Origin of the sequence: Streptomyces sp. NPDC057900, from assembly GCF_042887885.1 — a bacterium.
Lineage (GTDB): Bacteria > Actinomycetota > Actinomycetes > Streptomycetales > Streptomycetaceae > Streptomyces.
In genome coordinates this window covers 1,488,984-1,546,654 of the sequence record NZ_JBHVOI010000002.1, presented here as the reverse complement: position 1 = coordinate 1,546,654, position 57,671 = coordinate 1,488,984, and the positions used below count along the sequence as shown (strand labels likewise).

45 protein-coding genes (2 of these 45 cut by a window edge) are annotated in these 57,671 nt (G+C 71.0%); 9 read left to right on the top strand and 36 right to left on the bottom strand.

Annotated features, from left to right (window positions below; translation table 11 throughout):
- The 14 genes from ACFVQ0_RS14225 to ureA all read right to left on the bottom strand — a co-directional run.
- Positions 1-1,853: the 5' portion of a discoidin domain-containing protein gene (locus ACFVQ0_RS14225; RefSeq protein ID WP_390087667.1), read on the bottom strand. It extends 19 nt beyond the left edge of the window; only the first 1,853 of its 1,872 coding nucleotides appear in the window; its start codon is at positions 1,851-1,853; its stop codon lies off the left edge, out of view.
- Positions 1,854-1,904: 51 nt separating this feature from the next.
- The gene (locus tag ACFVQ0_RS14220) at positions 1,905-3,323 is read right to left on the bottom strand and encodes a GH1 family beta-glucosidase (RefSeq protein ID WP_390087665.1); all 1,419 of its coding nucleotides are present in this window, start codon (positions 3,321-3,323) and stop codon (positions 1,905-1,907) included.
- A 31-nt stretch (positions 3,324-3,354) separates the two neighbouring features.
- Positions 3,355-4,368 (bottom strand): ABC transporter ATP-binding protein, encoded by a 1,014-nt coding sequence (locus ACFVQ0_RS14215; RefSeq protein WP_390087663.1) that lies wholly within the window; start codon positions 4,366-4,368, stop codon positions 3,355-3,357.
- Positions 4,365-5,342, bottom strand: coding sequence for an ABC transporter permease (locus tag ACFVQ0_RS14210; protein WP_390087661.1), 978 nt, complete (start codon positions 5,340-5,342; stop codon positions 4,365-4,367). The genes ACFVQ0_RS14215 and ACFVQ0_RS14210 overlap by 4 nt, the downstream gene beginning before the upstream one ends.
- 3 nt (positions 5,343-5,345) lie before the next feature.
- On the bottom strand, positions 5,346-6,326 hold the full coding sequence (locus ACFVQ0_RS14205) for an ABC transporter permease (RefSeq protein ID WP_390087659.1): 981 nt from the start codon (positions 6,324-6,326) through the stop codon (positions 5,346-5,348).
- Complete coding sequence (locus ACFVQ0_RS14200; RefSeq protein ID WP_390087657.1) at positions 6,323-7,381, bottom strand: ABC transporter ATP-binding protein; 1,059 nt, start codon at positions 7,379-7,381, stop codon at positions 6,323-6,325. The genes ACFVQ0_RS14205 and ACFVQ0_RS14200 overlap by 4 nt, the downstream gene beginning before the upstream one ends.
- Positions 7,382-7,405: 24 nt before the next feature.
- Positions 7,406-9,082: an ABC transporter substrate-binding protein gene (locus ACFVQ0_RS14195; protein ID WP_390087655.1), complete on the bottom strand. Its 1,677-nt coding sequence runs from the start codon at positions 9,080-9,082 to the stop codon at positions 7,406-7,408.
- Positions 9,083-9,241: 159 nt separating this feature from the next.
- On the bottom strand, positions 9,242-10,216 hold the full coding sequence (locus ACFVQ0_RS14190) for a LacI family DNA-binding transcriptional regulator (RefSeq protein WP_390087653.1): 975 nt from the start codon (positions 10,214-10,216) through the stop codon (positions 9,242-9,244).
- Positions 10,217-10,598: 382 nt separating this feature from the next.
- On the bottom strand, positions 10,599-12,206 hold the full coding sequence (gene cimA / locus ACFVQ0_RS14185) for a citramalate synthase (protein ID WP_390087651.1): 1,608 nt from the start codon (positions 12,204-12,206) through the stop codon (positions 10,599-10,601).
- Between the two features lie 277 nt (positions 12,207-12,483).
- Positions 12,484-13,806: an MFS transporter gene (locus tag ACFVQ0_RS14180; RefSeq protein ID WP_390087649.1), complete on the bottom strand. Its 1,323-nt coding sequence runs from the start codon at positions 13,804-13,806 to the stop codon at positions 12,484-12,486.
- Between the two features lie 81 nt (positions 13,807-13,887).
- Entirely contained in the window at positions 13,888-14,493 is a 606-nt protein-coding gene (locus tag ACFVQ0_RS14175) for a TetR family transcriptional regulator C-terminal domain-containing protein (RefSeq protein WP_390087647.1), read from the bottom strand.
- A 57-nt stretch (positions 14,494-14,550) separates the two neighbouring features.
- Positions 14,551-15,576 carry an agmatine/peptidylarginine deiminase gene (locus ACFVQ0_RS14170; RefSeq protein WP_390087645.1) on the bottom strand — a complete coding sequence of 342 codons (1,026 nt, stop codon included), beginning with the start codon at positions 15,574-15,576 and terminating at the stop codon, positions 14,551-14,553.
- Between the two features lie 61 nt (positions 15,577-15,637).
- Positions 15,638-17,320, bottom strand: a complete 1,683-nt coding sequence (locus tag ACFVQ0_RS14165; RefSeq protein WP_390087644.1) for an urease subunit alpha — start codon at positions 17,318-17,320, stop codon at positions 15,638-15,640.
- Positions 17,320-18,018: an urease subunit gamma gene (ureA, locus tag ACFVQ0_RS14160; protein WP_390087642.1), complete on the bottom strand. Its 699-nt coding sequence runs from the start codon at positions 18,016-18,018 to the stop codon at positions 17,320-17,322. Before ureA ends, ACFVQ0_RS14165 begins: the two co-directional genes overlap by 1 nt.
- A 157-nt stretch (positions 18,019-18,175) precedes the next feature.
- Between ureA and ACFVQ0_RS14155 the strand changes: the two genes are divergently transcribed.
- Positions 18,176-19,612: a cytosine permease gene (locus ACFVQ0_RS14155; RefSeq protein WP_390087640.1), complete on the top strand. Its 1,437-nt coding sequence runs from the start codon at positions 18,176-18,178 to the stop codon at positions 19,610-19,612.
- A gap of 15 nt (positions 19,613-19,627) precedes the next feature.
- On the opposite strand, the gene ACFVQ0_RS14150 is transcribed toward ACFVQ0_RS14155, so the two are convergent.
- Positions 19,628-20,716, bottom strand: coding sequence for a branched-chain amino acid aminotransferase (locus tag ACFVQ0_RS14150; protein ID WP_390087638.1), 1,089 nt, complete (start codon positions 20,714-20,716; stop codon positions 19,628-19,630).
- Between the two features lie 239 nt (positions 20,717-20,955).
- Positions 20,956-21,996, bottom strand: a complete 1,041-nt coding sequence (locus ACFVQ0_RS14145; protein ID WP_390087636.1) for a 3-isopropylmalate dehydrogenase — start codon at positions 21,994-21,996, stop codon at positions 20,956-20,958.
- Between the two features lie 130 nt (positions 21,997-22,126).
- Between ACFVQ0_RS14145 and ACFVQ0_RS14140 the strand changes: the two genes are divergently transcribed.
- Positions 22,127-23,698 carry a purple acid phosphatase family protein gene (locus tag ACFVQ0_RS14140; protein ID WP_390087634.1) on the top strand — a complete coding sequence of 524 codons (1,572 nt, stop codon included), beginning with the start codon at positions 22,127-22,129 and terminating at the stop codon, positions 23,696-23,698.
- A gap of 34 nt (positions 23,699-23,732) precedes the next feature.
- Here ACFVQ0_RS14140 and ACFVQ0_RS14135 read toward each other — a convergent pair whose 3' ends face one another.
- A complete protein-coding gene (locus ACFVQ0_RS14135) occupies positions 23,733-23,861 on the bottom strand; it encodes a hypothetical protein (protein ID WP_274535172.1) in 129 nt (42 codons plus the stop codon).
- Positions 23,862-24,200: 339 nt separating this feature from the next.
- Here ACFVQ0_RS14135 and ACFVQ0_RS14130 point away from each other — a divergent pair, with 339 nt between their 5' ends.
- The 3 genes from ACFVQ0_RS14130 to ACFVQ0_RS14120 are packed head-to-tail and all read left to right on the top strand — an operon-like array spanning position 24,201 to position 26,832.
- Positions 24,201-24,773, top strand: a complete 573-nt coding sequence (locus ACFVQ0_RS14130) for a CDP-alcohol phosphatidyltransferase family protein (RefSeq protein ID WP_390087632.1) — start codon at positions 24,201-24,203, stop codon at positions 24,771-24,773.
- Positions 24,770-25,630 (top strand): phosphatidate cytidylyltransferase, encoded by an 861-nt coding sequence (locus tag ACFVQ0_RS14125; protein ID WP_390087630.1) that lies wholly within the window; start codon positions 24,770-24,772, stop codon positions 25,628-25,630. The genes ACFVQ0_RS14130 and ACFVQ0_RS14125 overlap by 4 nt, the downstream gene beginning before the upstream one ends.
- Positions 25,630-26,832, top strand: coding sequence for a lysophospholipid acyltransferase family protein (locus tag ACFVQ0_RS14120; RefSeq protein ID WP_390087628.1), 1,203 nt, complete (start codon positions 25,630-25,632; stop codon positions 26,830-26,832). The genes ACFVQ0_RS14125 and ACFVQ0_RS14120 overlap by 1 nt, the downstream gene beginning before the upstream one ends.
- A 104-nt stretch (positions 26,833-26,936) precedes the next feature.
- On the opposite strand, the gene pruA is transcribed toward ACFVQ0_RS14120, so the two are convergent.
- Positions 26,937-28,568, bottom strand: coding sequence for an L-glutamate gamma-semialdehyde dehydrogenase (gene pruA / locus ACFVQ0_RS14115; RefSeq protein ID WP_390087626.1), 1,632 nt, complete (start codon positions 28,566-28,568; stop codon positions 26,937-26,939).
- Between the two features lie 38 nt (positions 28,569-28,606).
- Positions 28,607-29,533 (bottom strand): proline dehydrogenase family protein, encoded by a 927-nt coding sequence (locus ACFVQ0_RS14110; protein WP_390087624.1) that lies wholly within the window; start codon positions 29,531-29,533, stop codon positions 28,607-28,609.
- Between the two features lie 183 nt (positions 29,534-29,716).
- Here ACFVQ0_RS14110 and ACFVQ0_RS14105 point away from each other — a divergent pair, with 183 nt between their 5' ends.
- Positions 29,717-30,859 (top strand): PucR family transcriptional regulator, encoded by a 1,143-nt coding sequence (locus ACFVQ0_RS14105; RefSeq protein WP_390087622.1) that lies wholly within the window; start codon positions 29,717-29,719, stop codon positions 30,857-30,859.
- A 57-nt stretch (positions 30,860-30,916) separates the two neighbouring features.
- Here ACFVQ0_RS14105 and ACFVQ0_RS14100 read toward each other — a convergent pair whose 3' ends face one another.
- The 7 genes from ACFVQ0_RS14100 to ACFVQ0_RS14070 all read right to left on the bottom strand — a co-directional run bounded on the left by ACFVQ0_RS14100 (position 30,917) and on the right by ACFVQ0_RS14070 (position 41,265).
- A complete protein-coding gene (locus tag ACFVQ0_RS14100) occupies positions 30,917-31,510 on the bottom strand; it encodes a TetR/AcrR family transcriptional regulator (RefSeq protein ID WP_390087620.1) in 594 nt (197 codons plus the stop codon).
- A 76-nt stretch (positions 31,511-31,586) separates the two neighbouring features.
- Positions 31,587-33,179 (bottom strand): phosphoglycerate dehydrogenase, encoded by a 1,593-nt coding sequence (gene serA, locus ACFVQ0_RS14095; protein WP_390087618.1) that lies wholly within the window; start codon positions 33,177-33,179, stop codon positions 31,587-31,589.
- A gap of 274 nt (positions 33,180-33,453) precedes the next feature.
- Positions 33,454-34,455: a ketol-acid reductoisomerase gene (gene ilvC / locus ACFVQ0_RS14090; RefSeq protein ID WP_390087616.1), complete on the bottom strand. Its 1,002-nt coding sequence runs from the start codon at positions 34,453-34,455 to the stop codon at positions 33,454-33,456.
- A 100-nt stretch (positions 34,456-34,555) separates the two neighbouring features.
- The gene (gene ilvN / locus ACFVQ0_RS14085) at positions 34,556-35,083 is read right to left on the bottom strand and encodes an acetolactate synthase small subunit (protein ID WP_073738667.1); all 528 of its coding nucleotides are present in this window, start codon (positions 35,081-35,083) and stop codon (positions 34,556-34,558) included.
- A gap of 23 nt (positions 35,084-35,106) precedes the next feature.
- Positions 35,107-36,963, bottom strand: coding sequence for an acetolactate synthase large subunit (locus ACFVQ0_RS14080; protein WP_390087614.1), 1,857 nt, complete (start codon positions 36,961-36,963; stop codon positions 35,107-35,109).
- Between the two features lie 217 nt (positions 36,964-37,180).
- Positions 37,181-40,018: an EAL domain-containing protein gene (locus ACFVQ0_RS14075; protein WP_390087612.1), complete on the bottom strand. Its 2,838-nt coding sequence runs from the start codon at positions 40,016-40,018 to the stop codon at positions 37,181-37,183.
- A 284-nt stretch (positions 40,019-40,302) separates the two neighbouring features.
- Complete coding sequence (locus ACFVQ0_RS14070) at positions 40,303-41,265, bottom strand: 2-hydroxyacid dehydrogenase (RefSeq protein ID WP_390087610.1); 963 nt, start codon at positions 41,263-41,265, stop codon at positions 40,303-40,305.
- A gap of 97 nt (positions 41,266-41,362) precedes the next feature.
- Here ACFVQ0_RS14070 and ACFVQ0_RS14065 point away from each other — a divergent pair, with 97 nt between their 5' ends.
- The 3 genes from ACFVQ0_RS14065 to ACFVQ0_RS14055 all read left to right on the top strand — a co-directional run bounded on the left by ACFVQ0_RS14065 (position 41,363) and on the right by ACFVQ0_RS14055 (position 44,118).
- Positions 41,363-42,355 (top strand): aldo/keto reductase, encoded by a 993-nt coding sequence (locus ACFVQ0_RS14065; RefSeq protein WP_390087608.1) that lies wholly within the window; start codon positions 41,363-41,365, stop codon positions 42,353-42,355.
- A 256-nt stretch (positions 42,356-42,611) separates the two neighbouring features.
- Entirely contained in the window at positions 42,612-43,796 is a 1,185-nt protein-coding gene (locus ACFVQ0_RS14060; RefSeq protein WP_390087606.1) for a PQQ-dependent sugar dehydrogenase, read from the top strand.
- Positions 43,797-43,827: 31 nt separating this feature from the next.
- A complete protein-coding gene (locus ACFVQ0_RS14055) occupies positions 43,828-44,118 on the top strand; it encodes a DUF6191 domain-containing protein (RefSeq protein WP_390087605.1) in 291 nt (96 codons plus the stop codon).
- A 71-nt stretch (positions 44,119-44,189) separates the two neighbouring features.
- Here ACFVQ0_RS14055 and ACFVQ0_RS14050 read toward each other — a convergent pair whose 3' ends face one another.
- The 10 genes from ACFVQ0_RS14050 to ACFVQ0_RS14005 all read right to left on the bottom strand — a co-directional run.
- Entirely contained in the window at positions 44,190-47,381 is a 3,192-nt protein-coding gene (locus tag ACFVQ0_RS14050; protein WP_390087828.1) for an AAA family ATPase, read from the bottom strand.
- 58 nt (positions 47,382-47,439) lie between these two features.
- Positions 47,440-47,619 (bottom strand): hypothetical protein, encoded by a 180-nt coding sequence (locus ACFVQ0_RS14045; RefSeq protein ID WP_390087603.1) that lies wholly within the window; start codon positions 47,617-47,619, stop codon positions 47,440-47,442.
- 242 nt (positions 47,620-47,861) lie between these two features.
- Positions 47,862-48,566: a hypothetical protein gene (locus tag ACFVQ0_RS14040; protein ID WP_390087601.1), complete on the bottom strand. Its 705-nt coding sequence runs from the start codon at positions 48,564-48,566 to the stop codon at positions 47,862-47,864.
- A 118-nt stretch (positions 48,567-48,684) separates the two neighbouring features.
- A complete protein-coding gene (locus ACFVQ0_RS14035) occupies positions 48,685-50,910 on the bottom strand; it encodes an MMPL family transporter (protein ID WP_390087599.1) in 2,226 nt (741 codons plus the stop codon).
- A gap of 196 nt (positions 50,911-51,106) precedes the next feature.
- Positions 51,107-52,366 (bottom strand): SLC13 family permease, encoded by a 1,260-nt coding sequence (locus ACFVQ0_RS14030; protein WP_390087826.1) that lies wholly within the window; start codon positions 52,364-52,366, stop codon positions 51,107-51,109.
- 84 nt (positions 52,367-52,450) lie between these two features.
- Positions 52,451-53,962: an Asp-tRNA(Asn)/Glu-tRNA(Gln) amidotransferase subunit GatB gene (gene gatB / locus ACFVQ0_RS14025; protein ID WP_390087598.1), complete on the bottom strand. Its 1,512-nt coding sequence runs from the start codon at positions 53,960-53,962 to the stop codon at positions 52,451-52,453.
- 17 nt (positions 53,963-53,979) lie between these two features.
- A complete protein-coding gene (locus ACFVQ0_RS14020; protein ID WP_073738655.1) occupies positions 53,980-54,213 on the bottom strand; it encodes a hypothetical protein in 234 nt (77 codons plus the stop codon).
- A gap of 5 nt (positions 54,214-54,218) precedes the next feature.
- The gene (gene gatA, locus ACFVQ0_RS14015) at positions 54,219-55,727 is read right to left on the bottom strand and encodes an Asp-tRNA(Asn)/Glu-tRNA(Gln) amidotransferase subunit GatA (RefSeq protein WP_390087596.1); all 1,509 of its coding nucleotides are present in this window, start codon (positions 55,725-55,727) and stop codon (positions 54,219-54,221) included.
- Between the two features lie 6 nt (positions 55,728-55,733).
- Positions 55,734-56,030: an Asp-tRNA(Asn)/Glu-tRNA(Gln) amidotransferase subunit GatC gene (gatC, locus tag ACFVQ0_RS14010; protein ID WP_003966094.1), complete on the bottom strand. Its 297-nt coding sequence runs from the start codon at positions 56,028-56,030 to the stop codon at positions 55,734-55,736.
- Positions 56,031-56,221: 191 nt separating this feature from the next.
- A protein-coding gene (locus tag ACFVQ0_RS14005; protein ID WP_390087594.1) for a putative bifunctional diguanylate cyclase/phosphodiesterase crosses the window boundary here: on the bottom strand, positions 56,222-57,671 show its 3' portion. 722 nt of this gene lie beyond the right edge of the window; only the last 1,450 of its 2,172 coding nucleotides appear in the window; its start codon lies beyond the right edge, outside the window; its stop codon occupies positions 56,222-56,224.

The window sequence follows — 57,671 nt, the reverse complement described above, 5'->3', positions numbered from 1 at the left end:
CTGACCCAGTCGATCTCGGCCTTGATGCCACCCTGCGCGACCCGGTCGACGCTGGACTGCGGCAGGCCCCAGTACGGCTGCGTGACCTTGTTCCAGCCGGCCGGGTAGGCGCCTCCGAGGGCCAGGTTGAGGATCACGTACTGGTTGTGGTCGAAGACCCACTGGCCCCGGGTGGACTCCAGCTTCTGCCGGGAGGTCTTCTGCACGACCCGGTCGTCGACGGTGAACGTCATGCCCTCGGGCGTCCACTCGACGCCGTAGGTGTGCCATTCGTCGGCGCGCCCGCCGTCGGCGTAGGTCTGCTGCGCGCCGATGTTGCCGTCGGCCGAGTAGCCGGGTCCGTGCAGCGCGGAGCTGGTCCAGTCCCCGTAGCCGATGTTCTCCATGATGTCCGTCTCACCGGAGCCGGGCCAGGAGACCGTCGGGTCGTCGACGTTGCTGCCGAGCATCCAGAACGCGGGCCAGTAGCCGTCCCCGACCGGCAGCTTCATTCTGGCGCTGACCTTGCCGTAGGTGAAGTCGAACTTGGTGTTGGTGTCGACCCGGCCCGAGGTGAAGTCGAAGGTGCCGTTGGGGGTGGAGGTGCAGCCCTTGCAGTACTTCGACTGGAGGACGAGTGCGCCGTTCTCGGTGCGGATGTTGTCGGGCGAGTCCACGTAGGCCTGCGACTCGCCGTTCACCGGGCCCATCTCCGTGCCCGTGCGCACCACCCGCCACTTGGAGCGGTCCAGGCCGGAACCGGTGAAGTCGTCGAAGAAGGTGGTGTTGTACGCGCCGCCGGGGTCCTTGGGCAGGGCCGGATAGGCGGCGGACGCGCTGCCGCCGGTGCCCCAGACCTGGAACTCGTAGAGGGAGTAGCCGAACTGGGCGGTCGACGGGGCCGGGTTGTAGAAGGAGCGGCGCTCCACACCGAGCATCCGGACGTAGCGGCCGGTCGCCGGGGTGGGCAGGGAGACGGTGTCGTGGCGTCCGGCGGCGTCGCCCGGCGACTTGATGTCGGCGCGGCGGGCGGCGACCTCGCCGGCGGTGGGCTGGTAGACGGTGCGCCAGGTGCTGTTGTCGTCGGACACCTGGATGCGGTAGTCGACGCCGTACGCCGCCTCCCAGTACAGGTCGACCGAGTCGATGGTGGAGGTGGCCCCGAGGTCGACGCTCACCCAGCGGTCGGCGTTCCAGTCGCTCGACCAGCGGGACTGGCCGCCCTTGAGGTCGGCCGGCCAGCCGCCGTCGGTGACGAAGGCGGGTGAACTGCCCGCGTCCTGGTAGAGGTTGCCGTACGCGGGGTGGTTCAGGGCCAGGTTGGTGCGGGTGGTGGAGGCGGGCGCGGGCTCTCCGCCGTACACCTTGAAGGAGTAGAGGGAGTACCCCCAGGCGGTGGCGCGCTGGATGCCGCGCATCCGGACGTAGCGGCCGGTCACCTCCTGCGGGTAGGTGTGGGCGGTGACGCTGCCGCCGGTGCCGGCGTCCTCGGTGTAGAAGGTGGTCCAGTCGGTGCCGTTCTTCGACACCTCCAAGACGTACTTCTTGCCGTAGGCGGCCTCCCAGTCCAGGGTGACCTGGCTGATCCGGAGGGTGGCTCCGAGATCGACCCTGATCCAGGCGTTGTCGGCGAAGTCGCTGGACCAGCGGGTGGTGCCGTTGCCGTCGGTGGCGGCACCGGGTCCGGCCGCGCCGTTCTCCGAGCCGGACGCCGTGACGGCGCCGGGGTTCGCGGTGTAGGCGGCGGCCGCCCGGTCGGTGTCCCAGGCCGCGGCCTGCGCGGCGGCCCGGGGTGCGGGCGCCGCGAAGGCCACGGGGGCGGCGAGGGCGAGCAGGGCGGCGGTGGTGGCTGCCAGAGTCGTACGAGAGGGCACTGTGGGGCTCCCGTTCGTTTCCAGGGGATGCGCGGCCACGCGCGGGCGCGGCTACGCGTTGCGGGTGTGGTGGATGGTGTCGCGGTACCACTTGGCGCTGTCCTTGAGCGTCCGCACCTGCGTGTCGTAGTCGACGCGGACGATGCCGAATCGCTTGTCGTAGCCGTAGGACCACTCGAAGTTGTCCATCAGCGACCAGGCGAAGTACCCCCGGACGTCGGCCCCTTGGGAGCGGGCGGCGGCGACGGCGGCGATGTGGTCGGCGAGATAGGTGGTGCGCTCCGCATCGTGGATCTCGCCGTCCGCCGAGACGGTGTCTTCGAACGCGGCGCCGTTCTCGGTGATGACCGTCGGGAGACCGTAGTCCTTCTCCAGGCGGACGAGCAGGTCGGTGAGGGCGGTGGGGGTGATCTCCCAGTCCATGGCGGTACGGGGCAGCTCGCGCTCGACGACGCGGGTGACGGGCAGCCCGTCGGCGTCGAGCACCGCGCCCTGTTCGGTCACGCCGGAGAAGAGCGAGCCCCGGTAGAAGTTGACGCCGAGGACGTCCAGCGGGGTGGCGATGACCGCGAGGTCGCCCTCCTGGACCGGGAGTTCGATGCCCTGGACGGCGAGGTCGGTGACGATGTCCTCGGGGTAGGCGCCCTTGACGACCGGGTCCAGGTAGAGGCGGGCGCCGAGTCCGTCGGCGCGGCGGCAGGCCTCGGCGTCCTCGTGGCTGTCGGTCTCCGGGGTGGCGGTGCCCAGGTTGAGGGTGATGCCGAGTTCCAGCTCGTTGCCGCGCGCGGCGGCCTGCTCGCGCAGGTACCGCGAGGCGAGGCCGTGGCCCAGCAGCAGGTGGTGGACGGCGTGGATCGCCTCGCCGAAGTTCTGCCGCCCCGGCGCCTGGTTGCCGTAGGCGTAACCGAGCATCGCGGAGCACCACGGCTCGTTCAGCGTGGTCCAGTGCTTCACCCGGTCGCCCAGGGCGTCGTACGCGAGGGCCGCGTACTCGGCGAACCGGTAGGCGGTGTCACGGACCGGCCAGCCGCCCGCGTCCTCCAGCTCCTGCGGCAGGTCCCAGTGGTAGAGGGTGATCCACGGGGTGACGCCCTTGTCGTCCAGCTCGTCGATCAGCCGCTTGTAGAAGTCGAGGCCCTTGGCGTTGGCGGGGCCCCGGCCGCCGGGCTGGATGCGCGGCCAGGCCAGCGAGAAGCGGTACGTGTCGACGCCCAGGCCGGCGATCAGTGAGACGTCCTCGGGCATCCGGTGGTAGTGGTCGCAGGCCACATCGCCGTTCTCGCCGCGGACGACCATGCCCGGCACCCCGCAGTACGTGTCCCAGATCGAGGGCGTCCGGCCGTCCTCCGCCGCCGCCCCCTCGATCTGGTAGGCGGCTGTGGCGACGCCCCAGCGGAAGTCGGCGGGCAGACCGGGTACGGCCTGGGCGGCGATCTCGCGGGCGTAGGCCTGGGGGGTGACGAGGTTCATGGTTCTCCTGTGGTGTGCGGTGCGTACGTCGCTAGGAACGGGCGACTGCGGGGGCCGGGGCCTCCCGGTGGAGCCAGCAGGCCACCGAGCGGGAGCTCTCCCCGTTCGGTGCGGCGAGCACCGGGACGTGCGTGTCGCAGCCCTCGACCTTCTTGGCGCAGCGCGGGTGGAAGGCGCAGCCGGTGGGCATGGCGGACAGGTGCGGGGGCGAGCCCGGGATGCCGCTGAGTTCGCGCCGGGGGCCGTGCAGCGCGGGGAAGGAGTGCAGCAGTCCGTCGCTGTAGGGGTGGCGGGGGTCGCGGTAGATGTCGGCGGACGCGGCCTCCTCGACGATCCGGCCGCCGTACATGATCGCGATCCGGTCGGAGAACTCGATCAGGAGCGAGATGTCGTGCGTGATGAAGACGACGGAGAAGCCGAGCTCCTCGCGGAGCCTGACCAGCTGGCGCAGGATCTGCCGCTGCATGACGACGTCCAGCGCCGTCGTCGGCTCGTCCATGATGACGACCTCGGGTTCCAGCGCGAGCGCCATCGCGATCATGACGCGCTGGCGCATTCCGCCGGAGAGCTGGTGCGGGTAGGCGGCCAGCCGGTCGGCGGAGATCCCGACGAGCTTCAGGAGCTCCTGGGCGCGTGCGGTGCGCTCGGCCCGCTTCATCTCCGGGCGGTGGGCCTGGAGTACGTCGGTGAGCTGGCTGTGGACCGTGTGCACCGGGTTGAGGGAGTTCATCGCGCCCTGGAAGACGATCGACAGCTCCTGCCAGCGGAAGGCGCGCAGTTCGGGCGCGGACAGGGCCAGCAGGTCGAGCGTCCCGCCGTCGCGCTGGTGGTAGCGGACCTCGCCGCCGGTGATCACACCGGGCGGGGAGAGCAGCCGGGTGACGGCGTAGGCCAGGGTGGATTTCCCGGAGCCGGACTCGCCCGCGAGGCCGAGCACCTCGCCCCGGTGCAGGGTGAGGTCGATGTCGCGCAGCGCGTGCACGGCGTCGTCCCCGGTCCCGTAGTCGACGTTGAGTCCGCTGATGCTGAGGACGGGCTCACTCATGAGCGGTTCTCCTTCCCGGTGTCGCCCGTACGGGCCACGGGGGTGAAGCCGACCCGCATCCGGACCTTGCGGGAGCCGCCGGTCTCGGTGCGCAGGCGCGGGTTGACGAATTCGTCGATGCCGAAGTTGATGAGGGCGAGGGACATGCCGAGCAGGGCGATGCAGAGCCCGGCCGGTACGAACCACCACCACGCGCCCTGGGCCAGGGCCTGGTTGGACTGCGCCCAGAACAGGACGGTCCCCCAGTTCCAGTTGGAGATGTCCGCGACGCCGATGAAGGCGAGGGTGATCTCGGAGAGGATCGCGAAGATGACGGTGCCGACGAAGCCGGAGGCGATGACGGCGGTCAGGTTCGGCATCACCTCGAAGAAGATGACCCGCCAGGTCGACTCACCGGTGGCGCGGGCCGCCTCGACGTAGTCCCGGCGGCGCAGCGAGAGCGTCTGGGCGCGCAGCACCCGCGCTCCCCAGGCCCAGGAGGTCAGGGCGATGACACCGGCGATCAGCAGGTCTCCGGTGTCGGAGACGAAGCTGGCGATGATGATGATCAGCGGCAGTCCGGGGATGACCAGGAACACGTTGGACAGCAGCGAGAGGACCTCGTCGGCGGTGCCGCCGAGGAAGCCGGCGCTGACGCCGATCAGTACGGACAGGATCGTGGCGAGGATGCCCGCGATGAATCCGACGACGAGGACGCCGCGGGTGCCGACGAGGATCTGCGAGAGCACGTCCTGACCGGTCTGGGTGGTGCCGAACCAGTGGGAGCCGGACGGCGGCTGGAGCAGCTGGTTGCTCATCGTGTCGGGGTCGTAGGGGGCGATCCACGGGCCGATGACGGCGATCACGACGAAGAAGAGCAGGATGCAGAGCCCGACGACGGTCTTGCGGCCGCGCAGGAACCGGAATTTGCGCTTGCTCGCGGCCGGGGTCTCGGCCGCGTCGAGTACGGCGACCTCTGTGGCGGTGACAGCCATCTCCTAGGCCTCCCTTCGGGTACGGGGGTCGAGGATCATGTAGAGGACGTCGGCGAGGAGGTTCGCCGCCAGCACCGAGAGCGTGATGATCAGGAAGACGCCCTGCATCAGGGGGTAGTCCTTGGCGCCCACGCCCTGGAAGAGCTGGTAGCCGATGCCCGGGTAGGAGAAGACCATCTCCACCAGCAGGGTGCCGCCGACGATGAAGCCGAGCGAGAGCGCGAATCCGGAGATGTTGGGCAGGATCGCGTTCCGGGCGGCGTATCCGAACATCACCCGGCGCTCGGAGAGCCCCTTGGCCTGGGCGACCATGACGTAGTCCTCGGAGGAGACCGTCACCATCATGTTGCGCATCCCGAGGATCCAGCCGGCCACCGCGCTGAGCACGATGGTGAGGCCGGGCAGCACGCCGTGGTAGAGCGCGCTGGAGATGAACGGCCAGTCGAAGGCGGGCACGAGCGAGTTGTCGTAGCCGCCGGCGGCCGGGAAGAGCGGCCACTTCACGGCGAACAGCGAGATGGCGATGAGGCCGAGCCAGAAGTACGGGATGGCGGAGATGAAGGTGGTGACGGGCAGCAGGCTGTCCAGCCAGGAGCCGCGCCGCCAGCCGGTGAAGACCCCGATGCCGGTGCCGAGCACGAAGCTGATCAGCGTGGTGATGCCGACGAGCGCGAGTGTCCACGGCAGCGACTGGGCGATGACCTCGCTGACCGGGGTCGGGAAGAAGGTGAACGACAGGCCGAGGTCGCCTTCGAGCAGGTGGCCCCAGTAGTCGGTGTACTGCTGCCACAGCGACTGGTGCTCGTCCAGGCCGAAGAGGGCCTTGAGGGAGTCGATGGCGCTGGTGTCCAGCTGTCCCTGGAACCGGGCGATGAGGGCCTGCACCGGGTCGCCGGGCATCATGCGCGGGATGAGGAAGTTGATGGTGATCGCCGCCCATGCGGTGACCAGGTAGAAGGCGAGCCTCTGGAGCAGGTACTTCACTTCGCGGCCTCCTTCTCGTGGTCACCGGTGCGGCCGGCGCCGTCCGCGTACAGCCAGCACGCCGCCCACTGGCCGTCGGCCAGGTCGAAGCGGGGCGGCAGTTCGGTGCGGCAGCGTTCCATCGCCTTGGGGCAGCGCGGGTGGAAGCGGCAGCCGGCCGGTGGGTCGATGAGCGAGGGCGGCTCGCCGCTGCCGGTCTCCTCCTGCTCCTCCTCCGCGACCACCCGGTCCGGGTCGGGCGCGGAGGCGATCAGCAGCTGGGTGTAGGGGTGGGCGGGGCGCTGGGTGACGGTCTCGCTGTCGCCGCCCTCCACGATCCGGCCCGCGTACATCACCAGCGTGGAGTCCGCGAAGTAGCGGGCGGAGGCGATGTCGTGGGTGATGTAGAGGATCGCGAGTTGCATGCGGTCCTTGAGGTCCTTGAGCAGGTTGAGGACCCCGAGCCGGATCGAGACGTCCAGCATCGAGACGGGCTCGTCCGCCAGGAGGACCTGGGGGTCGGCGCCGAGCGCGCGGGCGATGGCCACGCGCTGGCGCTGACCTCCCGACAGCTCGTGCGGGAACTTGTCCAGGTACTGATGAGGAGGAGTCAGCTGGACGCGGTTCAGCAGAGCGGTCAGGTTCTGTTCCAGTTCCGCCTCGCCGTTCCCCGCCCGGCCGTGGATCTTCAGCGACCGGGTGAGGTGGTAGCGCACGGTGTGCACCGGGTTCAGCGAGGCGAACGGGTCCTGGAAGATGAGCTGGACCCGGCGTACGTAACTGCGGAAGGACCGGCCACGTCCGGCCTTCACCGGCTGCCCGCCCAGGTGGATCTCGCCCTCGGTGAGCGGATACAGCTGGGCGAGCAGTCTGGCGACGGTGGACTTCCCGGAGCCCGACTCCCCCACCAGTGCCGTGACGGTGCCGCGCCGCAGTTTCAGCGAGACGTCGTCGACGGCGTGGACGGTACGGCGCTTGCCCGCGAGGAGATCGCGGCCGGTGCGCCGTACGGCGAAGTGTTTGGTGACTCCGCGTGCTTCGAGCACGACGTGGTTCTTTTCGAGCTGTTCAGACATGGCCGGTACCTGGATCCCTGTGTCCTACTTGGACGGCTTGAGCTTCAGCACGACTTCCAGCGCCGAGCGCTGGGTGTGCTGCGGGTCGGCGTACGGGTCGGCCTCCGTGGGCCACCCCACCCAGTTCTTGGTGGAGTACTCGGCCCCGATGGGGGCGGCGGCCGTGGGGATCATCGGCGCCTGCTCGACCATGATCTTCTGCAGGGCGTTCATCGCCGTGATGCGGGTGGTGTCGGACGTGGCGTTGGCGAAGTCCTTGAGCGCCTCGGTGGCCTCCGTGCTCTTGAAGCGGCCGAAGTTGCCGAGCTGGGAGGGCTTGCCGATGGGCTGGAGCAGCGCGCCGTCCATGATGTTCTGGTACATGTCGTACGGGGTCGAGCCGCTGTTGGTCCAGTGGAGCGTGGCGTCGAAGTTGCCGTTGGCCACGTCCGCGTTCCAGGCGTCGGCGGTCTGCGTCTTGACCTTCGCGTCGATGCCGAGCTTCTTGATGTTGTCCTTGATGATCGCGAGGCCGGTGATGTAGTCGTTCCAGCCGGCCGGGTCGGTGAGGGTCAGCTTCACCGGCTTGCCGCCCGGGTCCTTCAGCACTCCGCCGTTCAGAGTGAAGCCGGCCTTCTCCAGGACCTTCTTGGCGCCCTCGACGTCGGGCTTGGTGGTGGCGTCCTTGTACTCGGGGGCGAGGAAGGACTTGCCCGCGGGCAGCGGGATGCCGGTCGGGTTGGTGATCTCCGGGTAGAGCGTCGCCTCGGCCTGGGTGTAGATCGCGTTGCGGTCGACGACCATCGCCATGGCCTTGCGCAGCGCCGGGTTGTCGAACGGCTTGCGGGCGGTGTTGAACCACAGGCCGTGGATGCCGAGCCCGGACGGGAACCACAGCTTGTGGTTCTTGGGGTCCTTGGATATGAACAGCTGCTTGTAGTTCGGCATGAAGACGAACGACCACTCCAGCTTGCCGCTGGCCAGCGCGGTGGTGGCGGCGCTGTTGTCGTTGTAGGTGCTGTACCGCAGCTCCTTGACCTTCGTCGCGCCCTTCCAGTAGGTGGGCGTGGCGGTCAGGGTGGTGGTCTGCGGGGTGAACGTCTTCAGCTTGTACGGGCCGGAGCCGACCGGCGTGCGGTTGGGCCAGGTCTCCGGGTCCTTGACGCCTTCCCAGATGTGCTTGGGGACGATGAACTGCTGAAGGATCTTGTTCTGGTTGACGTACTGGGAGTCGTCGAAGGTCAGCACGACCTTCTTGCCCTGGACCTCGATCCCGCCCCACGCGATGCCGTCGGCGTTGAGCGCCGGGTGCTTCTTCAGCAGGTTGAAGGTGAACGCCACGTCCTCGGCGGTCAGCGGCTTGCCGTCGGCCCACTTGGCCTTGTCGTCGATGGTGAAGGTGACCTTGGTGAAGTTGAGGTCCCACTTCCAGTCCGTCGCCAGCCACGGGTTGGGCTTCTCCGCGGGCCGGATCTGGCGCACCATCGCCAGCGGCTCGTAGATCATCCAGCGGTAGCCGAGGGTGGCGCCCGCCGAGGTGTTCAGGAAGGGGTTGCTGTTGTTCGTCTGCGGCCCGTCCGGCTTGCCGATGGTCAGGACGCCCGAAGCGCCACTGCCGCTCTTCTTGTTGTTCGAGTTGGCTGACGAGCATCCGGCGGCGAGCGCGACCACCGCGGTGGCGAGCGCGACCGCTCTGAGCGTGTGGTGACGGCGTGCGGACATGGCGACTCCAGGAGGGACTGGCGGGTCTGGGAGATCCGGAAACGGGCAGCGCTCGGCGCGCCGGGTACGGGCTGGTGCGGGTGCTGATGCGGTGCGGGGGCGCGCAGCCGGCTGCTGCGCGGAGTACGGGAGCGGTGGGGCCGTGGCCGGCCCCGGCCGCTAGGGCGCCGAGTGGCGCACGACCAGTTCGGTGGGCAGCACGAGGGGTGCGTCGGGTACGGCGGTGCCGCCGAGGTGGGAGAGCAGCATCCGTGCGGCCGTCTCACCCATCTGCCGGGTGGGCTGGCGCACGGTGGTGAGCGGCGGTTCGGTGTGCTCGGCCATCGGGATGTCGTCGAAGCCGACCACCGCGATGTCGCCGGGGACGGACCGCCCCGCGGCGCGCAGCGCCCGCAGCACGCCTGCCGCGGTGATGTCGTTGTGCGCGAAGACCGAGTCGAACTCCACCCCGGAGGCGAGGAGTTGCTCCACGGCCAGCCGGCCGCAGATCTCGGTGAAGTCGCCGCGGACGACGAGCTCCGTGGGCAGCACGGAGACGAATCCCGCGAGCCGGTCGCGTACGCAGCCGAAGTCGTGGGGTCCCGTGATGACCAGGGGTTTGGTGCGTCCGGCAGCCCGCAGATGGCGTGCGGCCGACGCGCCTCCTTCGTGGTTGGTGGTCACGACGGAGGGGAACTCGGGGTGGTGGCCGCGATCGTCGATCAGCACGATCGGCAGGCCGGCGCGGTGCAGTGCGGTGAGGTGGTCGAGGGTGTTCTCGGGTTCGACCACGACCAGTCCGTCGAAGGCCCGCGCCGACACCTGGCTGGTGAAGCGCTGCACGGACTCGGCCCCGCGGTTGCAGGTGAAGAGCAGCAGACCGTAGTCGGCGGCCTCGACGGTGTCGACGACGCCCTGAAGCACCTCGCCCATCCACGGCCAGGTCAGCGAGGGCACCAGCATGCCGACCGTGCGGCTGCTGCCGCGGGCCAGACCGACGGCGCCCGAGCTGGGTACATATCCGAGCTGTGCGATCACTTCACGAACACGGGCTGCCGTCGAACCGTCCACTTCGCCCTTGGTGTTGATGACCCGGGACACGGTCGTCTTGCTGACGCCGGCCTCGCGGGCGACATCAGCGATGGTGACTCGCATCGGGGGGCCTCCAGGACACAACAGGGCAGAGAGAACAGCCGGTCGTGGAACCGGTACCGCAACCGGTTCCGGAACCGGTACCGGCGTCGGTGGCGTGAGTTAACCCCGCCGACACAGAGCCGTCAATACTTCACACCGAGATTGGTCCGTACCCATCCTTCGAGCCGCGAGAAAGGCCGATGTGTTCAAGTCCTGAACGCGCACACTCTTGACGTGGGCGCATGAGGGCAGTTCACTCATGCCTCGTCAGCAACTCCGTGCGCGGCAGGGCCCGGGACGGCGTCCCGCGGCGGCACAGCACCGGCTGTACAACCGCAAAGGCGGCCGCGCCGGGACGTGTCCGTGCCCCGGCGGCGCGGCCGCCTCCGCCCTGCTCCCCGTCCTACTCCGTCGGCTCGATCCCCGCCCGCAGCAGGCCGAAGGTGTACGCGTCCTCCAGCGCCTGCCAGGACGCCGCGATGATGTTCTCCGCGACACCCACGGTCGACCAGTCGCCGGTGCCGTCGCCGGTGGTGATCAGGACCCTGGTCGTGGAGTCGGTGCCGGTACGCCCCTCCAGGATGCGGACCTTGTAGTCCACCAGTTCCAGCTTGGCGAGCTGGGGGTAGATCCGCTCCAGGGCCACCCGCAGCGCCCGGTCCAGCGCGTTGACCGGGCCGTTGCCCTCCGCGGTCGCGACGATGCGCTCGCCCTTGGCCCAGAGCTTCACGGTCGCCTCGTTCGCGTGCGTACCGTCGGGGCGGTCCTCGACGATGGCGCGCCAGGACTCGGTACGGAAGTAGCGGCGCACCCGGCCCTCGGCCTCGGCCCGCAGCAGCAGCTCGAAGGAGGCGTCGGCCGCCTCGTAGGTGTAGCCCTTGAGCTCCCGCTCCTTGACCCGCTCGACGACCCGGCCGACCAGCTCCCGGTCGCCCCCGAGGTCGATGCCGAGCTCCTGGCTCTTGAGCTCGATGGAGGCGCGGCCCGCCATGTCCGATACGAGCATCCGCATGCTGTTGCCGACCAGCGCGGGATCGATGTGCTGGTAGAGGTCGGGGTCGACCTTGATCGCGGAGGCGTGCAGCCCGGCCTTGTGCGCGAAGGCCGAGACACCGACGTAGGGCTGGTGCGTGGAGGGGGCGAGGTTGACGACCTCCGCGATGGCGTGCGAGACGCGGGTCATGTCCGCCAGCGCGCCCTCGGGCAGCACGGTCTTGCCGTACTTGAGCTCCAGCGCGGCGACGACGGGGAAGAGGTTGGCGTTGCCGACCCGCTCGCCGTAGCCGTTGGCGGTGCACTGGACGTGGGTGGCGCCCGCGTCGACCGCGGCCAGCGTGTTGGCGACGGCGCAGCCGGTGTCGTCCTGGGCGTGGATACCGAGGCGGGCGCCGGTGTCCGCGAGGACGGTGGAGACGACGGCCTGGACCTGGGCCGGGAGCATCCCGCCGTTGGTGTCGCAGAGGATGACGACGTCCGCGCCGGCCTCGGACGCGGCCCGCACGACGGCCTTGGCGTACTCGGCGTTGGCGCGGTAGCCGTCGAAGAAGTGCTCGCAGTCGACGAAGACCCGGCGGCCCTGTTCGCGGAGGAAGGAGACGGTGTCGCGGACCATCTCCAGGTTCTCCTCCAGCGTGGTGCGCAGGGCCAGTTCCACATGGCGGTCGTGGGACTTGGCGACCAGGGTGATCACCGGTGCGCCCGACTCCAGCAGCGCCTTGACCTGGGGGTCGTCGGCCGCTTTGCCGCCCGCTCTGCGGGTCGCGCCGAAGGCGACCAGCTCGGCGTTGCGGAACTCGATCTCCTGCTGGGCGCGGGCGAAGAACTCGGTGTCACGGGGGTTGGCACCCGGCCAGCCGCCCTCGATGAAGCCGACGCCGAAGTTGTCCAGGTGCCGGGCGATGGTGAGCTTGTCGGCGACCGTCAGGTTGATGCCTTCACGCTGCGCACCGTCGCGCAGGGTGGTGTCGAAGACGTGGAAGCTGTCGTCGGTGGGCTTGGCCTTGGTGGTCATGCTGGTCTGACTCCTGTCGGATGAGTGGATCCGGACGATCTGGCTCCACTTGCCCCCATCATCCCGCGCGCCTCGCTCCGGCCGAGGTGAGGGCCGGAAAACAAAAAACCCCTCGCGGGTGCGAGAGGTCTGCGCGCGGGTCTGGGGCACGATGGCCGCGCCGTACATGGTGGTACGGGACGGTCACTGCGGACCGGCGCGCCTGTTGCCAATAATCATGACGAACGAGGACACGGAGGCAGTCTGGCACAGGACCGCCTCCGTGCCGTCCCTTGTCTCAGGATGCGGGCGTGACGCTCGTCGCTCCGGACTGCCGCGAGCGCCCCTGCGGCTGCCCGGCAGCGGCGACCCGGTTCAGGTCGATGTCGCGGGTCTCGCGCATCGACAGGTAGACCGCGGCGCAGCCCGCCACGTACCAGTAGAAGCCGGATTCGGCGCCGGCGTTCTTGAACCAGAGCGCCACGTACTCTGCGGTGCCGCCGAACAGCGCGTTGGCGACGGCGTAGGAGAGGCCGACCCCCAGGGCGCGGATGCCGGTCGGGAACAGCTCGGCCTTCACGCAGGCGTTGATCGAGGTGTAGCCGGTAACCACGACCAGGGCGAGGAGCGCGAGGCCGAGCGCGGGCCAGAAGGTACTGGCGTGCTTGAGCATCGTCATGATCGGCACGGTCAGGAAGGTCGAGCCGACGGCGAAGGTGATCAGCAGCGGGCGGCGGCCGATCCGGTCGGACAGCATGCCGGCCAGCGGCTGGATGCACATGAAGACGAACAGGGCGCAGAAGCTGACGAGCGAGGCAGTGGACTTGTCCATGCCGGCGCTCTTGGAGAGGAACTTGGTGAGGTAGGTGGTGTACGTGTAGTACGCCACGGTCCCGCCCATGGTCAGCGCCATCACCAGGAACGCCTCACGCCGGTGCTGCCAGAGCACCTTGAGCGTGCCCCGGTCCTCCTGCCGGGACGCGCCGGATTCGGCGTACACCTCCGTCTCCAGCATGGAGCGGCGCAGGTAGAAGACGATGGCGGCGCCGAGCGCCCCGACGACGAACGGGATGCGCCAGCCCCAGCTGTGCAGCGCCGCGTCGGACATGTTGCGCTGGAGGACGATCTGGAGGCCGAGGCCGACGAGCTGTCCCGCGGTCATGGAGACGTACTGGAAGCTGGAGGCGAAGCCGCGCTTCTCCGGGGCGGAGGCCTCGGTGAGGTAGGTGGCGCTGGCGGCGTACTCGCCGCCGACCGAGAGCCCCTGGAGCAGCCGGGCGAGCATCAGGACGGCGACCCCGCCGTATCCGGCGACGTCGTAGGTGGGCGCGACGGCGATCAGGATCGCGGAGGCCGACATGAGGGTGACGGTGAGGGTGAGCGCGGCCTTGCGGCCCCTGCGGTCACCGATCCGGCCGAGCAGCCAGCCGCCGACCGGTCTCATGAAGAAGCCGACGGCGAAGATCCCCATGGTGTTCATGAGGTTGGCGGTCTCGTTGCCCTCGGGGAAGAACGCGTCCGCGAAGTACACCGCGAAGGTGGCGTACACGAACCAGTCGAACCACTCGACCATGTTGCCGGCGGAGCCGACCCAGATCTTCTTCCACTGCTCTCGTCCCATGGTTGGCCACCGTGCCCCAACGGCCGGAGGACTCACAAGGATTCAGCGGGCAACGATCGGGCGTACTTACGTGCGTTGTGTTCATCGCAGTAGTGAATCCCGCAGGAACTCCGCCACGTGGGAGAGGACTTGTTCGCGTCCGGTGCCGGGGATGCCGACGGCGACGTGGACGCTGAAGCCGTCCAGGAGGGCGCGCAGCCGGGCGGCGAAGCGGTCCGGGTCGACGGCGGCGAACTCGCCGCGCGAGATGCCCTCGGCCAGCAGCGCCACCAGGTCCCGGTGCCAGGCTCCCTCGATCGCGGCCATCCGCCCTCGGGCGTCGGCGTCGGCGTTCTGCGAGCGGTTCCAGACCTCCAGCCAGAGCGTCCAGTGCGGGTCGCGCGGCCCGTCGGGGACGTACAGGTCGACATACGCGTCGAGCCGTTCGGCGGCGGGCGCCTGCCGGGAGAGCAGGGCGCCGCGTTCGGCGCCGAGCCGGCCCTCGCTCCACTCCATGGTCTGCAGCAGCAGTTCGTCCTTGGTCCGGAAGTAGTACAGCAGGTGCCCGCTGCTCATCCCGACCTCCCGGCCGAGCCCGGCCATGGTCAGCCCGTCGAGCCCGCGCTCGGCGATGGTGGCCATGGCGGCGACGAGCAGGGACTCGCGGGGCGGGGCCGTGTTGCGCCGCCTGGCGGGGGGCGGGGTCATCGGGCGGCCGGTGCGCTGGGCGTCTGGTTCACCCGTACGTTCTACCGGACGCACCGGTCAGCCGGGGACCGCGGGCTGCTGCTGGGTGATGCAGTGGATGCCGCCGCCGCCCGCGAAGATCGTGCGGGCGTCGACCAGGGTGACGGTGCGTCCGGGGTACAGACGGCGGAAGATGTCCGCCGCGAACTCGTCCCGGGGGTCGTCGAATCCGCACAGCACGACGCCGCCGTTGCAGACGTAGTGGTTGATGTAGGAGTAGTCGACCCAGTGGCCCTCCTCGTCCCGCACGGCGGCGGGCGCCGGGACCTCGACGACCCGCAGGGCCCGGCCCCGCGCGTCGGTCACGGAGCGGAGCAGCTCCACGTTCCGCGCGCAGAGCTCGTGGTCGGGGTGGGCGGGGTCCGGCTGGGTGTGGGCGACGACGACACCGGGGCCGGCGAACGCGGCGACGATGTCGACATGGCCGAGGGTGCCGAAGCCGTGCGGCGGGTAGTCGCCGGTCAGTCCGCGCTCCAGCCAGATCGCCTTCGTGGTGCCGAGCCTGGCGTGGATCTCGGCCTCGACCCGCTCCTTCGTCCAGCCCGGGTTCCGCTCGGGGCCGAGCTGCACGGTCTCGGTGAGCAGTACGGTGCCCTCGCCGTCGACGTGGATGCCGCCGCCCTCGTTGACCAGGGGCGAGCTGTGCACCGGGACTCCGGCGACGCCGGCGACCTCGCGGGCGATCTGCGCGTCGTGCTCCCAGACGGCCCAGTCCTGTGCGCCCCAGCCGTTGAAGACCCAGTCCACGGCGGCGAGCCTGCTGCCGTCGGTGACGAAGGTCGGCCCGATGTCGCGCATCCAGGCGTCGTCCAGTTCGCGTTCGACCAGCTCGATGTCCGGCCCGAGGAGGGAGCGGGCCTCCTCGGACTGCCCGGTCGGTACGACCATGGTCACCGGCTCGAAGCGGCGTACGGCGCGGGCCACGGCGGCCCACGCCTCGCGGGCCCTGACCAGCTCCCCGCCGGTGAACGTGGCGTTGGGGCCGGGCCAGGCCATCCAGGTGCGCTCGTGCGGGGCCCATTCGGCCGGCATGCGGAAGGTCATCTCGTCGGACTCCTGAAGGCTGTGTGTCGTGAAGCGGAGCGGTACTCGTGAAGTGCTGGGTCTACAAGAAGTAGAGGCGGTTGAGCGAGATCGAATCGGCGGGCCCGGACCGCATCGGAGCTCCGTCCAGCGTCACCAGACCACTGACCCCGTTCACCTGGACCTCTCCGACGCGGGAGTTGAGGCGCAGATCCGCCGGGCCGATCCCGCGGGTGCCGCGTACCGCGACCCTGCGCCGCCGGGTCGGCATCAGGTCGGAGCCGAGAGCGGCCGCGGCCTTCGCCACGAACGCCACCGAGAGATCGGCAGGCGTCGCCCCGTGCCCGCCGAACAGCGGTCCCAGGACGAGCGGTTCACAGGTGTCGGTCGCCGCGTTGGGGTCGCCCGTCACGCCCCAGGCGGGGAAGCCCGACTTCAGGACCAGCTGCGGCTTCGCGCCGAAGTACTGCGGCTTCCAGAGCACGATGTCGGCGAGCTTGCCGACCTCGACCGAGCCGATCTCGTCGCTCAGCCCGTGCGCGATGGCCGGGTTGATCGTCAGCTTGGCCACGTAGCGCAGCACCCGGGCGTTGTCGTCGTGCGGGCCGTCGCCCTCCAGCGGGCCCAGCTCGGCCTTCATCTTCCCGGCCATGGCGAAGGTGCGGCGTACGGTCTCGCCCGCGCGCCCCATGCCCTGGGCGTCGGAGGAGGTGATGCCGATCGCGCCGAGGTCGTGCAGGACGTCCTCCGCGCCCATCGTCCCGGCCCTGATCCGGTCCCGGGCCATGGCCGCGTCGCCGGGCAGGTCGGTCTTGAGGTCGTGGACGGAGACGATCATCCCGTAGTGCTCGGCCACCGCGTCCCGGCCGAAGGGCAGGGTCGGGTTGGTGGACGAGCCGATGACGTTCGGGACGCCCGCCATCTTCAGGACGTTGGGTACGTGTCCGCCGCCGCAGCCCTCGATGTGGAAGGCGTGGATCGTCCGGCCGTCCAGGACGCTCAGGGTGTCCTCGACGGAGAGGCATTCGTTCAGCCCGTCGCTGTGCAGGGCGACCTGGACGTCGTGCTCCTCCGCGACCCGCAGGGCGGTGTCCAGGGCGCGGGTGTGCGCGCCCATGTCCTCGTGCACCTTGAAGCCGGACGCCCCGCCCTCGGCCAGCGCCTCCACCAGCGGCGCGGCGTCGGAGGACGAACCCCTGGCCAGGAAGCCGATGTTGACGGGCCAGGCGTCGAACGCGTTGAACGCGTGCCGCAGCGCCCACGGCGAGTTGACGCCGACGCCCCAGACCGGGCCGAACTCCTGGCCGATGACGGTGGTGACGCCGGAGGAGAGCGAGGCCTCCAGGATGCGCGGCGAGAGCAGGTGGACGTGGGTGTCGACGGCGCCGGCGGTGGCGATCAGGCCCTCGCCGGGGACGATGGTGGTGCCCGTGCCGACGACGACGTCCACCCCGTCGAGGGTGTCCGGGTTGCCGGCCCGGCCGATCGCGTGGATGCGGCCCTCACGGATGCCGATGGAGACCTTCCTGATGCCCTGGACGGCGTCGATGACCAGCACGTTGCTGATGACGACGTCGCAGGTGTCGCGGACGGCGGCGGCCTTGAGGTGCAGTCCGTCGCGTGCGGTCTTGCCGAATCCGGCCAGGAACTCGTCGCCGTGGCGCTGCGCGTCCGACTCGACGCGCACCACCAGTCCGGAGTCGCCCAGCACGACCCGGTCCCCGGCGCGGGGCCCGTGCACCGACGCGTACTCGTAGGGGTCCATCAGGCGTCGCCCTCCGCTCCGAGGTAGCCGCAGGCCACCGCGCGTCGCAGGGCCTCCTCCTTCGCGCCGGGCGTGTCCAGCGGACCGTCGACCAGACCGGCGAAGCCGATCGCGATCCGGGCGCCGCCGATCGGCTCCAGGCCGACCTCTGCGGCGCCGCCCGGATCGAACCGGACCGACGATCCGGCCGGCACGCACAGCCGCATGCCGTACGCGGCCGACCGGTCGAAGTCGAGCCGTGGGTTGGCCTCGAAGAAGTGGAAGTGCGAGGTGACACTGACCGGCACCGTCGCGGTGTTGCGCACGGTCAGCCGCAGCGCGGGCTCCCGTTCGGCGTGCGCCGGGGCGGGCAGCAACGCGCCGGGGGCACTGTCGTCCCGTCGGCTCCCGGCACCGGCGCCGATCGGGTCGGTCACCACGGCGAGCCGTGACCCGTCGTCGAAGACGGCCTCCACATGTACCTCCGTGACCACGTCCGCCACTCCCGGCAGCACGTCGTCGGCTCCGAGCACGGCGCGGGCGGCCGCTATCGCCTCCGCGAGCCGCCGCCCGTCGCGGGCCGCCTCGCAGACGGTGTCCGCGATCAGCGCGGTCGCCTCCGGGACGTTGAGCCTCAGCCCGCGTGCCCGGCGGGCACGGGCGAGTTCGGCGGCTCCGAAGAGCAGCAGCCGGTCACGCTCGCTCGGGGTCAGTCGCACGTCACCACACCTCCTGTTTGAACGTCACTCTAACTGCGACCGGCCCGCTACTCCACCCTTCACGCAAAGAATCCGGAACACCCAGACCATTGACGGGCCGCATCGACCTGCGTCAGATTGAGCAGCACTCAAACAGTCGAACGTCAGGGGCGGCCTCATGCCGATCGAACAGCGCGGAGTCGACACCATCCCGGAGGCGGAGCGCACCAGCACGCCGCGTGACCTCATCTCGATCCTGCTCGGATCGAACCTCTGCCTGGGCGTGATCGTCTTCGGCTGGCTGCCGGTCTCCTTCGGGCTGGGCCTGTGGCCCGCGGTCACCTCGGTCGTCGCCGGCACGGCCGTCGGGGTGGCGGTCACCGCACCGCTCGCCCTGGTCTCGCTGCGCACGGCGACCAACCTGTCGACCTCCAGCGGCGCGGCCTTCGGCGTACGCGGCCGGCTCGTCGGGTCCGTCGTCGGACTGCTGCTCGCGCTGGGGTACACCGCTCTCACCCTGTGGATCGGCGGCGATGTGATGGTGGGCACCCTGGCCCGGCTCGCCGGACTGCCCTCCGGCGGCCTCTCGCACACCCTGGTCTACGCGGTCCTGGCGGCCTGTACGGTCGTCGGCGCGGTGTACGGGTACCGGCTGCTGCTGCGCCTGAGCAAGATCCTCGCGGTCGGCATGACCGTACTGCTGCTCATCGGGCTGATCGCCTACGCGCCGGACCTCACCACGGCGGCCCCGCCGGACACCCCGTACCTGCTCGGTTCGTTCTGGCCCACCTGGGCGCTGTCCGCGGTGGCCGCCGGGCTGAGCGGGCCGATCGCCTTCATCACGCTGCTCGGGGACTACACCCGCTACATCTCACCGGTCCGCCACCACCCGCGCCGGGTGCTGCGGGCCACCTGCCTCGGCCTGGTCGTCGGACTGCTGGTCCCGCAGCTCTTCGGCACGTACACGGCGCTCGCGGCCCGCGCCTCGCTCGACTACGCGGGTCCGCTGGTCGCCGCCGCACCGGCCTGGTACCTGGTCCCGCTGCTCCTCGCGGCCACCGCGGGCTCGGTGGGCAACGCCGGGCTGATGCTCTACTCGATGGGCCTCGACCTGGACGCGATCCTGCCGCGCGCCACCCGGGCGCGGGCCACGCTGGTCGTCGCCGGGGTCGCCACGGCGTTCGTGTTCCTGGGCCACTTCGTGTGGAACGCGCAGTCGGCGATGACGTCGTTCGTGCTGCTGCTCACCGCGATCGGGACGCCCTGGGCGGTCATCACGATGATCTCGCACCGCCGCTGCCGGGGTGCCTACGACGCGGAGGCCCTCCAGGTCTACAACCGGGGTACCCGGGGCGGCGTCTACTGGTTCCGGGCCGGCTGGCATCCGCACGCCACCTTCGGCTGGGCGCTCGGCGCCGCGGTGGGCCTGTGCGGCGTCTCCACCCCGCTCTACGAGGGCCCGCTGCTCACGCTGACCGGCGGGGTGGACTGCAGCTTCGTGCTGTCCGGGCTGGTGGGCGGGGTGACGTACGCCGTGCTGACCCGGCCGGGTACGCGGAACGCCGCCGGCCGGGCCCTCGGACAGGCCCGGCCGGCGGCTCGGCACACACCCTGACGGGCCCGTGCCCGGTCAGCCGATCCGGTGCATCCAGCCGTGGGTGTCCTCCGCGGTGCCGCGCTGGATGTCCAGCAGGCGCTCGCGCAGCTTGAGGGTGACCGGGCCCGGCGTGCCGTCGCCCTGGGTCCACTCGCCGCCCGCGCTCTTCACGGTGCCGACGGGGGTGATGACGGCCGCGGTGCCGCAGGCGAAGACCTCGGTGAGGGTGCCCGCCGCGGAGTCGTCGCGCCACTGGTCGATCGAGACCCGGCTCTCCTCGGGCTCGTAGCCGAGGTCCGCGGCGAGCCCGAGCAGCGAGTCACGGGTGATGCCGGCCAGGAGCGAGCCGGTCAGGGACGGGGTGACGATCCGGTTCCCGTACACGAAGTACAGGTTCATCCCGCCGAGCTCCTCGACCCACTTGTGCTCGACGGCGTCGAGGTAGGCGACCTGGTCGCAGCCCTTGGCGGCGGCCTCGGCCTGGGCGAGGAGGGACGCGGCGTAGTTGCCACCGGTCTTGGCGTCGCCCATGCCGCCCGGGACGGCGCGCACCCGGTCCTCGGAGAGCCAGATGGAGACGGGCTTCACACCGCCGGGGAAGTACGCGCCGGCCGGCGAGGCGATGACCAGGAAGAGGTACTCGTTCGCCGGGCGCACCCCGAGGCCGACCTCGGTCGCGATCATGAACGGGCGCAGGTACAGCGACTCCTCGCCGCCGTGGGCGGGGACCCAGGCCGCGTCCTGCTGGACCAGCGCGTCACAGGCCGCGACGAACGTCTCGACAGGCAGCTCCGGCATGGCGAGCCGACGGGCGGAGGCCTGGAAGCGCGCGGCGTTGGCCTCGGGGCGGAAGGTGGCGACCGAGCCGTCGGGCTGGCGGTAGGCCTTGAGCCCCTCGAAGATCTCCTGGCCGTAGTGAAGCGTCATGTTGGCCGGGTCGATCGACAGCGGCGCGTACGGGACGAGCTGGGCGTCGTGCCAGCCGCGGCCCTCGGCCCACTTGATCGTCACCATGTGGTCGGTGAAGTAGCGGCCGAATCCGGGCTTGACCAGGGTCGCCTCGCGCTCCGCGTCGGACAGCGGGGTCGAGGAGGGCTTGAGCTCGATCGTGGGCGTCGTCATGAGTACGTGTCCTTCACCGTTTTGTGTGTGTAGGGCCGCACTCACGCCCACTCGCGCCGGACAGGTTGTAGGACGTCCGAGCTTCATGGCGAGCCACGGCCCCGTTCGATTATCTCTCGCGGGAGGCCGTGCACGAAATGACGTGTGTGCGGTCCAGGATTCGATGGTGACACCCGGGGCCGCACAGGAGAAGCCGCCGGGTGCCTGTGGGACCCGGCGGCTTTGAGGCAGTCGTCGGATCAGCCCGCTACGCGTACCGCGAGCGCGTCGCCGATCTCGTCGGTGGTGCGGGCGGTCCCCTCGCGCTCCGCGAGGTCCGCGGAGACGGCGTCCTCGATGCGCAGGGCCTGGGCCTCGTAGCCGAGGTGGCGCAGCAGGAGGGCGACGGAGAGGACCGTCGCGGTCGGGTCGGCCTTGCCCTGGCCCGCGATGTCGGGGGCCGAGCCGTGCACCGGTTCGAACATCGACGGGAAGGCGCCCGTCGGGTTGATGTTGCCGGAGGCGGCCAGGCCGATGCCGCCGGAGACGGCCGCGGCGAGGTCGGTCAGGATGTCACCGAAGAGGTTGTCGGTGACGATGACGTCGAAGCGCTCAGGCTGGGTGACGAAGAAGATCGTCGCGGCGTCGACGTGCAGGTAGTCGGTGGCGACCTGGGGGTACTCGGCCGCCACCTTGTCGAAGGTGTTCTTCCACAGGTGGCCCGCGTACACGAGGACGTTGTTCTTGTGGACCAGCGTCAGCTTCTTGCGCGGGCGGGCGGCGGCCCGCTCGAAGGCGTCCCGGACGACGCGCTCGACACCGAAGGCGGTGTTGAGGCTGACCTCGGTGGCGACCTCGTGCTCGGTACCGGTGCGCAGCGAACCGCCGTTCCCGGTGTACGGGCCCTCCGTGCCCTCGCGGACGACGACGAAGTCGATGTCCGGACGGCCGGCCAGCGGGGTCTCGGTGTTCGGGAACAGCTTCGACGGCCGCAGGTTGATGAAGTGGTCGAAGGCGAAACGCAGCTTCAGCAGCAGCCCGCGCTCCAGCACGCCGGACGGCACGGAGGGGTCGCCGATCGCGCCGAGCAGGATGGCGTCGTGCCCCTTGAGGGCCTCCAGCTCCGCGTCCGGGAGGGTTTCACCGGTGCGGTGCCAGCGCTGGGCGCCGAGGTCGTACTCCTTGGTCTCCAGCTTCACATCCTGCGGGAGAACAGCGTTGAGGACCTTGAGGCCCTGGGCCACGACCTCCCGGCCGATACCGTCACCGGGGATCACTGCGAGATTGATGCTGCGAGACATGTTCCGCACGATACTGCGCGTCCCACCCCATGACACGTGGCGTCCACCATACGGACGCATGGGCAGTTGTACGTGTACCGTTCACCCATCCGACAGGGTGCCGTCAGGCAACGGGTGGAGGTTGTCGCCCATGGACATCCCCCGCTTCGGAATCCCCGAGAAGCTCGCCGACCGCATGAGCATGGCCGAGCAGCACGACTACCTGCGCAGCCGGCTGACCCGTCGCGGTGTGCTGCGCACGAGCGTGGCGACCGCCGCCGTCGCGGGTGCCGGTCTCGGCACCACCCTCACCGCCTCCCCCGCGTACGCCGCGCCGACGGTACTCACCTCGCACAGCACGACCCGGGTGGACGGCTCGCTGGTCGCCCCGTTCGGCCGGCACCTGGCCTACGGCGCCGACCCGAGGACGCAGATGGCGGTCTCCTGGCAGGTCCCCTTCGCCGTGCGCCGCCCGTACATCCGGATCGGCCTCAAGCCGTGGGCGCTGAGCCGGAAGATCGACGCCGAGGTGCGCCACCTCACCACGCCCAGGCTCAACGACGGCAAGATCGCGGCCGCCGAGCAGTTCTACGTACACGCGGGCCTGGAGCGGCTGAAGCCCGGCACGACGTACTACTACGGCGTCGGCCACGACGGCTTCGACCCGGCCGACACCCGCAACCTGGGCACCCTCGGTACCTTCACCACCGCACCTTCACGCGCCCAGAACTTCACCTTCACCGCCTTCGGCGACCAGGGCGTCAGCTACCACGCGCTCGGCAACGACCAGCTGATCCTGGGCCAGAACCCCGCCTTCCACCTGCACGCGGGCGATATCTGCTACGCCGACCCCTCGGGCTCCGGCCAGACGAGCGACACCTACGACGCCCGCACCTGGGACCAGTTCCTGGCGCAGACGGAGACCGTGTCGAAGACCGTGCCGTGGATGGTGACCACCGGCAACCACGACATGGAGGCCTGGTACTCGCCGGACGGCTACGGCGGCCAGAACGCCCGCTGGACGCTGCCCGACAACGGACCGGACCCGGTGAACCAGCCGGGCGCCTACTCCTTCGTGCACGGCAACGTGGGCGTGATCGCGCTCGACGCCAACGACGTCTCCTACGAGATCCCGGCCAACTTCGGCATCAGCGGCGGCAAGCAGACGCGCTGGCTGGACCGGCGCCTGGGCGAGCTGCGGGCCCGCCACGACATCGACTTCCTGGTGGTCTTCTTCCACCACTGCGCCTTCTCCACGACCAACGCGCACGCCTCCGACGGCGGGGTGCGGGACGCCTGGGTGCCGCTCTTCGAGAAGCACCAGGTGGACCTGGTCATCAACGGGCACAACCACGTCTACGAGCGCACCGACGCGATCCTCAAGAACACCGTCAAGCGCAAGGTGCCGATCGGTGAGCGCACCAACCCGAAGCGGGACGGCATCGTCTACGTCACCGCGGGCGGCGCGGGCAAGGCGCTGTACGACTTCCCGGCTCCCGACAGCTACGAGGGACATGTCGCGGACCGGGAGAGCGTGGACACGTACCACGTGGTCAAGGGCGGCGGAAAGGCCACGGAGACCGTCGAGTGGTCGCGGGTGCGCTACACCGGCTTCTCGTTCCTCGCGGTGGAGGTGGAGGCCGGGCGGCACGCCCGGATGAAGGTCACCGCGCTCGCCGAGTCCGGCGAGCGCATCGACCACTTCGAGATCAGCCGGGGCTGATCAGCGGGTCACGGCCGGGCCCGGACGGGCCCGGTCAGTGACCGGTGGAGCCGCCGTTGTCCCTGCGGTCGAGGGCGCGCTGGAGGGCGGCGGCGGCGTTGCGGCGCTCCGACTCGGTCGGGCGGTGGGCGTGACGGACGCGGCGGACAGTGGTCTCGGCCATGGTGGATCGACTCCTTGAGATCGCGAGGATTTCGAGATCGAACATCGTGAACGGTGATTTCGAGATCGTTGATTTCGAGGCGCCGGAAGGGGCGGGAGCGGATGCCGCAGGGGTTACCTGCATCGGGGCACGCACTCACAACGCCAGTCGCTGGTTCCAGCGAGACGTTCGGCTCCTACAAAGCTAAGGCAGCCGGGACGTTCTGTCTCCACAATTACTCGGACTTCCTACTATCTGAGACGGCGGGCCCCGCACACCCGGCCACGCACCACGTACTCAGCCCGCACATGAGTACGCACGCCGTGTCGAAGAAGCCTGCGGCGCACGACAGTTGAACCCATGAACGGCCTCTACGCTCTGAAGCCCTGGTACGCGGACCGGCTCTCCGGTGTCCGTACCTCGCTGGTCCGCCACGACGTGTCGCCCGACACCGTCACCGCGGCCGGCGTGGTCGCGGCGGCCGGCGCCGCCGCCGCACTGGCCTGGCTGCCCGCCGGTCCCGCCGCCCTCCCGGTCGCCGTGCTGCTCGCGGCCCGGCTCGCCTTCGCCAACCTGGACGGGGCACTCGCCCGCGACACCGGCCGCACGACCCGGCGCGGCGCGGTCCTGAACGAGCTGGGCGACCGGGTCGCCGACCTCGTCGTGCTGGCCGGCTTCCTCACCCTCGCCCCGCTGTGGCTGGTGGCGCTCGCCGGCCTCGCGGCCACCCTGCCGTCCTGGGTGTCGCTGGCCGGGGCGGCGGCCGGAGCGCCCCGGCGCAACGGCGGCCCGGTCGGCAAGACCGAACGCTGTCTGCTCGTCGTGATCGCCGCCGCGAGCGGCTGGGCCGTGCCCGTACTGACCGTGATCGCGGCCGGTTCGCTGCTCACCGCCGGGCTCCGGCTGGCCGGCCTGTGGCGGGAGACGTCATGAGCGCCGTACTGATCGCGGAGGAGGCGGCGGCGCGCGCCGTGCCCCTGGTCGCGGGCGTGCTGGGCGCGGGCGGCGCCGCCGTCGCCGTGCTGCCCTCGAAGCTGCGGATGCGGGCGGAGCTGCGCAGGCGGTGGCGGACCTGGGCACTGGTCGCGCCCGTCTTCCTCGGCTCCTACCTGCTGGGCGGCGGCGGTACGTACGCGCTGGCCGCCGGGCTCGGAGTGGTCGCGGCGAGCGAGTTCGTCCGGATGGCGGGGCTGCGGCGCGGGGACCACGTGGTGCTGGTGGCGGCCGCGCTCGTGCTGCCCGCGCTGGCCTGGCTCGCGCCCCACCTGCTGGACCCGCGGGCGGCGGCGCTGCTGCCGGTCGCCGCCGCGCTGCCCTCCGTACTGGGCGGGGACGACCGGACCGGATTCACCCGGAGCGCCCGCACCGCCTTCGGGCTGCTGTGGATCCCGGTCGCGCTGACCGGCCTGGTGACGCTCGGCGCGACCGCGGTCACGGTGGGCCTCGCGGTGGCGCTCGGCGACGTCGGCGCCTGGTGCGGCGGTACGGCACTGGGCCGGCGCGGTCCGCTCGCCCGGCCGCTGTCGCCGCTCTCCCCCAACAAGACCTGGGCGGGCGTGCTCGGCGCGGCCGCCGCGACGGCCGGACTCCTGCTCGTGACGGGCGGGTTCAGCCTGCCGCTGTGGGCGGCGGTGACCGGCGGCTGCGTCCTGGGCGACCTGGTCGAATCCATGGTCAAGCGCGAGTCGGGGGTGAAGGACGCGGGCAGCTGGCTGCCCGGCTTCGGCGGCCTCCTCGACCGGATCGACTCCCTGCTCGTGGCCCTTCTCCTGGCGACGGTGATGACGTGATGAGTACGTTCCTGAGCACCCCCGTCCGAGCCGTCCTCCCCCGCCGCTCCCGTGTCGCGGCCGCCCTGCGGCGCGGGCTGTGGTGGACCGTCCTCAGCCTGACCGGCGGGGTCGAGCGGCGCGGCCGGCTGCCGCGCGGCGGCTGTGTGGTGGTCGCCAACCACTCCTCGCACGCCGATACGGCCGCCCTCCTCGCGGCGCTCGACGCCCGGCACGGCCCGGCGATCGGGGCGGCGGCGGACTACTGGTTCGCCTCCCCCTGGCGGCGCCGGATCTGCCGCAGGCTCGCGGCCGGGTTCCCGGTGCGGCGGGGCGGCGGGATGGAGGATCTGCTCTCCATGGCCGGTGAACTGCGCGGCGGCCGGGCGGTCGTGCTGTTCCCCGAGGGCACCCGGGCCAGGGACGGCGAGCTGGGCTCCTTCCACCGGGGCGCGCTGGTGCTGGCCGAGGAGGCGGGGGTGCCGGTGGTGCCGGTGGGGATCGCCGGCACGGACCGGCTGCTGCCCAAGCACGGACGGCTGCGCTCCTCGCTGGTCCGGGTGACGGTCGGTGAGCCACTGCCGTCGGCCGTCTCCCCGGAGGAGGCCCGCGACGCGGTGGTGGCCCTGCACGCGCGTACGGTCGCCGAGCCGCTGAGGGACTCCGCGACCCGGCGCCGGGTCGCGGCGGTCGTCATCTCGCGCTGGGGTCTGCCGCTGGCGTTCTGCTGGGCGTTCGCGGAGGCGCTGAGCTGGCCGCTGATGCCGGAGCTGCTGCTGGGCGCGGTGTGCGTGGCGGTGCCGCGCGCCGCGCTGAAGATGTCGCTGGGCGCGCTCGCGGGCAGCCTGGCCGGTGGCCTTCTCGCCCTGCAACTGGCTTCGGCGGGGGTCCAGTTGCCCGCGCCGCTGACCACGGACCGGATGCGGGCGGAGGTCCGGCACGAACTGGCGCTTGAGGGCGCCTCCGCGGTGCGCCACCAGCCGTGGAACGGCGTCCCGTTCAAGGTGTACGGCGCGGAGGCGGGCCGCGCCGGTGTCCCCACCCTCGACTGGCTCGCCGCGTCGGCGGCGGCCCGTGGCTCCCGCACCCTGACGGTGGGCCTCGCGTTCGCCGGGTTCGGCCTGCTGCTGCGCCGCCACCGGCGCCGGTACGGCCGTTATCTGGTGCTGCTGGGCGGCGGGTTCGCGGTGGGGCTCTCGCTGATCGTGCACGGCTGGAGCTGAAGCGGCGACGGGAGAAATGGAAACCGCCTCCCGGCCGGCAGGGGAACCGGTCGGGAGGCGGAGTTCGTGGCGGGGCGCCGGGAGGGCGGCGCCCCGAAGGGCGGTCAGCCCTGGTGCGGGTAGGTGTACTCGGTCGGCGGGACCAGCGTCTCCTTGATGGCCCGGGTCAGGGTCCAGCGCTGGAGGTTCTGCGGGGCGCCCGCCTTGTCGTTCGTACCCGAGGCACGGCCGCCACCGAAGGGCTGCTGGCCGACGACGGCACCGGTCGACTTGTCGTTGATGTAGAAGTTGCCCGCGGCGTACCGCAGCTTCTCCATCGTGGCGGCGGCCGCGGCGCGGTCGTTCGCGATGACGGAACCGGTCAGCGCGTAGTCGGAGACCGACTCCATCTGCTCCAGCATCGCGTCGTACTTCTCGTCCTCGTAGACGTGCACGGCGAGGATCGGGCCGAAGTACTCGGTCGTGAAGACCTCGTTCTCGGGGTCGCTGCACTCGATGACGGTCGGGCGGACGAAGTAGCCCACCGAGTCGTCGTACGTGCCGCCCGCGATGATCGTGCACGCCGGGTCGGCGGCGGCGCGGTCGATGGCGGCCTTGTTCTTCGCGAACGAGCGGTCGTCGATGACGGCGCCCATGAAGTGCGACAGGTCCGTGACGTCGCCCATGGTGATGGAGTCGACCTCGGCCGCGAACTTCTCCTTGAAACCGGAGTTCCAGATGGAGGCCGGGACGTACGCCCGCGAGGACGCGGAGCACTTCTGGCCCTGGTACTCGAAGGAGCCGCGGGTCAGCGCGGTCTTCAGGATCGCCTGGTCCGCCGAGGGGTGCGCGACGACGAAGTCCTTGCCGCCGGTCTCGCCGACGAGCCGCGGGTAGGTGCGGTAGTTGGCGATGTTGTTGCCGACCGTCTTCCACAGGTGCTGGAAGGTGGGGGTCGAGCCGGTGAAGTGGATACCGGCCAGGTCGCGGTGGTTCAGGGCCACCTCGGAGACGGCGATGCCGTCGCCCGTCACCAGGTTGATGACGCCCTTGGGGAGACCGGCCTCCTCCAGGAGCTGCATCAGCAGCACGGCGGCGTGGGTCTGCGTCGGGGACGGCTTCCACACCACGACGTTGCCCATGAGGGCGGGGGCGGTGGGCAGGTTGGCCGCGATGGCCGAGAAGTTGAACGGCGTGATCGCGTAGACGAAGCCCTCCAGCGGGCGGTGGTCCATGCGGTTCCACACGCCGGCGGAGTTCGCCGGGGGCTGCTCGGCCAGGATCTGGCGCGCGTAGTGCACGTTGAAGCGCCAGAAGTCGACGAGCTCACAGGGGCAGTCGATCTCGGCCTGCTGGGCGGTCTTGCCCTGGCCGAGCATCGTGGAGGCGGCCAGCGTCTCGCGCCAGGGGCCGGAGAGCAGTTCCGCGGCGCGCAGGATGATGGCCGCGCGGTCGTCGAAGGACATCGCGCGCCAGGCCGGGGCGGCGGCGAGGGCGGCGTCGACCGCGTCCTTCGCGTCCTGCTCGGTGGCGCCCGCGTACGTACCGATGACGGACTTGTGGTTGTGGGGCTGCACGACGTCGAAGCGCTCGCCGCCGCCCATCCGCTTCTCGCCGCCGATGGTCATCGGCAGGTCGATCGGGTTCTGGCTGAGCTCCTTGAGCTTGGCCTCCAGGCGGGCGCGCTCCGGGGAGCCCGGGGCGTAGGAGTGGACCGGCTCGTTGACCGGCGCGGGGACCTGGGTTACAGCGTCCATGGTTTCCGTTGCTCCTTCAGTAGAGGGGTGGAGGGGGCTCAGCCCTTGGTGAGGATGGAGCGGCCGAAGAACAGCAGGTTGGCCGGCTTCTCCGCGAGGCGGCGCATGAAGTAGCCGTACCAGTCGGTGCCGTACGCGGTGTAGACGCGCATCCGGTGGCCCTCGGCCGCGAGCCGGATGTGCTCCTCGCTGCGGATGCCGTACAGCATCTGGAACTCGTACTCGTCCAGCTTGCGCCCGGCCTTGCGGCCCAGCTCCTGGGCGATGGCGATCAGACGCGGGTCGTGGGACCCGATCATCGGGTAGCCCTCGCCGTCCATCAGCGTCCGCAGGATGCGGACGTACGCCTTGTCGATCTCGGCCTTCTCCTGGTACGCGACGGAGGCGGGCTCCTTGTAGGCGCCCTTCACGATGCGTACCCGGCTGCCCGCGGCGGCGAGACGGCGCGCGTCCTCCTCGGTGCGGAAGAGGTAGGCCTGGATGACGCATCCGGTCTGCGGGTAGTCCTTCCGCAGCTCCTCGTGGATGGCGAACATCGAGTCGAGGGTGGTGTGGTCCTCGGCGTCCAGAGTGACCGTGGTGCCGATCTCGGCGGCGGCCTCGACGACCGGGCGGACGTTGGCGAGCGCCAGCTCGTGGCCGCCGTCCAGCGCCTGGCCGAACATGGAGAGCTTGACGGACATCTCGGCCCGCGTGCCCAGGCCGAGGTCCTTGAGGCGGCCGATGAGCTCCAGGTAGGCGTCGCGGGCGGCGGCGGCCTGCTCGGGCGTGGTGATGTCCTCACCGACCACGTCCATGGTGACTTCGAGGCCCTTGCCCGCGGCGTCCTCGATGATCGGGACGACCTGCTCGACCGTCTCACCGGCGATGAACCGGCCGACGACCTGCTTGGTGCCCGGGGCTGCCGAGATGAAGCGGCGCATCTTGTCGCTGCGTGACGCGGCGAGTATCACGGGACCCAGCACGGGGCACCTCCACGGAAAGTACGGACGAAAGCCGCACCACTGTTCTATGTCGAACATAAGCGGTACAGCACGGAGAACCACCGTCAAATCTATGGATCTCCCCGAGGCCGGGCCATCGACAGCTGTCACGCATCCGTGCCCTGGATCTCAGACATATGTCTGAAGGGGTGCGAGAATGGCCGGGTGAAGGGCGATTACCAGGAGCTGGTCGACGAGATCTCCGGGCTGCTCGGCGTTCCCGCGACGCTGGAGAACCGGGACTTCGGACTGGTCGCCTTCGGCGCCCACGACAGCGACGACGACACGGCGATGGACCCGGTCCGCACCCGCTCGATCCTGACCCGCCGCTCGACCCCGGCGGTCCGCGCCTGGTTCGAGAACTTCGGCATCACCCATGCCACCGGCCCCGTCCGCATCCCGGCCGCCCCGGAGGCGGGCGTCAACCGGGACCGGATCTGTCTTCCGGTACGCCATCGGGGTGTCGTGCTCGGCTACGTATGGCTGCTGGACGCCGACCCCGGCCCGACCGACCAGCAGCTGGACGCGGCGATGGAGGTGGCGGCCCGGATCGGCGCGCTGCTCTCCGACGAGGCGCGGGCGGGCACCGACCTGTCCCGGGAGTTCGCCGCGGTGATCACCGCGGCGCGCGGCTGGCAGCGCGAGATGGCGGTGGCCGCGCTCAGCGAGGCGCTCGGCCCGGACGCCGAGGGGCTGCACACCGTGGTGTGCGTGACCCCGTGGACGCGGGACCCGCCCTCGGCCCGTACGGTGCCGTCCGCGGCGGCCCTGTCCGGCGCCCCGTCCGCCGACGCGGCGGGCACCGGGGCGCTGGCCGCGCTCGTCCGGCTCCGCTCCCCCGAGGTCCTCGACCCGGCGCTGGCCGCCGCGGACCGGCTGCGCGCCACCGCGGGCGCCGCCGCCACCGCCGGGATCGCGGTACCGCGCCGGGGTCTGGCGGAGCTGGCCGACGCCTGGCACGAGGCGTCCGCCGCGAACCGGGCGGCGGCGGCGGAGACCCGGTTCGGCCCGGTCGCCCGGTGGTCGGACATCGGCCCCTACCGCCTGCTGACCGCGCTCGCCCCGGAGACGCCGCCCGACCACACGGTCCGCCCGCTGCTCACCCCGGCGCACCGGGACCTGGCCCGCACCGCGGAGGTGTTCCTCGACTGCGCGGGCCAGGCGTCCCGGACCGCCGGTGAGCTGGGCATCCACCGCCAGACGCTGTACTACCGGCTCTCCCGGGTCCAGCAGCTCACCGGCCTGGACCTGAACGACGGCGAGGACCGGCTGCTGCTGCACATGGCGCTCAAGGCGTCCCGGCTCTGAGGGGCCCGGTCCGGACCGGGCCCCCGCAAGCCGGCTTCCCCTGCCCGAAGACCTCCGCTACCGCTGCTCCCGGCCCTCCAGCACGGCCTTCAGCCCGTCCGTCAGATCCTGGGCCGAGGGCGCCGATTCACTGTCCATCAGCCACTGGACCATGACACCGGCGAGCAGCGCCTGGCAGAACAGCCCCGCCACCCGCGCCTTCTCCGGCTCCGTCTCGGGGTCGATGCCCAGCATGTTCTCGGCGAGCCCGTCGCGGCCCTCGCGCTGCGGGCCGACGAGGGCCTTCTGGAGATCGGGGTCGGAGTCGATCCGGGAGATGACCTCCATCTGGAGCTGCCAGACGGACCGGGTCTGCTCGTAGCTCCCGATCACCCGCTCCCAGGTCTCGCGGAACTGGTCGAGCGGGGCGGCCGGCACGGCAGCGGCCCCGGGTCCGGTCTCGTCGTTCTCGTTGGTCAGGACGTCGCCCCACTCCTCCGTCACCTTGAGGAAGGCGAGGTTGAGCAGGGCCTCCTTGGATCCGTAGTGGTAGCCGATGGAGGCGAGGTTCGTCCCGGAGGCGGCCACGATGTCGCGTGCCGTCGTCCGGGCGTACCCCTTCTCCAGCAGGCAGCGCTTGGCGCCTTCGAGCAGATCCTCACGATGTCCCATGACAGCAGCGTACCCGACATACAGACGCTCGTGTAAGACGCGCGTCTAGATGCCGGGTACGACGTTGCGGGACGGCTCAGTCGGTGAGGTTCACCGAGCGGGCGGAGGCCGCGCCGATCTCGGCCGAGATCTCGGTGAGCACCGCCGGCGGGACGTCGTCGTCGACGGTGAGGACGACCAGCGCCTCGCCGCCCACGTCGGCGCGCGAGACCTGCATGCCCGCGATGTTCAGACCGGCCTCACCGAGGATCTTGCCGACGGCGCCGACGACACCGGGGCGGTCGTCGTAGCGCAGGACGACCATGTGGTCGGCCAGCGCCAGGTCCACGTCGTGGTCCCCGATCGCGACGATCTTCTGGAGGTGCTTGGGGCCGGCCAGCGTGCCGGACACCGCGATCTCCTCGCCACTGGCGAGCGTGCCGCGCACGGTGACCACGTTGCGGTGGTCGGGCGACTCGGAGCTGGTGGTGAGGCGGACCTCGACACCGCGCTCCTGCGCGAACAGCGGGGCGTTCACGTAACTGACGGTCTCGTCGACGACGTCCTCGAAGACGCCCTTGAGCGCGGAGAGTTCGAGCACCTTGACGTCGTGCTGGGTGATCTCGCCGTACACCTCGACGTCGAGGCGGGCCGCGACCTCGCCCGCGAGCGCGGTGAAGATCCGGCCGAGCTTCTCGGCGAGCGGCAGTCCGGGACGGACGTCCTCCGCGATCACGCCGCCCTGGACGTTGACCGCGTCCGGTACGAGCTCACCGGCGAGCGCGAGGCGCACCGACTTGGCGACCGCGATGCCCGCCTTCTCCTGGGCCTCGTCGGTGGAGGCGCCGAGGTGCGGGGTGCAGACGACCTGGTCGAACTGGAACAGCGGGGAGTCCGTGCAGGGCTCCTTGGTGTACACGTCGAGCCCGGCGCCGGCGACGCGGCCCTCCTTGAGGGCGGAGGCGAGCGCCTCCTCGTCGACGATGCCACCGCGGGCGGCGTTGACGATCCGCACCGAGGGCTTCACCTTGTGCAGCGCCTCGTCACCGATCAGGCCGAGCGTCTCCGGGGTCTTGGGGAGGTGCACGGTGATGAAGTCGGAGACTTCGAGCAGCTCGTCCAGGGAGAGGAGCTTGACGCCCATCTGCGCGGCGCGCGCGGGCTGCACGTAGGGGTCGAACGCGACGATCTTCATGCCGAAGGCCGACATGCGCTGGGCGACCAGGACGCCGATGCGGCCGAGGCCGACGACGCCGAGGGTCTTCTCGCTCAGCTCGACACCGGTGTACTTGGAGCGCTTCCACTCGCCGTTCTTGAGGGCGGTGTTGGCCTGGGGGATGTGGCGCGCGGTGGCGACCAGCAGACCGCAGGCCAGCTCGGCGGCGGTGACGATGTTGGAGGTCGGCGCGTTCACGACCATCACACCGGCCTTGGTGGCCGAGGAGACATCGACGTTGTCCAGACCGACACCCGCGCGGGCGACGACCTTCAGCTTCTTCGCGGCGGCGATGGCCTCGGCGTCGACCTTGGTGGCGGAGCGCACCAGGATGGCGTCGACATCGACGATCGCGGGGAGAAGCTCGGCGCGGTCCGCGCCGTTGCAGTGCCGGATCTCGAAATCCGGGCCCAGGGCGTCCACCGTGGCGGGCGACAGCTCTTCAGCGATGAGTACGACAGGTTTCGAGCTCACGTGAGTCCTCACAGGTCCAGTGCGGACGGCCGTCCCGACGGCCGCAGGCGGTGGAGGTGCTTGCCGCGTGGAAGACGCACGACACTGTGGGCCTGACGCGTGTATGTGTGAAGAAGTGTAGTCATGCGCGACGGCGCATACTGCGCCCCGTTGGAAGGATCACCCACATGAGGCTGGACGACTTGTACACACGTACGACGCCGCCTCTTCCAGCGGTGAAGCGGGGCTGATGCCTCAGGGGCGGGTCCGGGAACCCGCCCCTGAGGCACCGGTGTTACGCGTCGTCGTCGTTGACCCAGCTCATGAGCTTGCGGAGCTCACGGCCCGTGGTCTCCAGCAGGTGGTCGCTGTCGGCCTTCTTGTACTCGTTGTACTTGGGCAGACCGTTGTGGTACTCGGCCATCCAGTTCTTGGCGAAGGTGCCGTCCTGGATCTCGGCGAGGACCTTCTTCATCTCGGCCTTGGTCGCGTCGGTGATGATGCGCGGGCCGGTGACGTAGTCGCCCCACTCGGCGGTCTCCGAGATGGACCAGCGCATCTTCTCCAGGCCGCCCTCGTACATGAGGTCCACGATGAGCTTCAGCTCGTGCAGGCACTCGAAGTACGCGATCTCCGGCTGGTAGCCGGCCTCGGTCAGCGTCTCGAAACCGGCCTTCACCAGGGCGGCGGTGCCACCGCAGAGGACGGCCTGCTCGCCGAAGAGGTCGGTCTCGGTCTCCTCGGTGAACGTGGTCTTGATGACGCCGGCGCGGGTGCCGCCGATGCCCTTGGCGTACGAGAGCGCCAGCTCCAGGCCTTTGCCCGTGGCGTCCTGCTCGACGGCCACGATGCACGGAACGCCGCGGCCCTCCTCGTACTGGCGGCGGACCAGGTGACCCGGGCCCTTCGGGGCGACCATGCAGACGTCGACGTTGGCCGGCGGCTTGATGAAGTCGAAGCGGATGTTCAGGCCGTGGCCGAAGAACAGCGCGTCGCCGTCCTTGAGGTTGTCCTTGACGGACTCCTCGTAGACCTGGGCCTGGATCGGGTCCGGAACCAGGATCATGATGACGTCGGCCTCGGCGGACGCCTCGGCGGGCGTCACCACGCGCAGGCCCTGCTCCTCGGCCTTGGCCTTGGACTTCGAGCCCTCGTGCAGACCGACACGGACGTCGACACCCGAGTCGCGCAGCGACAGCGCGTGGGCGTGGCCCTGGCTGCCGTAGCCGAGGACCGCGACCTTGCGGCCCTGGATGATGGACAGGTCGGCATCGTCGTCGTAGAACAGCTCGGCCACTGGGTCTTCTCCTTGGTGTGCAGGTGTTGCGTCCCACCGTACGGCGGGGTGCGTCGGTTACGTTTTCGGGTCTCGCCATACGAGCGGCGAGGCGGTGGGGCTACGCCGTGCGGTCGAGGGCGCGCAGCGACCGGTCGGTGATCGAGCGCGCGCCGCGTCCTATGGCGATGGTGCCGGACTGGACGAGCTCCTTGATGCCGTACTGCTCCAGCATCTTGAGCATCGCCTCCAGCTTGTCGGCTCCGCCGGTCGCCTCGATCGTGACGGCCTCCGGGGAGACGTCCACGGTCTTGGCGCGGAACAGCTGGACGATCTCGACGATCTGGGAACGGGTCTCGCTGTCGGCGCGGACCTTCACCAGGACGAGCTCGCGCTGGATCGCAGCGGCGGGTTCGAGTTCGACGATCTTCAGGACGTTGACCAGCTTGTTGAGCTGCTTGGTCACCTGCTCCAGGGGCAGGCCCTCGACATTGACCACAATGGTGATGCGGGAGATGTCGGGATGTTCGGTGGTACCGACCGCGAGCGAGTCGATGTTGAAGCCGCGGCGGGAGAACAGGGCGGTGATCCGGGCGAGGACACCGGGCTTGTTCTCGACCAGGACGGAGAGCGTGTGCTTGGTGGACATGGAAGTCGGTCTCTCTCTGTCTCTCAGTCGTCTTCGTTGTCGCCGAAGTCGGGGCGGACGCCGCGGGCGGCCATGACCTCGTCGTTGGAGGTGCCGGCTGCGACCATCGGCCACACCATCGCGTCCTCGTGGACGATGAAGTCCACCACGACGGGGCGGTCGTTGATCGAGTTGGCCTCGGCGATGACCTTGTCCAGGTCGGCCGGGTCCTCGCAGCGGATCGCGTAGCAGCCCATGGCCTCCGACAGCTTGACGAAGTCGGGCACCCGGGTGCCCTTCGCCGGGAGGCCGTCGGTGTCGGCGCCGGTGTGCAGCACGGTGTTGGAGTACCGCTGGTTGTAGAAGAGGGTCTGCCACTGGCGGACCATCCCGAGCGCGCCGTTGTTGATGATCGCGACCTTGATCGGGATGTTGTTGAGCGCGCAGGTGGTGAGCTCCTGATTGGTCATCTGGAAGCAGCCGTCACCGTCGATCGCCCAGACCGTGCGGTCCGGCATCCCGGCCTTGGCACCCATCGCCGCCGGGACCGCGTACCCCATCGTCCCGGCACCGCCCGAGTTCAGCCAGGTGGCGGGCTGCTCGTACTTGATGAAGTGCGAGGCCCACATCTGGTGCTGGCCGACGCCCGCCGCGAAGATCGTTCCGTCCGGGGCGAGTTCGCCGATCCGCTCGATGACCTGCTGCGGCGAGAGGCTGCCGTCGTCCGGCAGGTCGTAGCCGACCGGGTAGGTGTCACGCCACCGGTTGAGGTCCTTCCACCAGGCGGCGTAGTCGCCGGTGTGGCCCTCGGTGTGCTCGGCCTGGACCGCCTGGACGAGGTCGGCGATGACCTCGCGGGCGTCCCCGACGATCGGCACGTCGGCGGCCCGGTTCTTGCCGATCTCCGCCGGGTCGATGTCGGCGTGCACGATCTTGGCGTACGGGGCGAAGCTGTCCAGCTTGCCGGTGACCCGGTCGTCGAACCGGGCGCCCAGGGCGACGATCAGGTCGGCCTTCTGCAGCGCGGTGACGGCGGTGACCGAACCGTGCATGCCGGGCATTCCCACGTGCTGCGGGTGGCTGTCGGGGAAGGAGCCGAGCGCCATCAGGGTGGTGGTGACGGGCGCGCCGGTGAGCTCTGCCAGGACCTTCAGTTCCGCGGTGGCTCCGGCCTTCATGACGCCGCCGCCCACGTACAGCACCGGGCGCTTGGCCTGGGTGATGAGCTTGGCGGCCTCACGGATCTGCTTGGCGTGCGGCTTGGTCACCGGGCGGTAGCCCGGCAGGTCCATCTGCGGCGGCCAGGAGAACGTGGTCTTCGACTGCAGCGCGTCCTTGGCGATGTCGACGAGAACCGGTCCCGGACGGCCGGTGGACGCGATGTGGAAGGCCTCGGCGATGGTGTGCGCGATGTCCTCGGCACGGGTGACCAGGAAGTTGTGCTTCGTGATCGGCATGGTGATGCCGCAGATGTCGGCTTCCTGGAAGGCGTCCGTACCGATGGCGGCGGAGGCCACCTGGCCGGTGATCGCGACCATGGGCACAGAGTCCATGGCCGCGTCGGCGATCGGGGTGACGAGGTTGGTGGCACCCGGACCCGAGGTGACGATGCAGACACCGACCTTGCCGGTGGCCTGTGCGTAGCCGGTGGCCGCGTGGCCCGCGCCCTGCTCGTGGCGGACCAGGACGTGACGGACCCGGGTGGAGTCCATCAGCGGGTCGTACGCCGGGAGAATGCAGCCGCCGGGGAGGCCGAATACCGTGTCGGCCCCGACTTCCTCAAGAGAACGAATCAGGGACTGCGCGCCCGTGAGGTGCTCAACGGCGGCGGAGGGCGATCCGCCGGTACGGGCTCGCGGCTGGGGATGGTGGGCCCCGGTGGCCTGCTCGGTCATCGGCATTCTCTTCTCGAAGCTGAGGGTTTTTGCGAGTGTTTTACGACGTTTTGCGTGGTACCGGTGCAACAAAAAACCCCTCGTGCCGTGAGGCAAGCGAGGGGAGCGCGCCGGTGCGGTCTGCAGAGTGTCAGTGAGGGACTCTGCTTCAGCCGACGCGCTTTCCAAGTACGAGAATTCGGGTGCGCATGGCATTGACCCTCTCTCCGACGCACTCGACGTGTCAAGTGGGTGGGACGGGCGTCTCAGTATGTGATCCGGTGAGGAGCGGGATCGAGCCGCCCGCCAGGACGGGCTGCACGACGCTTCCGCCGGGCACCGGGAACTCGCCGCGGACCAGGGCGCGGCGCAGCCGGTACTCGTCCAGCGGCCCGCTGAAGGCCATGCCCTGGCCGTGCGTACAGCCCATGGCGCGCAGGGCGAGGACCTGTTCCGGTACGTCGACGCCGTCGGCCACGGACTGCATGCCGAGGTCGCACGCGATCCGCAGCAGCCCGCTGGTGATCTTGTGCAGCCGGGCGGACTCGACGACCCCCTCGACCAGGCCGCGGTCCAGTTTCAGTACGTCGATGGGGAGCCGGCGCAATGCGTTGATCGCGGCGTAGCCGCTGCCGAAGCCGTCGAGCGCGATCCGTACGCCGAGCCGGCGCAGGGCCACCAGCCGCTGTTCGAGTTCGTCGAAGGAGACTCTCGGATCGCTGTCGGAGACCTCGATCATCAGCGCCCCCGACGGCAGCCCGTAACGGGTGAGCAGCGCCTCGACGGAGCCGAAGGGCATTCCCTTGTCGAGCAGCCGGCGGGCGGGGAGCCGGACGGCGACGGAGACCTGGTGTCCGGCACGGGCCCGGTCCGCGGCCTGCTCGACGGCCTCTTCGAGGAGCCAGCGGCCCAGCTCCGCGGTGCGGTCGCTGTCCTCCGCGACGCGGAGGAACTCTGCGGGGGTGAACAGGATGCCCTGGGCGGAGCGCCAGCGGGCCTGTGCGGCGACGGCGGCGACCGTGCCGCTGGTGAGATGCACCACGGGCTGGTGGAGCAGCGCGAACTCGCCGTCGCGCAGGGCGGTGCGCAGCCGGGCGGCGAGTTCGGAGCGGCGGACCACCTCGGCCTGCATCTGCGGGGCGTACAGCTCGACGCGGTCCTTGCCGCCCGCCTTGGCGCGGTACATGGCGAGGTCCGCGTTGCGCATGAGGTCGTTGGGGGTGATGGCCGCCTCCGCGAAGGCGACGCCGATGGAGGCGGTGACCCGGACCTCTCCGGCGCCGATCCGGTAGGGCCGGGAGAGGGTGAGGCGCAGCCGGTCGGCGATCTCGTGGACCTGGTACTCGCGGGCGGTCTGCTCGCGGCTGCCGTCCCCGACGATGAGGGCGGCGAACTCGTCACCGCCGAGCCTGGCCGCGGTGTCCCCGGCCCGTACGGAGTCCTGGAGGCGGCGGGCGGCCTGGATGAGGAGCTCGTCGCCCGCCTGGTGGCCGAGCCGGTCGTTGGCCGCCTTGAAGCCGTCCAGGTCGATGAAGAGGACGGCGGTGCCCGCGTCTCCGGACCGGCGGCCGCTGAGGGTGCGGCGGACCCGGTCGGTGAAGAGGGCCCGGTTGGGCAGGTCGGTGAGCGGGTCGTGCTCGGCGTTGTGCTGCAACTGGGCCTGCAGTCGGACCCGTTCGGTGACGTCGCGGCTGTTGAGGATCAGCCCGCCCTGGTGCCGGTTGACGGTGGACTCGACGTTCAGCCATTCGCCGCTGCCGGATCTGAAACGGCACTCGATACGGGTGGTGGGCTCCTCGGCCGGCGGCGCGGCGAGGAAGCGGCGCACCTCGTGCACCACCGCGCCCAGGTCGTCGGGGTGGATGATCGAGGAGAGCTCGGCACCCACCAGGTCGTCCGCCTCGCGCCCGTAGACACCGGAGGCGGCGGGGCTGACGTAGCGGAGTATGCCGGTCGGGGCGGCGATCATGATGACGTCGCTGGAACCCTGCACCAGCGAGCGGAAGTGGTTCTCCTTCTGGGCCAGTTCCTGGGTGAGGGCGATGTTGTCGACGAGCATGATGCCCTGCCGGACGACCAGCGCGAGCACCACCGTGCAGCCGGTGAAGACCACCACCCGGTCCACTCTGCGGCCCTCGATGACGTTGTAGAGGATGCCCAGGGTGCAGACGGCGGCGGCGAGATAGGGCGTCAGCGCGGCCAGCGAACCGGCGATGGGGCGGCTGGTGGTCCGGGGCAGGGGCCGTTCCTGGACAGCGTTGTCCTCCGCACGGCCCGCGCCCCAGGGGGCGTAGGCGAGGAGCAGCGAACCGGCGAACCAGCCGGCGTCGAGCAACTGGCCCGAGTGGTAGGTCTGGCGGAGCAGCGGCGAGGTGAACAGGGCGTCGCACAGCACGGTCAGGGCGAGGGCGGCGATCGCCGTGTTCACCGCGGCCCGGTTGAGGCTGGAGCGCCGGAAGTGCAGCGCGAGGACCATGGAGACCAGCACGATGTCGAGCAGCGGGTAGGCCAGCGAGAGCGCCGCCCGCGCCACGCTGGCGCCCTCGACGTCCGCCAGATGTGCGGTGTGGGCGAGGGCGAGGCTCCAGGAGAGCGTGAGGAGCGATCCGCCGATCAGCCAGGAGTCGAGCGCCAGGCAGACCCAGCCGGCCCGGGTGACGGGGCGCTTGGCGAGGACGAGCAGTCCGACGATCGCGGGCGGCGCGAAGCAGAGGTAGAAGAGGTCCGCGAGGGAGGGGCTGGGCACCGGAAGCCCGCGCACGAACTCGTACCACCCCCAGACGGCGTTGCCACCGGCGGCCATCAGCGAGGAGAGCGAGAACAGCAGCCAGGCCGGCCGGAACCGGTTGTCCGCCGCGCGTGCGAAGAGGAAGCAGGAGACGGCGGCGGCCAGGGCGGCGGTGCTGAGGCCGAAGTCGCCCATGAAGAGCGCCATCCGCACCGAACCCCAGCCCAGCCCCGCGCCCACCGCGTATCCGGCGCAGGCGAGGCCGAGAAGGAGCTGCGGGAGGAGGGCGGGCGTCCTGCCGAGGGCCGGCCGCCGGGCCAGCAGCGCTCCGCGGGTGCTCGCCGGCGCGCTCACCGGGGCGCTCCCGCGGTCCGCGGACGGCCGCGGCGCCGGCGCACCGGACGGGTCGCCGGCCGTCCGCGGTCACCCCGCCATGTCGGATCGTTCGCCCATCGGCCGTACATCGCCCGTCGCCCCCTCGCGTGTGGCTTCCTCCCCGACGCCGTCCCTTCCACGGCGCAGCCTCCCTTTCGGGACGATACACCAGACTCGTCACGCAGGGACATAGTTCCTCTACTCTCCGTGACGACCTGGGGACTTGTCGCCACGGAGAGCCCCGGAACGTGCTCGCTGCGTGTTCAGCCGGTGGTGCGTACGACGTTGTGGACCGGCTCCCCCGCGGCGAACCGGCTGAGCTGTCCGGCGATCAGACGCTTGGCCCTGGGCAGGAACGCCGAGGTGCTGCCGCCCACATGAGGAGTGATCAGGACGTTCGGAGCATGCCAGAGGGGATGGCCGGAAGGGAGCGGTTCCGGATCTGTGACATCGAGTGCGGCGTGCAGCCGGCCCGATTCGAGTTCGGACAGCAGCGCCTTGGTGTCGACGACACCGCCGCGGGCGACGTTCACCAGCAGCGCCCCGTCCCGCATCGCCGCGAGGAAGTCCGCGCCCACCAGCCCTTGTGTGGACGGGTTCAGCGGGGTGGACAGAATCACGATGTCGGCCTCGGGCAACAGTGCGGGCAGGTCGTCGAGCGTATGTACGGGCCCGCGTGCGGTGGTCCGCGCGGAGCGTGCGACGCGCGCCACCCGCGCGCACTCGAAGGGTGCGAGCCGGTCCTCTATCGCGGAGCCGATCGATCCGTACCCCACGATCAGCACCGACTTGTCGGCGAGCGCCGGATAGAACCCGGACCGCCACTCCTCGTTGTCCTGGCCGCGCACGAAGCCGGGGAAGCCGCGCAGGGAGGCGAGGATCAGGGCGAGCGTCAGCTCGGCGGTGGATGCCTCGTGCACCCCCTTGGCGTTGCACAGCCGCACACCGGCGGGCAGCAGGCCGAGCCCCGGCTCGACGTGGTCGATGCCCGCGGAGAGCGTCTGCACGACCCGTACCGCGCTCATCGCGGCGAGCGGACGGACCGCGACCTTCGGGCCCTTCATGTACGGGACGACATAGAACGCGCAGTCCGCCGGGTCGGCCGGGTAGTCCTGCCCGCCGTCCCAGAAACGGTAGTTGAGACCCTCGGGAAGTCCTTCGATCCCGTCGGCCTCGATCGGCAGCCACACATCGGGGGCCGCGGTGGAATTCATGGTGGAAGTCATGGTCAGGAGGCTATGCGACGGCGCGCGGGGAGCAGAGGTTAGTTTGTGGGTGCGGAGTGTGGCCCCATGCGGGCGGGCCGAGGAAGGGTGCGGGGAGTTGGAGCGCAGGAGTCTCGGCGCGGCGGCGCTCGCCGTGGGCGCGGTCGGTCTCGGCTGCATGCCGATGAGCTGGGCGTACGACGCCTCGCGGCAGCGTGGCGACGACGCCCTGCGCGCGGTGCACGCGGCCCTCGACGCGGGCGTCCAAGTGCTCGACACGGCCGACATGTACGGGCCGTTCACCAATGAGCTGCTGTTGGGGCGGGCGCTGAAGGGGCGCCGCTCCGAGGCCTTCCTCTCCACCAAGTGCGGACTGCTGGTGGGCGATCAGCACATAGTGGCCAACGGCCGGCCCGGCTATGTCCGGCGGGCCTGCGACGCCTCGCTGCGCCGGCTGCAGACCGATGTGATCGATCTGTACCAACTGCACCGGGCCGACCCCGAGGTGCCGGTCGAGGAGACCTGGGGCGCGATGGCGGAGCTGGTGGCCGCGGGGAAGGTCCGGGCGCTGGGGCTGTGCGCGATCGGGGCGCGGGCCTCTCGCCGGCCGGGGGCGCGGCTGCACGACGGAACGATCCGGCAGCTGGAACGGGTGCAGCAGGTCTTTCCGGTGAGCGCGGTGCAGGCGGAGCTCTCGGTGTGGTCGCCGCAGGCGCTGGAGTCGCTGCTGCCGTGGTGTGCGGCGCGGGGTGTGGGGTTCCTGGCGGCGATGCCGCTGGGCAACGGGTACCTGACGGGGACGCTCACGCCGGGGCAGGGTTTCGAGCCGGAGGATCTGCGGGCCCGGCACCCCCGGTTCACCGCCGAGATGATGGCGGCGAACCAGCCGGTGGTGGTCGGGCTGCGGCGGGTGGCGGAGCGGCACGGAGCGACGCCCGCCCAGGTGGCGCTGGCCTGGACGCTGCGGCAGGGACCGCAGGTGGTTCCGGTGCCCGGTACCAAGCGGGCGCGCTGGGCGGTGGAGAACGCGGAGGCGGCCGGTCTGGCGCTGACGGCGCAGGACCTGGCGGAGATCGACCGGCTGCCGCCGGCGCGGGAGTCGTGGGACTGAGCGCGGGCGCACGGTCGTACGGGCCGCCGAATCCCTGATCGAGAAAGTCGGCCGTCATCGGGAACCCCGGGGCGGGCCGCGGTGTAAGAACAGTAGACAGGCGGCCGTCGAAGGGATCGGTGCGGTGATCGGATCTGGGCAGGACCCGATGGGGAGTCACACGACGCCTCTTGGGAGTGGTCGCCTCGCGCGGCTGAGTACGGTACGGCTGAGTACGGCACGGCTGGGTGCGGGGGGCGGGGTGTGGCGTGGGGCGGTGGCTCTGCTGGCGAGCGGGGCCCTGCTGCTCGCCGCGGGGTGCTCGTCGCAGGAGGGGGCGCGGAGCACGGCGGGCCAGGGCGCGAGCTCGCCGGCCGGCTCCCGGGAGGCCGGATCGGGCACACCGGCTCCTGCCTCGCCGTCCGCCTCGCGCCCGGCGGCCGATCTGCCGCCCGCGAAGGGCTCGGTGAAGGTGGTGTCGACCCTCACGGAAGGGCTGGACTCCCCGTGGGGCCTCACCGCCCTGCCGGACGGTGACCTGCTGGTCTCCTCGCGGGACAAGGGGACGATCACCCGGGTGGACGCGGAGAGCGGGAAGAAGACGCTGCTGGGCACCGTGCCCGGGGTGGCTCCCGACGGGGAGGGCGGGCTGCTGGGGATCGCGGTCTCCCCCACCTTCGGCACGGACCATCTGGTGTACGCGTACTTCACCACCGCCTCTGACAACCGCATCGCCCGCATGCTCTACGACGAGAAGGGGACGACACCCGGTCAGCTGCTGGGCGCTCCCGACACGATCCTGCGGGGCATCCCGAAGGGCTCCATCCACAACGGGGGACGGATCGCCTTCGGCCCGGACCACATGCTTTACGCGGGCACGGGCGAGACGGGCGATCACGGCTACGCCCAGGACAAGAAGTCCCTGGCCGGCAAGATCCTTCGGATGACGCCGGACGGCGAGCCCCTGCACGGCAATCCGCAGGCCGACTCCGTGGTGTATTCGTACGGTCACCGCAATGTGCAGGGCCTCGCCTGGGACAGCCACAAGCAGCTGTGGGCATCCGAATTCGGCCAGGACACCTGGGACGAGCTGAACCGGATCGTGCCAGGTGGGAATTACGGCTGGCCGGACGCCGAGGGCGAAGCGGGCGAGAAGGGTTTCATCGACCCCGTGGCACAGTGGAAGACGTCCGAGGCGTCCCCGAGCGGCATCGCCTACGCCAAGGGTTCGATCTGGATGGCCGGTCTGCGGGGTGAGCGGCTCTGGCGGATTCCGCTGTCCGGTGACGAGAGCAAGGAACCTCTGGCGGCCCCGCAGGCGTTCCTGAAGGGGAAGTACGGCCGTCTGCGCACGGTGCTGGCGGCGGGCGGCGACAAGGTCTATCTCGTCACGAGCGAGACGGACACCCGTGGCACCCCGAAGCCGGGAGACGACAAGATCCTGGTGCTTGAGGTGCGGTAGCGGCTACAGCAGGCGGAAGGGTGCGCGGCCCGTGTTCAACTTCTTCGAGGAACTCTTCGCACCCGGCCGCAAGCACGCTGCCGAGGAACAGCGGCGGCTGGAGCTGAGCCGGGTGGATCTCGGCATCGGTGACCCGGCGCGCGGTCCGATAGACCTCACCTCGGGGAAGGTGGTGGTCCGCCGGCCGGACACCGGGGACACCGCGTCCCAGGACATAGCCGCCGAGGACGCGGGGCCCGAGGGCGCGGAGCCCGGGGACACAGCGCCCGGGGACGCCGGCACCGGGGGCGCCGGCACCGGGGAGCGCGGCGAAGCGGTGTAGCTGTCCGCGTCCTGGCGCGCCCGACGGGGCTGCCGGACAGCCTTCCTCCTGCCTCCCCCCAGCCCCCGTCCTCAGGAGCCCGTGGGCGTGCGGTACAGCCGCAGCCGGTGGGCGAGTGCGGCGGCCTCGCCCCGGCTGGCCACCCCGAGCTTGGCCAGGATGTTGGAGACGTGCACGCTCGCGGTCTTGGGCGAGATGTACAGCTCCTCTGCGATCCTCCGGTTGGTGTGGCCTTCGGCGACGAGCCGGTGCACGTCCTGTTCGCGCCGGGTCAGCCCGAAGGACTCCACCGCGGCGGCGGCCGCGGCCCGGAGCTGCTCCTCGGATCTGTCCCGGCCGGTCTGCTCGTCGGTGGCGCCGTCGCCGTCCGGGACGGTGACGGCCTCCAGGATCTCCGCCCCGGATCCGGACGCGGACCCCGAGCCGGTGGCCGAGCCGGGGCCGCGAAGCGCGTCGGGGGTGGCGAGGGTGATGCGGGCGCGGCCGGCCAGCAGCTCGATGGTCTCGGTCAGCGGGCGCGCGCCCAGGCGCAGGGCCGTGCCGTGTGCCTCGCGCAGCAGGGCGGTGGCCGCGGCGCGGTCGCCGGAGGCCACGAGCAGGGCCTCGGCCCAGCGGTGACGGATCTGGGCCAGCTCGTACGGGCGGCGCAGCGGGGCGAAGGCATGGGCCGCCCGCGACCAGTGGTCGGGGGTGTCGAGGCCCTCGGCGCGGGCCAGTTCGGCATCGACGAGCAGACCGTAGGCCGCCCACACCGGGACGAGCATCGGCAGCCGCTTGAGGTGGCTGCGGATCAGCGCGAGGATCGCCGGCCGGCCGGGCTCGGTGGCGGGCAGGCCGCGGGCATCGGCCTCGGCCGCCGCGACGACGTGCAGCAGCGGCAGGGCGTAGCGCTGGGTGCCGGTCGGGAAGCCGGTCTCCGCCTGGGCCTCGAAGGCCGTCCGTGCCTCGCTGAGGCGGCCCTGCTGCACGGCGAGGGCGACGGTGTGGCGCACGGCGTTGATGAAGTGCTGGGGCTGCGGGTCACGTGAGCCGAAGCTTCGCTTGTTCAGTGCGAGTTGCCGTTCGGCTTCGTCGAAGTCGCCGCGTGCCAGGGCTACTTCGGTGCGGCGGGCGGCGACCAGGCCCTGGGCCTTGCGGGACTGCGCGACCCGGGCGGCGGCCTCCGTGGTGGCCAGGGCCTCGTCCCAGTGGCCGAGCGAGAACAGGGACATCGCCTGGTTGGTGCGGACCCACGCCTCCTTGTCGGCTATGCCGTGGCTGTGGCAGATCTCGATCCCGTGGTCGGCGGCGGACACCGCTTCCAGGGAACGGCCCATGGCTTCGAGGGTCGAGGGGAGGTTGATGCTGGCGCGGCCCATGACGTCGACGAGGCACAGCTCCTCGGCCCGGTCGCGGACGGCGTACATCTCCGCGATGCCGTCGTCGGCGTCCCCGGCGTCCACGGTCAGCCAGCCCCTGGTGAGGCGGGCGTGCAGTTCGATGTACTCGTCACCGACCAGCCGGGCGTACTCCACGGCCCGGTCGGCGGCCGCGAGGGTGTCGGGCCCGGGGCGGTGCAGCGCGCCCCAGCCGGCCACGCTCATCAGGACGTCGGCGTGCACGGCCGACGGGGGCAGTCCGCGGACGAGCTCCTCCGCGGTGGCCAGCTCCTCCCAGCCGTCGCCGCGGGTGAGGTCCTGGACCAGCCTGGAGCGCTGGACCCAGAACCAGGCGGCGCGCAGCGCGTCGTCCTCGCCCTCCAGGATGCGCAGGGCCTTCTTGCAGAGGGTGAGGGCCCGTTCGCGGTCGCCGCCGAAGCGGGCGGCGACGGTGGCCTCCGCCATCAGGTCGAGGTACCGCAGCGGAGTGGCGCTGTCGCAGCCGCAGCCGCAGGCCGGGTAGACCTCGGCGTAGTCGATGGGGCGCAGCGTGCCGCGTACCGCTTCCGGGGCGTCGTCCCACAGCTCCATCGCCCGTTCCAGCAGCCGCAGCTGCTCGGAGAAGGCGTGGCGGTGGCGCGCTTCGACCGAGGCCTTCAGTACGGCGGGCAGCGCCTTGGCCGCGTCGTGCGCGCCGTACCAGTAGCTGGCCAGCCGGGTGGCGCGCTCCCCGTCGCGGACGAGGGTGGGGTCGGCCTCCAGGGCTTCTGCGTAACGGCGGTTGAGCCGGGAGCGTTCGCCCGGCAGCAGGTCGTCGCTGACGGCCTCGCGGACCAGGGAGTGCCGGAAGCGGTAGCCGTTGCCCTCCGGGGTGGTGAGCAGCAGATTGGCGCCGACGGCTCCCCGCAGGGCTTCGATGAGGTCGTCCTCGGCGAGCCCCGCGACGGCGGCCAGCAGTTCGTACTCGACGGTCGAGCCGCCTTCGGCCACGACCCGGGTGACCCGCTGGGCGTCGTCGGTGAGTGTTTCGACCCGGACGAGCAGGAGGTCGCGCAGTGAGTCGGGGACTCCGGCGCCGTCACCGCACTCCAGGCTGCAGGCGAGCTCCTCGACGAAGAAGGCGTTGCCGTCGGAGCGCTCGAATATCTCGTCCACCAGGGTGGGTTCCGGGGTGTCGGCGAGGATGCCGGTGAGTTGGCGGCGGACCTCGGCCCGGTTGAAGCGGTCGAGCTCGATGCGGCGGACGGTGCGCAGCCGGTCCATCTCGGCCAGCAGCGGGCGCAGCGGGTGGCGGCGGTGGATGTCGTCGGCCCGGTAGGTGCCGACGACGACGAGGCGGCCGGTGCGCAGCGTGCGGAACAGGTAGGCGAGGAGGTGCCGGGTGGAGGCGTCGGACCAGTGCAGGTCCTCCAGGACCAGGACGACCGCGCGCTCCGCCGAGATGCGCTCCAGCAGTCGGCCGGTGAGTTCGAAGAGCCGGGCGGTGCCGTGTTCGTCGGCGGAGTCCCGCCCCGGTTCGCCCAGTTCGGGAAGGAGCCGGGCCAGCTCGCTCTCCTGTCCGGCGCAGGCGGCGGCCATCTCCTCCGGGAGCGTGCGGCGCAGGGCGCGCAGGGCCGTGGAGAACGGGGCGTACGGCAGACCGTCCGCGCCGATCTCCACGCAGCCGCCCACGGCGACGACGGCCCCTCTGCGGGCGGCCACCGCGAGGAACTCCTCGACCAGACGGGTCTTGCCGACGCCCGCCTCGCCACCGACGAGCAGCGCCTGCGGTTCCCCGCAGGCGCAGCCGTCCGGACCGGCGCCCGCCGCGGTGGCGCGGGCGAGCGCATCGGTGAGTGAGGTGAGTTCATTTGCGCGGCCGACGAACACGGGACTGACTGACCTGGTCTCCACGAAGCCGAGCATCGCATACGCGTCCGACAACCCGGTTCCGGGAGGCTGGACCGGCATAGTCCTTCCGCCCTTACGCGGCGTGCACGAACCGCCGCCGGTCGCTGTCCGCACTCACCGTCCTCTCGCGCTCCTTACGTGCCGAACTGCGGGCGGCCCGGTCGGCGCGGCGTGCTTCCCGGACGAGCCGCTCGGCGTCGGCGCGGCGGATCAGTTCGGCCTGCATGATCTTCTGGAGCTCGTACTCGTACATGCGATTCCCCTGGTGACGTGGGCCGTTGGGCCCGGTGGCGGCAGTTCGTCTGCCGTGCCTCCACTTTCGTCCTCCGAGGGGTGCCGGCGCATCGGGCGAGTTCCGCATCTCCGGCGGGCCGATGCCTTAGGCACGTACCCATGTCACCGCACACGGACCGCGAACGCCCCCGCGGATGCCTTAGGACCTGTCCGGCGGCTCCGGGGGGCGTCGTACGGAAGGGGGAGTTCCGGTCCGCCGGGTCAGCTTCCCGCTGTCGTCGCGGTCGCCGTGGGCAGGGCGACGATGAGGTCGAAGTACATGCCCACGGCGACCAGCACGCCGATCACGCCGAGCGCGATGCCGCCCTTGGCCACCGCGCGGACCCAGCCGGCCTGCGGGTGTGCGGAGGGGGCGCCGAACGCGGGCCGGACCAGGACGTAGCAGCCGACCAGCAGGGCGACGAGTCCGAAGATCCCGTTGACCAGGGCGGTGGCGTGCCAGGCGTCGCCGTAGATCTCGGAGATCTGCTGGGCGGCCGAGCCGCCGGACGACGTCTTGATCTGTCCGATCAGGGTCTCGCGCTCGGCGGCGACCCGGCCGCTCCAGGCTCCGGTGAGCGAGACGATGCCGAGGCCGACGGAGACGACGGCCGCGGCGGCGGTGCCGAGACCGGCGGACTCCTTGCCGGACCCGTCGTCGTCCAGGTCGTCATCGCTGAGGGCCAGGTCCGGGTCCGGGTCGAGGGCCGGGTCCAGGGCCGGGTCGAGGTCCTGCTCCGCCCCGTCGCCGCGGTCCGCGGCCTCCGCGGGCTCCGTGCGTGCCTTGTCGAGCCGCCCCGCCGTCTCGGGTCGCTCCGCCGCGTCCTTGGCGCCGGCGGTGTCTGTGGCGGCCTTCTCTGCCGTCTTCTTCTCTCCGTCGCCCTCGGCGACGGGAGCTGTGGGAGTGGTGGGAGTGGTGGGGTTCATTTTCCGCACGCTAGGCGTCCCGGATGAGAACGTTCTTAACGCCCCGCGCCGCCCTGCTCCCCTGCCCCGGCGCAGCCGCCCCGAACCGCTACCGACCGCCGCTCCCGGACCGCTCCGGTCAGCGGACGCGCTGGGTGGCCGGTACCGCCTCGTCGTCCGGGCTCGCGCCCGCCGCCGGGATCCGCGCACGCGGGGACCGGCATTCGGGCGGCTCGATGCTGAGGCGCGGCAGTCTGCGGTCCAGCCAGCCCGGCAGCCACCAGTTCGCCCCGCCCAGCAGATGCATCAGGGCGGGAACCAGCAGCGTGCGCAGCACGAAGGCGTCCAGCGCGACGGCCGAGGCGAGCGCGATCCCGAACATCGCGATGACCCGGTCGCCGCTGAGCACGAAGGCGAGGAAGACCGAGATCATGATCACCGCGGCGGAGTTGATCACCCGGCTGGTCTCCGCGAGGCCGACCCGGACCGCCCGCCGGTTGTCGCCGGTCTCCAGCCACTCCTCGTACATCCGGCCGACCAGGAACACCTGGTAGTCCATGGAGAGGCCGAACAGCACGGACACCATGATGACCGGAAGGAAGGGTTCGATCGGACCGGAGCTGCCGAGCCCCAGCAGCTCGCTCCCCCAGCCCCACTGGAAGATCGCGACGACCACGCCGAACGAGGAGGCGACCGCCGCCACGTTCATCGCCGCCGCCTTCAGCGGGATGCCGACCGACCGGAAGGCCATCAGCAGGAGCAGGCAGCCGAGCCCTATGACGACCCCGATGAACAACGGAAGCTTCCCGATGATGATCTGCGCGAAGTCGTCGTAGCTCGCCGTCACACCGCCCACATGGGTGCGCAGGGAGGTGTTGTCGGCCGCCTTCGGCAGTACGTCGGTACGGAGCCGGTCGACGAGGGCGCTGGTCCGCTGGGACTGCGGCTCCGAGTCCGGTACGACGGTGACGAACGCGGTGTCGCCGCTGGAGTTGTACGTGACCGGGTAGGCCCACGCGACTCCGTCGGTGTTCCGCAGCGTCGCGGGCAGTGCGTCCATCGCCAGCCGGTCGTCCGCGCCGTCCAGCTGCGCGGCGATGGTCAGCGGGCCGTTGACGCCGGGGCCGAATCCGTCGGCCAGCAGGTCGTACGCCTGCCGGGTGGTGGAGGACTTCGCGTTGTTCCCCTGGTCGGAGCTGCCGAGGTGGAGCGAGAAGGTGGGGAGCGCGAGGACCAGCATCACCGCCACCGCGACCCCGCCGAGCAGCTTGGGGTGCCGCTCGACGAAGGCGGACCAGCGTGCGGCGAACCCGGTGGGCAGGTCCGGCTGCGGTCCGTCCTGGGCGAGCCGTCTGCGCTCGCGCCCGCTCAGGGCCCGCATGCCGATGAGGGACAGCAGGGCGGGCAGCAGGGTCACGGCGGCCGCCACGGTCAGTACGACGGTGAGCGAGGCGGCGACGGCGACACCGTTGAGGAAGTTGAGCCGCAGGATCAGCATGCCCAGCAGCGCGATGCAGACGGTGGCACCGGCGAAGACGACGGCGCGCCCGGTCGTGGCGACCGCGTACTGCGCCGCCTCCGGGACGCTCATGCCGCGCCTGAGCCCCCTGCGGTGCCGCGTGACGATGAAGAGGGCGTAGTCGATGCCCACCCCGAGCCCGACGAGCATGCCGAGCATGGGCGCGAAGTCGGCCACCGTCATCAGGTGTCCGAGCAACACGATGCCCGCGTACGCGGTGCCGACGGAGACGAGCGCGGTGGCGATGGGCAGCATGCTGGCGGCGAGCGAGCCGAAGGCGAGGAAGAGCACGACCGCCGCGACGACGACCCCGATGGCCTCGCTGAGATGTACGGCGGGTGCCTCGGTGAGGGCTATGGCCGAGCCGCCCAGTTCGACCTGGAGGTGGGTGCCGGAGGCGGCCCGCGCGGTGTGGACGACCGCCTGGGCCTGCTCCACCGGTACGTCGTCGGCCTGCCGGTCGAAGGTGACCGTGGCGTAGGCCGTGCGCCCGTCCGCGCTGATCTGCCCGGTGCCCGCCTGGGTGTAGGGGCCTTCCACGGCGCCGACGCCGGGCAGTTGTTCGACCGCGTGCAGGGTCCTGGTCATCTTCTGCTCGACGTCGGCCGCCCGCACGGTGGAGTCGTCGGTGTGCCAGACGATGGTGTCGGTGTCCCCGCCGAGATTGGTGAAGCCGCTCTTCAGGAGCGCGGCCGCCTGGCCCGACTCGGTGCCGGGTGCCTCGTAGTCGTTCGTGTAGGAACTCCCCGCGATCGCCGCACCGGCGGCCGTGCCGCCGAGGGCGAGCAGCCAGAGGAGGACGGCGACGAGGCGGTGTGCGATGCACCAGCGTGCGATGGCAGCCAAGGGACGAGCTCCCTGCGGGTTCGTGGTCTCTGCGGCGGCTCGACAGAACCGTCCGCAGGAGAACGCATGACCTTGAGAACCGTCACTCTGACAGCCAACTGTGATCATTTGCCCGATTCGTGGCCTTACTCACAGACGTCGGATCCGCATATGGGCGACATGGCTTCGGCCGTCCGGCGGACCTGCGGCAGGGCCGTCACACCCCGATCACCCGCAGCGCCCCCCAGAGCGCGACCGTCGAGACCGCCAGCGTCGCCGGTACCGTCAGCAGCCCGAGCCTGGTGAAGTGCCCCAGCTCCGGCGCCTCGTCGTGCGTGTGCAGGATGCGGCGCCAGAGCAGGGTGGCGAGTGAGCCGACGTACGTGAGGTTCGGCCCGAGGTTCACCCCGATCAGCGCGGCCAGCAGCGGCCCGGGGCCGGCCGCCGCGACGACCGGGAGCAGGGCGAGGATCGCCGGCAGGTTGTTGATCAGGTTGGCGAGGACCGCCGCGACCGCGGCCACCGCCAGCAGCGCGCCCAGCGAGGAGCCTTCCGGCAGGAGCCGGGCGATGCCGTTTCCGAGGCCGTGGTCGACGACCGCCTTGACGACGACGCCCAGCGCCAGCACGAACAGGCAGAACGGCACGTTGGCGGAGTGCACCAGGCCCTTCGCGGTGGTCTCCCGCCTCAGCAGCGCCCGTACGGCCAGCACCACGGCGCCCGCCAGCGCCGCCCACAGCGGTTCCGCGCCCGCGAACGAGGTCACGGCGAACCCGCACAGGGTCAGCACCAGCACGACCAGGGTGAAGACGGGCACCCCCGGCCGGTCCCCGTCCTCCTCCGGCGGATGCGCGCCCGCCGCCAGATCGGCAGCGAAGAACCGGCGCAGGATCACGTACTCGACGGCGATCGCCGCCAGCCACGGCAGCGTCATCAGGGCGGCGAAACGGGTGAAGGAGAGGCCGCTGGCCGTGAACGCCAGCAGGTTGGTCAGGTTGGAGACGGGGAGCAGGAGCGACGCGGAGTTGGCGAGGTGCGCGCAGGCGTACACGTACGGGCGGGGGCGGGCCCCGACGCGGGCGGCGGTCGCGAGGACGACCGGGGTCAGCAGGACCACGGTGGCGTCCAGGCTGAGCACCGCAGTGATCACGGAGGCGACGACGAAGACGCCCCCGAGCAGCGGTCCGGTCCTCCCTCCGCAGGCACGGGCCACCAGGTCGCCCGCGGCCCTGAAGAGCCCTTCGTCGGCGCAGAGCTGCGCCAGCACCAGGATCGCGGCGAGGAATCCGACGACCGGCAGCAGGTCGCTCACCTGGGACCTGGCCTCGGGCCAGGAGACCGCGCCGAGCGCGATCACGAGGACCGCGGCGGGCACGGCGACAGTCGCCTCCGGCAGTCCCCTGGGGCGTACGACGGCGAACGCCAGCACCCCCAGCAGGAGGGCGACGGAGACGATCTCGGCGGTGACGGTGTTCAGCGGACTCTCTCCGGACCGGTGAAAAGGGGGCGGTGCGCCGGGCAGGATCCGGCGCACCGCCCCCTCTGGACGTACGGGAAGGGCTCAGCCCTCGACGCCGAGCTTCTCCAGGATCAGCTCACGCACCCGGGCCGCGTCCGCCTGACCGCGGGTGGCCTTCATGACGGCGCCGACGAGCGCGCCGGCCGCGGCGACCTTGCCGCCGCGGATCTTGTCCGCGATGGCCGCGTTGCCCGCGATGGCCTCGTCGACCGCCGTGGACAGCGCGCCCTCGTCGGAGACGACCTTCAGGCCGCGCTTCTCGACGACGGTGTCCGGATCGCCCTCGCCCGCGAGGACACCCTCCAGCACCTGGCGGGCCAGCTTGTCGTTGAGGTCACCGGAGGCGACGAGCTCGGCCACCCGGGCGACCTGCGCGGGGGTGACACCCAGCTCGTCGAGGCCCCGGCCGGTCTCGTTGGCGTTACGGGCCAGCTCGCCCATCCACCACTTGCGGGCCTGGTCCGCGGGGGCGCCCGCGTCGATCGTCGCGACGATCAGCTCGACCGCGCCCGCGTTGAGGATGGACTGCATGTCGTGCTCATTGACGCCCCACTCCTCCTTGAGCCGGGCGCGGCGCAGCCGGGGCAGCTCGGGGAGCCCGCCCCGGAGCTCCTCGACCCATTCCCGGGCCGGGGCGACCGGCACCAGGTCGGGCTCGGGGAAGTAGCGGTAGTCCTCGGCGTTGTCCTTGATGCGGCCGGCCGTGGTGGAGCCGTCCTCCTCGTGGAAGTGCCGGGTCTCCTGCACGATCGTGCCGCCGGAGTTCAGCACCGCGGCGTGGCGCTGGATCTCGAAGCGGGCGGCCCGCTCGACGGAACGCAGCGAGTTCACGTTCTTCGTCTCGGAGCGGGTACCGAACGCCTCGCGGCCGTGCGGGCGCAGCGACAGGTTCACGTCGCAGCGCATCTGGCCCATCTCCATCCGGGCCTCCGAGACGCCGAGCGCCTTGATGAGCTCGCGGAGCTCGGCGACGTACGCCTTGGCGACCTCGGGGGCGCGTGCGCCCGCTCCCTCGATCGGCTTGGTGACGATCTCGATGAGCGGGATGCCCGCGCGGTTGTAGTCGAGCAGGGAGTGGGACGCGCCGTGGATACGGCCGGTGGCGCCGCCGACGTGGGTCGACTTGCCGGTGTCCTCCTCCATGTGGGCGCGCTCGATCTGCACCCGGAAGATCTCCCCGTCCTCCAGCTGGACGTCCAGATAGCCGTCGAAGGCGATCGGCTCGTCGTACTGGGAGGTCTGGAAGTTCTTCGGCATGTCCGGATAGAAGTAGTTCTTCCGGGCGAACCGGCACCATTCGGCGATCTCGCAGTTCAGCGCGAGACCGATCTTGATGGCGGACTCGACGCCGATCTCGTTGACGACCGGCAGCGCGCCCGGCAGCCCGAGGCAGACCGGGCAGGTCTGCGAGTTGGCGTCCTGCTTGAGCTCGGTGGAGCAGCCGCAGAACATCTTGGTCTTGGTACCCAGCTCGACATGGACTTCGAGGCCCATGACGGGGTCGTACGTCGCGAGGGCGTCCTCGTACGACTCCAGGTCAATGACAGCAGTCACGGTGAAAACTTTCCCTCTCAGCCCAGCAGGACGTCGTCGTCGCCGAGACGCTTCAGTTCGCGATAGAGGATCGCGAGGCCGGTGACGATGGCGGCGGCGGACACGGTCGCGTCGATGAGGCGCAGCGTGTCGTTGTCGTTCCGCGCGAGCCTGATCTGCTTGGCAACACTGATCGCGCCGAACGCGGTGCTGCCGAGCGAGACGTACAGCCCGGTCTTGGACTTCTTGAAGTTCGTGGCCTTCTTTGCCATGGCACTCACAGCGACGGAGCCTCCTCAAGCAGTGGGTGCCCCCACTTTTCCACGAAGGCGGCCTCGACGGCGGCTCCGACCTTGTACAGCCGGTCGTCCTTCATGGCGGGGGCGATGATCTGCAGCCCGACCGGCAGGCCGTCCTCCGGTGCCAGGCCGCAGGGCAGCGACATGGCGGCGTTGCCGGCCAGGTTGGTCGGAATGGTGCACAGGTCCGCGAGGTACATGGCCATCGGGTCGTCGGCGCGCTCGCCGATCGGGAAGGCGGTGGTGGGCGTCGTCGGGGAGACGATCACATCGACGCCGCCCTCCCCGAAGGCCTTCTCGAAGTCCCGCGTGATCAGGGTGCGGACCTTCTGCGCGGAGCCGTAGTACGCGTCGTAGTAACCGGAGCTGAGCGCGTACGTCCCGAGGATGATGCGGCGCTTGACCTCGTCACCGAAGCCGGCCTCGCGGGTGAGCGCGGTGACGTCCTCCGCGGACCTCGTGCCGTCGTCCCCGACGCGCAGGCCGTAGCGCATGGCGTCGAAGCGGGCGAGGTTCGAGGAGCACTCGGACGGCGCGATCAGGTAGTACGCCGAAAGGGCGAGGTCGAAGGACGGGCAGTCCAGCTCGACGACCGTGGCGCCGAGCGACTTCAGCAGTTCGACCGACTCGTTGAAGCGCTGGACGACACCGGCCTGGTAGCCCTCCCCGGAGAACTGCTTGACGACTCCGACCCGCATGCCCTGTACGGAGCCGTTGCGGGCGGCCTCGACGACCGGCGGGACCGGGGCGTCGATGGAGGTCGAGTCGAGCGGGTCGTGTCCGGCGATGGCCTCGTGCAGCAGCGCCGCGTCCAGGACCGTACGGGCGCAGGGGCCGCCCTGGTCGAGGGAGGAGGAGAAGGCCACCATGCCGTAGCGGGAGACGCCGCCGTAGGTGGGCTTGACGCCGACGGTGCCGGTGACGGCGGCGGGCTGGCGGATGGAGCCGCCGGTGTCCGTGCCGATGGCGAGCGGGGCCTCGAAGGAGGCGAGGGCGGCGGAGGAGCCGCCGCCGGAACCGCCCGGGATGCGGGTGAGGTCCCACGGGTTGCCGGTCGGGCCGTAGGCGCTGTTCTCGGTGGAGGACCCCATGGCGAACTCGTCCATGTTGGTCTTGCCGAGGATGACGACGTCGGCGGCCTTGAGCCGCTTGGTGACGGTCGCGTCGTAGGGCGGGACCCAGCCTTCGAGGATCTTCGAGCCGACGGTGGTCGGCATGTCCTGCGTGGTGAAGATGTCCTTGAGCGCGAGCGGGACGCCGGCCAGCGGGCCGAGCTTCTCGCCCGCTTCCCGCTTCGCGTCGACGGCACGGGCCTGCGCGAGCGCGCCCTCGCGGTCGACGTGCAGGAAGGCGTGGACCTTCTCGTCGACGGCCTCGATCCGGGCCAGGTGGGCCTCGGTGACCTCGACGGCCGTGAGCTCGCCGGAAGCGATCTTCTCGGCGGTCTGCGCGGCGGTGAGCTTGATGATGGTGCTGATGTCCGTCATGGCTTTTTAGTCCTCCCCCAGGATCTGCGGCACCTTGAAACGCTGCTGCTCCTGGGCCGGGGCGCCGGAGAGCGCCTGCGCGGGGGTGAGCGAGGGACGGACCTCGTCCGCCCGCATGACGTTGGTCAGCGGCAGCGGATGGGAGGTCGGCGGTACGTCTTGGTCGGCGACCTCGGAGACGCGGGCGACCGCGCCGATGATGTCGTCGAGCTGACCGGCGAAGTGATCGAGCTCTTCGCCCTTCAGCTCCAGACGCGCCAGCCGGGCGAGGTGGGCGACCTCCTCGCGCGTGATGCCAGGCATGCAGCGATCCTCAGGGGTTGGTATGTGGGTTTGGACCCCCAATCCTATGGGGTCTCCGGGTGAGCGAAATCAAGCCTGTCCGACGCACCGGATCAGTACCGGGCAGCACCGGATCAAGCCCGTCCGGCGATTGAGGACAAAGCGGCCGCCGGGCGCCTCCGGTCGCCCCGCCGCGGCCCCGCACCCCCGCCCTACGTCGTCGCCGGCCGCGAGCCCGCCGTCCGGCCGGACGGCCGCTGCTCCAGCTCGGGCGTCGCGGCGGCGGCCACACTCGCCGCGGCTGCCGCGGCCGCCGCTGCCGCCGCCAGCTCGGCCGGCCGCCGCCACCCGTGCTCGCCCCGCGCCCGCAGCCAGGCGGTCGTCTCCTGCGGCGGCATCGCGGCCGCCACCAGCCAGCCCTGCACCGCGTCGCAGCGCAGGTCCCGCAACCGCTCCCAGGTCTCGTCGTCCTCGACACCCTCCGCGACGACCAGCAGGCCCAGCGAATGCGCCAGGTCGATCGTGCAGCGGACGATCTCCGCGTCCTCGTGGTCGATGGCGAGCCGCGCCACGAAGGAGCGGTCGATCTTGAGCTCGCTGACCGGCAGCCGGCGCAGGTGTACGAGGGAGGAGTACCCGGTGCCGAAGTCGTCCAGGGACATCTTCACGCCGTGCCCGGTCAGCCCGGCGAGCGTGTCCGCGGCCCGCTGCGGGTCCTCCAGCAGCACGTGTTCCGTTATCTCCAGCTGCAGGGCGCCCGCCGGGACGCCGTGCCGGGCCAGCCTGGCCGCGACGCCGCCCGCGAATCCGGGGGTGTGGACGTCGCGCGGGGAGACGTTGACCGCGACCGGGACGAACAGCCCCTGCGCCCGCCACCGGGCGACCTGGGCGAGCGCCGTCTCCAGTACGTACTCGGTGAGGTGCGGCATCAGCCCGGACGATTCCGCGATCGCGATGAACTCGTCCGGAGGGACCCGCCCCCGCTCCGGGTGCACCCAGCGGACCAGGGCTTCGAGGCCGGCCACCTGTCCGTCGAAGCGGACCTTGGGCTGGTAGTGCAGCTCGACCTCGCCGGCGTCCAGCGCGCGCCGCAGGTCGCCGAGGAGCCCGAGCCGGTCCGGGGTGTTGCTGTCGCGCTTCGACTCGTACACCTCGACGCCCGTGCGGTCACGCTTGGCCTGGTACATCGCCACGTCCGCGCGGCGCAGCAGCCCCTCTGCGTCCAGCGCGTGATCGGGGTAGACGGCGACACCGGCGCTGGCCTCCAGCACCAGGGTCAGCCCGTCGAGGTCCAGCGGGGAGGAGAGCGCGGCGACCAGATGACGGGCGACCCGCATGGCGCTGGTGGTGGAGTCGGCGGTGGGCAGCAGGACGGCGAACTCGTCGCCGCCGAGCCTGGCCGCCTCCGCCCCGCGCGGCAGGGCGAGCCGCAGCCGTTCCGCTATCTGCAGCAGCAGCCGGTCCCCGGCCAGATGGCCGAGGGTGTCGTTGACCGCCCGGAAGCGGTCGAGGTCGATCAGGACCAGCCCGGCCCGGGAGCCGACGCTCTCGGCCTCCTCCAGGGCCGTCCAGGTGCGTTCCAGCAGCCACTGGCGGTTCGGCAGGCCGGTCAGCGGGTCCCGCAGCTGCTCCTCCGCCCGCGCTCTGGCGATCCAGAGCGTG

Bases quoted from the DNA above. Each gene is read 5' to 3' on its own strand.
- ACFVQ0_RS14220 (WP_390087665.1), bottom strand. From the start codon at position 3,323: ATGAACCTCGTCACCCCCCAGGCCTACGCCCGCGAGATCGCCGCCCAG.
- ACFVQ0_RS14215 (WP_390087663.1), bottom strand. From the start codon at position 4,368: ATGAGTGAGCCCGTCCTCAGCATCAGCGGACTCAACGTCGACTACGGG.
- ACFVQ0_RS14210 (WP_390087661.1), bottom strand. From the start codon at position 5,342: ATGGCTGTCACCGCCACAGAGGTCGCCGTACTCGACGCGGCCGAGACC.
- ACFVQ0_RS14200 (WP_390087657.1), bottom strand. From the start codon at position 7,381: ATGTCTGAACAGCTCGAAAAGAACCACGTCGTGCTCGAAGCACGCGGA.
- ACFVQ0_RS14195 (WP_390087655.1), bottom strand. From the start codon at position 9,082: ATGTCCGCACGCCGTCACCACACGCTCAGAGCGGTCGCGCTCGCCACC.
- ACFVQ0_RS14190 (WP_390087653.1), bottom strand. From the start codon at position 10,216: ATGCGAGTCACCATCGCTGATGTCGCCCGCGAGGCCGGCGTCAGCAAG.
- cimA (WP_390087651.1), bottom strand. From the start codon at position 12,206: ATGACCACCAAGGCCAAGCCCACCGACGACAGCTTCCACGTCTTCGAC.
- ACFVQ0_RS14180 (WP_390087649.1), bottom strand. From the start codon at position 13,806: ATGGGACGAGAGCAGTGGAAGAAGATCTGGGTCGGCTCCGCCGGCAAC.
- ACFVQ0_RS14175 (WP_390087647.1), bottom strand. From the start codon at position 14,493: ATGACCCCGCCCCCCGCCAGGCGGCGCAACACGGCCCCGCCCCGCGAG.
- ACFVQ0_RS14170 (WP_390087645.1), bottom strand. From the start codon at position 15,576: ATGACCTTCCGCATGCCGGCCGAATGGGCCCCGCACGAGCGCACCTGG.
- ACFVQ0_RS14165 (WP_390087644.1), bottom strand. From the start codon at position 17,320: ATGGACCCCTACGAGTACGCGTCGGTGCACGGGCCCCGCGCCGGGGAC.
- ACFVQ0_RS14155 (WP_390087640.1), top strand. From the start codon at position 18,176: ATGCCGATCGAACAGCGCGGAGTCGACACCATCCCGGAGGCGGAGCGC.
- ACFVQ0_RS14150 (WP_390087638.1), bottom strand. From the start codon at position 20,716: ATGACGACGCCCACGATCGAGCTCAAGCCCTCCTCGACCCCGCTGTCC.
- ACFVQ0_RS14145 (WP_390087636.1), bottom strand. From the start codon at position 21,996: ATGTCTCGCAGCATCAATCTCGCAGTGATCCCCGGTGACGGTATCGGC.
- ACFVQ0_RS14140 (WP_390087634.1), top strand. From the start codon at position 22,127: ATGGACATCCCCCGCTTCGGAATCCCCGAGAAGCTCGCCGACCGCATG.
- ACFVQ0_RS14135 (WP_274535172.1), bottom strand. From the start codon at position 23,861: ATGGCCGAGACCACTGTCCGCCGCGTCCGTCACGCCCACCGCCCGACC.
- ACFVQ0_RS14130 (WP_390087632.1), top strand. From the start codon at position 24,201: ATGAACGGCCTCTACGCTCTGAAGCCCTGGTACGCGGACCGGCTCTCC.
- ACFVQ0_RS14125 (WP_390087630.1), top strand. From the start codon at position 24,770: ATGAGCGCCGTACTGATCGCGGAGGAGGCGGCGGCGCGCGCCGTGCCC.
- ACFVQ0_RS14120 (WP_390087628.1), top strand. From the start codon at position 25,630: ATGAGTACGTTCCTGAGCACCCCCGTCCGAGCCGTCCTCCCCCGCCGC.
- pruA (WP_390087626.1), bottom strand. From the start codon at position 28,568: ATGGACGCTGTAACCCAGGTCCCCGCGCCGGTCAACGAGCCGGTCCAC.
- ACFVQ0_RS14100 (WP_390087620.1), bottom strand. From the start codon at position 31,510: ATGGGACATCGTGAGGATCTGCTCGAAGGCGCCAAGCGCTGCCTGCTG.
- ilvN (WP_073738667.1), bottom strand. From the start codon at position 35,083: ATGTCCACCAAGCACACGCTCTCCGTCCTGGTCGAGAACAAGCCCGGT.
- ACFVQ0_RS14080 (WP_390087614.1), bottom strand. From the start codon at position 36,963: ATGCCGATGACCGAGCAGGCCACCGGGGCCCACCATCCCCAGCCGCGA.
- ACFVQ0_RS14070 (WP_390087610.1), bottom strand. From the start codon at position 41,265: ATGACTTCCACCATGAATTCCACCGCGGCCCCCGATGTGTGGCTGCCG.
- ACFVQ0_RS14050 (WP_390087828.1), bottom strand. From the start codon at position 47,381: ATGCTCGGCTTCGTGGAGACCAGGTCAGTCAGTCCCGTGTTCGTCGGC.
- ACFVQ0_RS14045 (WP_390087603.1), bottom strand. From the start codon at position 47,619: ATGTACGAGTACGAGCTCCAGAAGATCATGCAGGCCGAACTGATCCGC.
- ACFVQ0_RS14040 (WP_390087601.1), bottom strand. From the start codon at position 48,566: ATGAACCCCACCACTCCCACCACTCCCACAGCTCCCGTCGCCGAGGGC.
- ACFVQ0_RS14020 (WP_073738655.1), bottom strand. From the start codon at position 54,213: ATGGCAAAGAAGGCCACGAACTTCAAGAAGTCCAAGACCGGGCTGTAC.
- gatA (WP_390087596.1), bottom strand. From the start codon at position 55,727: ATGACGGACATCAGCACCATCATCAAGCTCACCGCCGCGCAGACCGCC.
- gatC (WP_003966094.1), bottom strand. From the start codon at position 56,030: ATGCCTGGCATCACGCGCGAGGAGGTCGCCCACCTCGCCCGGCTGGCG.